Consider the following 42,713-nt stretch of genomic DNA (forward strand, 5'->3'; position numbering starts at 1 on the left):
ATCATCTTGACTTGCGTTTGGATCTTCAAGTACTTTCTTAGCATCTTCTAGTGCTTTGTCGTATGCATCCTTCTTGTCTTGGTCTGCATTCTTATACTTGTCTGATGCTTTTGTATCATCTTTCTTGTCTACTTCAGCTTGAAGTGGTTTCTTATCTACTTCTGTAGTTTTTTCTTCTACTAAGTCACTACCCTTGATTGTATCTTTTGATCCATCTGGGTATGTGATTGTTGCTGTACCATCAGCGCCAACTTCTACTGTTGTTCCTTCTGGGAATTTATCTTTGTTTGCATCTTCGATTGCTTTCTTAACAGCATCTTTTTCTTCTTGTGTTAAGTTAGTCTTGTCTGCAACTTCTGTCTTAGCTGGTACTACTGGTTCAGTTTGATCTGCTTGTGTCTTAGCTTTTTCTTCAACTAAGTCACTACCCTTGATTGTATCTTTTGATCCATCTGGGTATGTGATTGTTGCTGTACCATCAGCGCCAACTTCTACTGTTGTTCCTTCTGGGAATTTATCTTTGTTTGCATCTTCGATTGCTTTCTTAACAGCATCTTTTTCTTCTTGTGTTAAGTTAGTCTTGTCTGCAACTGGTGTCTTAGCTGGAACTGTTGGTTCGATAGAGTCTGTTTGTTTTGAAGCATCTTTCCAAACAGCGTAAACAATTTGTCCTTCTGTTAAGTTTGCTACAACCACATCCACTTCTGTTGCATCAGGTTTGCTTGCCCAACCTACAAATTCTTTTCCTTCTTGAGTTGGTGTTGGAGCCTGTACTCCATCACTTATATCATCTGTCTTTGTAGTTGAATTATCATCAAACTTACCGCCATTTGCATCAAATGTTACAAGTTTTTCTTCTGACCAGATTGCATATACTACTTGGTGTGTAGTTATTGGTGTTTCTGATGTGAATTTCTTATCAGCTGCTAATTTATTAAAGGCATCTGATTTAACAATTGTTGCTCCTAGTTCAGCTTTACCTGCTTCAGTTACCCAACCTAGGAATTTTTTTCCTTCTGCTGTTGGATTTTCAGCAAATGAATCTCCAGTTCCTTTAGCAACATTTGCTCCTGTAAATCCGTTTGCAACATAGCCTTGATCATCAGCATATTTGACGTTATCTGGAGCAATTCTTACTGATTTTGTGCTAGCATCAGCAAACTTTCCATCTGTTGTATCGAATAATACTCTTGTTCTTACTCTTGTTTCTACTAACTCGGTTGGTAGGGATGATCCGTCTGACGCGTTGAAATAAAGCTTCATGTCTTTTTTAAGAACTAGCTTGTTATTTCCTTCTGCACTAACATCTCTAGCTGATGTTCCAGCTTTTGAAATTTCTCCTAGTTTATTAAGATCGATATCATATCTATAAACCCTATATTCTTTTTCTCCATCAGCTCCCTTTAATGTAAGCTTAGAACTATTATCTACTTTTATTTCACCTTTATCTGTGTATTCATCAGCAAGGGCGTGAGTTTTACCTAAAAGTGCTATATCATTTAAAAGCTCTGTACGCATTCTGATTGATCCGCCATCATATTTTGTATAACCTTGAATCTTATCAGTATCTTTCATAAATGCAGTATTATCAGATGGTAAAACCTTAGGGTCTTTGTAGAAATCATCAGTTCCTTCTGCATAGTCATTTGTAAATATAACTTGGTAAGGTTTATATAATGATTTATTTACTGATAGGATTGATGAAGTATCAGAATGGTCAACCCAAGTCATGTTAGTATAATTTTCGCCCTTTTGTAATGCGTCATATCTGAAGTATGATGTTTGGCCTTCTATTATCTGACCATTTTCATCATACGACTCAACTATGATGTCGGCACCAGGTTTTAATTTTTTAGTGTTTATATAGAAGTTTCCAGCTGAAGCATTTGCCAATCTATTTGGTGTTCCTGTTAGAACTTTGTCTGTATCTTTAGTAACCCACTCTGTTCGAATTCCATTAAGTTTAAATTCTGTAGAGCTTTCTGTTCCATCAGCTAGAGTATATTTTAATACATAGTGACCTTTTCTACCTTCTTTGTAAATGTGCATTGTAATATTTCTATCATTATTTAAAGTTAAGGTAGCTGCACCTTGATTACGTTTGGTAGCATTATTAATCTCTAGGAAGTTTACTGGATCATTGTGTTCTTTTGTATATGGCATATAAATCTTTAACTTATCACCAGGTCTAATTATAGCCCCTTCTCTAAGTTTAAATTCAAATACACCCTTTGCAAACTCTTTTATGGATTCTATGGAGCCCTTTCCAGTTACATAATAGTTGTAATATCCTTGGCCTTTTCTGATTATTGCTTGGTCACCATCACCAATCTTAATCATAATTTGTCCGCCAGTAGGGACACTTGTAGTATCTACAAGGTAAGAATCACCCTCTTGAGCAACAAATCCATTATCATAAGATTTTTCAAACACAGCCCATCCATCTTTGTTTGGATTAACCCAGCCTGATATCATTGAGTAATCAAGTTTTCTTGTTTTTGACTGATCAAATGTGTCTTCAAATTTTGATTTGTCTACAACATAATCAATACCAGTGATATAGTATCCTTGTATCATAGTGTATTGGTCATGTTTTTCAACTTCAACTTTATTTACACCTTCTTTTTGGAAATCATGAGTACCTATAACTAGGTAGGCAAGTTTCCCATCAGCTGTTTTGTTAAAGTCGTCTAGCTTAATGCCTACTTTGTGTGAATATTTTGATTTAAGTCTTGTATTTTCAAAAACATTAACATAGGCAACATAGCCATCTTTATCAGCTTTTAGATAGTTAAGAAGATTTGCATCGAATGCTTGTGTAAAGGCAATTTGTTGTCCACCAACTGTTGGTGCCTTATAATTACCTGATCTTTCACCTGTATATTGTGTTCTAATAATACCTAAATTAGACTTGTCATCGTATTGCTCTGGGTTGGCAATAAACTCAGACATGAATGACTCTTGGTTTGTAGCATTTTCACTATCTTTTTGGTAACCACCTTTTAAGAATAGGGAATTAACCTCATCCTCTAATGATACTGATGTAGTCTTGGTATAAGTAGAATAGTCCATGCTTGATTTACCTGGAGCGTAGGCATATATTCTCTTGCCCTTTGCATCAGTTAGTCTCATTTGGACAGTATAATTTTTTCCACCCAAATCTTTTAGGGTTACACCTTCTTTAAGAACTAGGTTTATTGGTAAGTTTTTCCTCTGATTTGTACCGTCTCCTCTTGATACACCTAGGTCAAACATCCTCTCTTTTCCATCATTAAATGAAGTTAATTTTGCTGTATCAGATTTTTCGTTTCCATCTATTGTTACACCTACTACATAGGATGAGTCGTAATCAATAAATTGATCTAGTTCACCAAAGTTAAATAAGACCCTGTACCATACTCCTGAGGTAGCTGCAGCTTTTTCTTTGTATAAAAGTCTAATAACTGTTCTTCCATTAGCATCAACAAAGGTTCCATCATAATCGACATCGTTCATTTCTACAGGATCAGATGTTGATACTCTAACAAGTCTTTGGTTTTCACTAATAGCCCAACGGCTCTTATCTTGTGGTTTTTTGTCCCAGTTTTCTTTAGCTTTCTCTTCTACGAACTCATCTGATGGTTCTGCTGCTGATTCAGTTGCAGCACTTTTTTGAGCTTCTTTTTTGTCGGCTCCATCTTCGCTAATTTCAAGAACTTCTTTGTCCGCTTCTTCTGCCTTTTTAGCCTTTTCGTCAGCTAATTTTTTGTCAGCTATTTTCTTATCTAGGAAGCTTTCTACATCAAAGTTTTCGCCTGCTTCTTTTTCTACTTTAGCTTCTTTTTCGATTTCTTTAATCTCTTCTTCTGTGAAGCCCGCTTCTTTTAGCTTAGCAACTTGATCTTCTGTTAGCTTAAACTCTTCTTTAGAATCAGCTGATATTTCTCCTGTTGAGTCATCTTCTATGATTTCATTTACAGGAAGAGTGTCTTCCGCGTTTTCTTCATTATAAGTAACTGGCTATTCTTTAGCTTCATAAGTTACCTCGCTTGATTCTTCTATTGGATCTTCCTCAACTGAAGTAGCTTTTTCTTCTGCTACTACATTTGTTGTTTCTTCGGCAGCTTCTACTGAGCTTGGAGATACAAGTAGTGCATAACCAAGCATGCAAGAAACTAGTCCTATTGAAAGCTTTCTGGTTGCATACTTTGGTTTTCTAATAGATCCCTTGAGTTTTTTATACTCAATGATCTTAACTAACTTATCATTAGTATCCATAATAATCCTCTCTTAAATATATTCGGTCTAATCCTTTTCGTGATATATCTCACTAAAGTATAAGGCCAGTAACTTACATCATTTGATTCTAGATTAGAATTCAATTATATATACAATATATAATAGTATCTGGGATTTTCAAGCCCTAAGAAAAGGTTTTTAATAATAACAAATTAGTAAACCAAAATATCTAAAATTTAGAGCATTATATCTAAAATCCAACCGATATTTGCTAAAAATTAATCATTATCACTAAGCAGAAGAAGATAGTAGGCTTCATTACCAATTGCAGTTTTCTACTCCAGAACTTACTTTCATATTGCTTGTAGAAATTCTTAAATAAATTCCTTTAGATATTGATGGTTCCTCATTTTTATAAAATTTTTTATATAATCACTTTATAAAAATACATCATTTTTTATAAGTCTACTAGCTCTTAAACTTAAGCTATTATTCTTCATTAAAATTACTCTTAATCTCCATTGCTAAAAAGATTACAGTGAGTATAATACTAATTAATTATAAAAATTTTTGTTTAATTATAAAGGAGAAACTTTTGGATAAGAGAAAAAAAGATATTTTGGTCAGTGGACTTGCGCTTTTTGCCATATTTTTTGGGGCAGGAAATTTGATTTTTCCTCCATATCTGGGCGTGAGTGCTGGCAGTGGTTGGTTTAGGACTATGTTAGGTTTCCTTCTTGCCGACCCTGTTATACCAATTTTAACTGTGTTTATAACTGCCTTTGCTGGTGGAAAAGCTATTGATATCGGAAAGCGTGTTGGCCCTACCTTCTCCAAGGTCCTAACCCTTGCTGCAATTATCTGTATTGGACCAGCCTTTGCGATTCCTAGAACGGCTGCAACTACATATGAAGTGGGCTTTGCACCATTTTTCCCTAATCTTCCGATTTGGGCCCTTACTTTTGTATTTTTCGCTATTACTCTCTTGCTTTCTTTTAAGGAAAGTAATGTTGTAAATATTATCGGAAAATATATAACTCCAGCCTTACTCTTCTTTCTATTTGTATTGATAGTGAAGGCTATAGTAAGTCCTATTGAGACACCTATAAAAAATACTAAGAATGGTGGATTTTTCGTAAATGGTTTCTATGAGGGTTATCAGACTCTTGATGCTTTTGCATCTCCTCTATTTACTGGTATTGTGGTGACAGATATTCTTAGGAAGGGCTACGGACAAGTCTCTAGGAAAGATAGAAGGTCCTTTATCATCTGGGTGGGACTTGTAGCTTCAATATTTCTAGCTATAGTGTATGGTGGTCTAACCTATCTTGGAGCTAGTGCAAGTCAGGTCTTTAGTCCAGATGATTCTCGTGTAGATATTTTAGTAAATCTTGTCTATATGCTCTTAGGTAATTTCGGTAAGTTTGCCCTAAGTATAGCGGTAACTCTTGCCTGTCTTACTACAGCGATTGGCCTTACTTCATCTGCTGGAAACTTCATCGAAGAGCTTAGTGGAGGTAAGATTAAGTATAGTGTGACAGTGGTTGTTGTTACTGTGATTAGTTATTTACTTTCAAGTCTAGGTGTAGATGCTATAATAAATCTAGCTGTACCAGTCCTAACTGTAGGTTATCCTATAATAATTGCCCTAGTCTTCTATATGATTTTCGAAAAGAAGATTCCTTACAATATGGCCTATATATTGATGGTCTGTGGGGTCCTAATCACTGCACTTATAGAAACTTTCGGAGAGAAACTCGGACTAATTTCCCTACTTGATACGATAAAATCACTTCCTCTAGCAGAGTTCGGATTTACCTGGTTCATTCCATCTCTAGTATGCTTTGTAATAGGCTATATCCTAGGCATGATGGGTCTTGGCAAGAGGCGAGAAGAGGATGTTAAGGAAAGTATGTTTTAGAAATAAAAATACGGGCTTTTGGGCCCGTTTTTGCTTGTTCTTTATTTGGAAATTACTATTTTTCGCTAGGATAGTCTATCTTTCAAACTCCCTAATCTCCGCCAGAAATATATCCCCGTATTGGAGGAGTTTTTTATCTCCTACTCCCTTGATCATTAGCATTTCGTCTTCTGTCCTTGGTTTTTTCTGGGACATTTCTTTAAGACTTGCATCGGAAAATATTATGAAGGGTGGGATGTTTCTCATTCTTGCCATCTCTAGTCTTACTTCTTTTAGGTGTTTGAAGAGCTTTTCGTCATAGCTTAACTTAACATCGAAGCCGTCTTTCCTGACTCTTTCTTCTTCCTTTCTGATATTGACTAGGACTTTGACCTCTCCGAAAAGGACGTCCTTGGATTTTTCTGTAAGCTTAAGGATGGGGCAAGTTGTGCCTGAGACCTTGATATATCCATCTGCTGTGAGAGTTCCTATCAAGTCTTTGATGTAGGTCTTGGATTTATCTTTAATAATGCCATAGGTTGAGATCTTGTTTAGTTCTTTCTCCCTAGCGTTTTTATTCTTTGATCCCATCAGGCAATCGACTATAGTAGATGTTCCATATCTTTGGTCTAGGCGGTAGATGCAGGATAAGATTTTCTGGCTATCTACTGTTGCATCTTCCTTTTCTATCTCTGATAGGCAATTGGTGCAGGCTCCACACTCATCCGCCGCATCTTGGCCAAAATAATTGAGTATATATTGTCTTAGACAGGCTGTGGTATTTACATAATTGATTATAGTCTGGAGCTTTTCTAGCTGGATTCTCTTGTATACTCGGTTAGTTCCCATATTTATGAGGTGCTTGTTTATGATTATATCCTGGCCTGAGTAAAGGAGGATACAGGACGCCTCTTCTCCATCACGGCCTGCCCTTCCTGCTTCCTGGTAGTAGGATTCCATGTCCTTGGGCATATTATAGTGGATGACATATCTCACGTTAGACTTATCAATCCCCATACCAAAGGCGTTGGTCGCAACAATTATCTTATTCTCATCATAGATAAAGGCATCCTGACTCTTTTTCCTCTCGCTTTCAGTCATTCCAGCATGATATTTCCCGCAAGCATAGCCCATGGCCCTTAGCTTCTTGTAGATAGCGTCGACTTTCTTCCTTGTAGAAGCATAGATTATGCCAGAGTCTTCTTCATGGTCTCTTATGAAATCTTTTAGGTAGTTTATTTTCTTCTTTGGTTTTTCTACTAGAAATAGTAGATTCTTCCTATCAAAGCCTGTGACTTTGACAAAAGGATCATTAAGTTCTAAGTTTTCTATTATATCATCCCTTACTTCCTTGGTTGCAGTGGCGGTAAAGGCTGTGATTTGGACCTTGCCGACAGTCTCGTAAAGCTTGGGAATTAGCTTATAGGAAGGTCTAAAGTCGTGGCCCCATTGGGAGATACAGTGGGCTTCATCTACTGCTACAAAGGAAATTGTAAGGTCTTTTAGAAAGTCTATAAAAAACTCGTTCTCAAGTCTTTCTGGTGATATGTAGACAAGCTTTACCGCACCAGATTTTATATCAGACAGATTTTTCTTATAATCTTCAAGGCTTAGGGAAGAATTTATAAGACTCGCTGCGATTCCATTTTCCCTTAGGGCATCCACCTGGTCTTTCATTAGAGAAATCAAGGGAGATATGACAAGGCTGATTCCATCCATCATAAGGGCAGGAAGCTGGTAGCAAATAGACTTACCTCCACCAGTAGGAAGAACGCCGAGTACATCCCTACCAGCGAGAATTTCCTTTATAATCTCCTCCTGGCCCTCTCTAAAAGAATCATATCCAAAATATTTTTTCAAATTTCTAATCTCTTCTGTCATAAAGTCCTCTGTTTCTTTTCTTTTGATACTTATCTAATAAATATAAATACGACAAGATAATGCCTAGTTAATGATGATTTTAAAATAGCTTTGTAATTTTATCTCAATTGATTATAGCTTTAAGTAACTAATTGAATCCCTACTTTGCTTTCTCATATACTGTTCCTCCGCATCCTAGATATTTCTAGAGAGATCCCTCCACTACGGTCGACGGTAGCTTGCGGGCTCAGGTCTAAAGACTTTCACCTCGCCAAGCCTCGATTTTGAACTCTTCGAGTTCTTGGAACTTATTTTTCAAATAAGTCCCACTTATTCGATTTTTTACAAAAATCGAAGCCCGACTGTCCGGCACTCTGCCATCAGCTCACTCTGTTCGCTGTGGCCATAACCATTAGGGATAAGGGATTAGCGAAATTCAGGAGTCCCCTTGCAATCTCTAATGGAATTGTCACAGTGAGTAGACGAACTGATGAAATTCCTTAATCGAGGATTTTCGAGATAAAGGGCAAGCTCTTTGCTTGTCCTGAATCCGAAAACTACCGTCGACAGAGCTTCCACAGGGAAGCGACGAGAGGTCTACAGAACCTTGGGACGTGTTAGGTCAATGATTTATCAAGATAAGCATTCGCGTAATTTACTTAAACTTAGTAATCACCATGTCATCATATACTGTAGATCTCTCACATTCGTTCGAGATGGCGTGGTGGATTTGTCTCAAGAGATCCCTCCACTTCGGTCGGGATAAGGGGGGCCTATCGTCGGGACCAGGGGAGATATGAAATCAGTACAAGGGCGGGGTAGGCTGAATCTGCTAATGAATCAAACAATATTTCTGTAAAAAAAATAATTAAGCCCTAAGCCTAATTATTTTCTTCTTCTGTATCTACGCCTTCGTCTTCCGAGCTTTCTTCTTCTTGTGTGCTTTCAGTATCTTCTGTATCAGAATCACTTGTTTCCTCTTCTTCTGATTCTCCTTCGCTGTCTTTTCCACTTTCTTCTTCATCTTCTGTCGAAGTTTTGCTTTCATTTGTGATATATTCTTCCTTATCTACACTCGCTCCCTCACCACGGTTAAAGATTATGTCTCCTATTTTTGTTCTCATGGAAATCTTATACTTGCCGTCGTTTTCGCTGGAGTAGCCGTCTTTGATATTTCTATAAGATATGTTTCCTAGAATGAAGTTTCCTACTGATAGCTTGGCGTTTACATTGTAATTATCTATTGTTTTGTCAGCTTCTACGATTATGTCCCCTGTTTGGGTAATGAAGTCTAGTCTATTTCCGAGTGTTGAGTCTACTATGTTTATGTTTCCTGTAGTTGTTTCAAGCTTTGTATTATTAATCTCAGCCTTGTTTAGGTTGATTGAACCAGATCCATTTGAGATTGCCCCTTGGAAGTAGGCATTATCTACGCTAACATTTCCGCTATCAAGTCTTAGGTCGAAGTTTTTGACTTCAAGGTCTGTGATTTTGACATCTCCTGCAGTAATTTTCCCCTTAATATCATCAAGACCGCCTTCCATTGGTAGAAAAATCCTAACTATTGGAATTTTATCCTTCATGTAAAGTTCCTTGCCAAGGACCTTGTTCTTAAGTTTTAGTTCTCCTTCGTTAAAACTTACCTCCATATCGTAGGAGTTTTCTTCTCCCCTATAGAGGACCGTATATTCGACATAAGGGTTGGTATTAGATCTTTGGATTCTCACATCACATGTACCTAGGTCGAAGTTTATCGTCTTGATCTTGTTTAAATCTACACGCATAATCCTAGATTGGTTGTAGGAGTTATCATCGATTTCTGTAGTTGTGGCAAGCTTGTTGGTCATAGGCCCTCTCCTATTTGTGCCAAAATATATGGCAATGGCAAGGACTAATACTAGACCAATTATTCCAATTATTTTCTTTTTAGAAAATCCCAAGATATTTTGTCTTTTTTTGTCAGTTTTTTGTGTATTTCTTCTATTCTTTCCCATTATTTGCTCCGATAATGTTTTGTTTTATAATAAGTCCTGTTGTAAATATTAGGATAAAACCCACTATGTATATCTCATTTGCTCCCAAAAAGGGCTTGAGGAGCGCGAGAAATATATCATCGAGACTCTTTCCTCTTATATATTGTATCATAAAGGCCAGACTAATTACATTGTAAATCGCAAGTAGTAAGTAGAATATGTGTTTGGATACAAATAAGCCTTCCTTATTAATAAAGATAGAATCCAGATATACAAAAAGGACACTTACTAGAAGATAGTATATGCCCATGCCTTCTTTTAGGTAATATCCGCATCCTATAAGGAAAGCGAAAAGACTTATGGCCTTTATTTCATTTAAACTTTTCTCTTTCAAAATTCTACCCTCCACAAGTACAAGCCCTGGGCTCCCAAAGCTGGATTTGCTCTTTTGTTATTATCCTTATCGAAAAACTTCTTATAATCATCAATGCTAAGCCTTCCTCGGCTAAGTTCTATGAGAGATCCCACCATAATCCTTACTTGATTGTGGAGGAAGGATTCCCCCTTAAAGTAAATAGCAAGGTCATCTCCTTCTTCCTCGAAGTAGGCTTCATCGATTTTCCTAACTGTATTTATCTTAAGCTTCGTATCTTCTTTCATAAATAGCCTAAAGTCATGCTCTCCTTCGAGGATCTTAAGACCTTCTTCCAATCTCTTAAGGTCTAGGGGATAGGATATTTCTTCCTTGTAGTTCCTGTAGACCGGATGCATGAGCCTTCCTCTATAGATTACATATTTATAAAGCTTGGATTTACAGGAAAATCTCGCATGAAAGTCTAGGCTAACTTCCTTCGAAGAAAGGGCCAAGATATCATCTGGTAGGTGGGGTTGGATATGGAAGCTAAAGGCCTTGGGATTGATATTAGATGCTGTAAGGAAGTTTACAAAGTGGCTTCTGGCGTGAACTCCACTATCAGTCCTTCCACAAGATACAATCCTATTATCCTCCCCAGTTACCTTTCTTATGGCATTTCTTAACTCTTCTTCTACGCTTCTTTCATCCTTTTGGAATTGAAAGCCTGCAAAGTTTGTCCCATCGTAGGCTGTCTCTAGAAGTACATTTCTAATCATAGGAAGTGAAGAACTATTACTAGTATGCAAAATATGGTAAAAAGGGATATAACTAGCCAGTCGATCCTTCCCATATTAATCTCGTTAAGCTTAGTCCTCTCATGTCCTATCCTATACATCCTAGCCTCCATTGCTGTAGCTAGGTCATCACTTCTTTTGAAGGAGTTGATAAATAGTGGGACTAGAAGAGGAATCATGCTCACGGCCCTATTGATAATATTACCTGATTCGAAGTCCGCTCCCCTTGCCATTTGGGCCATCCTTATCTTTTGCGCCTCATCAAATAGGGTTGGGATAAAGCGGAGGGATATGGAAATCATCATAGCAAGCTCCCCTGCTGGAAAACCGAATTTCTTGAGGGGTGAGAAGAGCTTTTCGAGTCCATAGGTTAGCTCCATTGGGCTTGTGGTGTAGGTTAGAACAGAGGTCGATAGGATTATTAGGATAAGTCTTAGGACTGTAAAGCCTGTCCTGTAGATTCCTTCTGCTGTTACTGTGACAGGTCCAATTTCAAAGACTGCCCTACCAGGTGTTGTAATTAGGTTAATAAGTCCTGTAATAATTATGATAAATATCACAGGCTTAAGAGACTTAAGGACGCTCTTTATTGGAATCTTTGCCACTGCTAGCATAGCGATTAATAAAATCACAAAGGGTATATAGCCATAAAAGTTATCTACGAAAAATATTGTTATTATATATAAAAATACTCCCACGATCTTTACTCTAGGATCTAGCCTGTGGATAAAGGTATCGAAAGGAAGATATTGTCCTATGCTAATATTTGCCATCTTTTCCTCCTAGAACCCTCTTAAGCTCAGAAATGGCATCGTCTACTGTGTAGATATCATCTCTTACTTGTGGATTTTTCTCCTTGTAGGCTCTCATAAACTTAGTTATCTGTGGCACGTCAAGACCAATACTATTAAGCTCAGCCTGGGTAAAGGTATCGTAGGTTGACTTATCTGAGTAGACTTCTCCCTTGTTCATCACGATTACCCTATCTACATACTCAGCCACATCCTCCATAGAGTGACTTACAAGTACAATAGAAAGCTCTGGATCGGCCTCATAGAGGGAGATTATCTCTTCAAATATCTCATCACGACCGACTGGGTCAAGACCTGCTGTAAGTTCGTCTAGGACGAGGACCTTGGGATTCATAGAAAGAATTCCCGCAACGGCGACCCTTCTTTGTTGACCTCCAGAAAGCTCGAAAGGAGATTTATCCTTGTAGGTCTCATAGTCTAGGCCGACTTTTTCCATAGCAGCCCTTACACGCCCATCGATTTCTTCTTCACTTAGACCCATGTTCTTGGGACCGAAGGCAATGTCTTTGGCTATAGTTTCTTCAAAGAGTTGGTTTTCCGGATATTGGAAGACCAGACCTACCTTAAATCTTGCATCTTTTCTTTTTTTCTTATCTTTTGAATTGACCCCATCTATAAAGCAATCACCATTACTAGGAATGAGTAGGCCGTTTAGGAGTTGGACTAGGGTAGATTTACCAGAGCCCGTTTGGCCAATAAGGCCTACAATTTCGTGAGAGTTAATCTCTAGATTGATATCCTTAAGGGCGTAGACTTCTGAAGGAAGGCCTTCATTATAGATGTAATCAATATTTTTTAGTTCAATTTTCATATAAGTTCTAAAAACTCCTCGATATTTAGGGGAAGCTCTTCTATTTCGATTCCCTCTTTTCTAAGGGCGAAGGCAACTTCTGTAACTTGAGGAACAGCAAGTCCTAGCTTTTTCATCTGATCTACCTTGGAGAAGACTTCTCTTGCAGAACCTTCCAGGGCCTTCTTGCCGCCATCTAAGACTACAATTTTATCTGCAAGGACTGCCTCTTCCATATAGTGGGTAATGTAGATTATAGTTTTACCATAATTTTTGTTAAGATCTTTTACAAGATTAATAACATCCTTCCTTCCCCTTGGGTCTAGCATGGCTGTTGGCTCATCAAAGATTATATAATCTGATAGCATGGCAACAACTCCAGCTATGGATACTCTTTGCTTTTGCCCTCCAGAAAGATTGGAAGGATTTCTCTTCTTATAGTCAGCCATTCCTACAAGATCAATTGCCGAATCAACCCTCTCCCTAAGCTCTGGGTTAGGGACGGCTAGGTTTTCTGGGCCGAAGGCCACCTCTTCTTCTACAGTTGTGGCGACCATTTGGTTGTCTGGATTTTGGAAGACCATGGAGCATTTTTCTCTGATATCCCAAATCATATCTTCGTCCTTGCTATTTAAATCATCCACCCAAATATCTCCTGATGTAGGAAATATCTGAGCGTTTAAGAGCTTACCTAGGGTAGACTTACCTGAACCATTGTGGCCAAGGATAGCTACGAAGTCTCCCTTTTCAATTTCTATTGACACATCATCTAGTGCCCTTTTTTCTTCTTCGTCTTCTCCTGTTGGATAGACATAGGTTAAATTCTCTATCTTTATCATTTTTATTCCTAGTAGGCCATAGCAGGTGAGTTGTTTGTACTTGACTCATAAACTATGACTGGTGTGTGGACTTCTACATTTTCAAATATTACTTGGGCTACATGAGGTGGGAGGTTTAAGCAACCGTGACTTCCGTTTGATAAATAGATTCCTCCACCGAAGGCTCCTCCCCTCCATGGGGCATCGTGGAAGCCTTCGCCGTCCCAGCCTATTGGCATCCAATAATCAACTGGTGTCTTGTAGGCCTCTCCTGTAAAGTCAACTCCTTCTAGCTTGGCATTAGTAGATTTGGATAGGATTGATCCTACTCCGACATTAGTCTCCCAACCAGGAGAAACTAGGCCTGTGACAAGTGGACTTTCTATTACAAGCTCGCCATTTTTATAAAACCAGAGATATTGGCGGGAAATGTCTACTTCTATATAGGTATTTCCTATATCAGTACCATTAGCTGTTCTCTCGTAGCCATATCTTTCATAAACTGGCTCGATTTCTCCGCTTTTTCTCTCATTGAAAAGCTTAAGGACTTCATCAGCAGTTGCTGTTTGGTCTAGTACATAACCATAGACACCAGGATTTACTGTGATCTCGCCAACTCCTGTCGCATTAAATTTTCTTTCAGTTCCGTAAGTGTCAGTCTTATCAGCAACATCTTTCATAAAGGCAAGTAGCTTATCATAATCAAGCTCGAAGACCTTGCCCTTTTGGATAAGCATATCCACAAGCTCATCTCCCTTAAGGCCTATATCGAAACCATTAAAGTTAAACTTAATATTCATAGCTTCAATCTTTTTGGCATCTTCCTTAAGGTCATTAAGCTCTTTAGAATCTGAAAGGACTTCTGGGTTCTTATAGTCTTCATCAGTAAGCTCAATATCCTGATGGTCAGAATTAATTGCCTTAACTATTTGATCTTTAACCTTGGCGTAGTCGAGTTTATTACCCATCACTGCATCTTTTACGTCAAATGATCCATCATGAAAGATGAGACTTGCATCTTCTGGTTCTGTCACATTGGTAAAAAGTGGAGATTCCTTTAAGAGCTCATCAAGCTTTCCCTCATCATATTTTATATTATAATCAAATTTAAGATCATCCTTCTTGCCATTTACAAGATAGATTGGCCAAGCAAAGGGATTTTGGTCGATGGATGCGTTTTGTGGAATCTTCGCATCGTAGGCAATATCCTTAGAATTTAGGACAAAATTTCTATCATCTCTTCCCTTAACTTCTAGCTTAAAATCATCTCCGACAGCTTCTAGGACGGACTGCCTTGAAGCAAATGAAACACTCTTTCCATTTATATAAGTATTTGGTAGGGTTATAAAAGAAAATATAACTGTCACTATCAAATAAATACCAATTATTCCTAGTACGACAAGAGGCCAAATCTTGTTGTTTTTCTTATTGTCTGTAATATTATCCTCCTAATTCTTTGGCCTTAGGCCAAAATACTGGTAGTAATCTACCTTCTCACCACCGTTGTAGAGCTTTCTCTTTTCGGAAAGCTTCCTTCTAAAGTTTCTATCAAACTTCTCATCAGCTGTTACAAAATACAAGGACCAGGTATCAAGCTTCATAAACTTATTATTTATCTTCTTGTAAATATCATCTAGGTCCGTATCCGATAATCTCATCCCGTAGGGTGGATTGGCTATCAATACACCGTAGTCGTCCCTTGATACGGCAACAGAACCTGCATCTCTTTTGACAAAGGCTATGTCTTCCTCAACACCAGCGTTTAGGGCGTTGTTCTTGGCAAGGCTTATGGCCCTACCAGATATATCAGAGCCTAGGATATGAAGCTTAGTAGAATAATCGATCCTTCCCAAGGCTTCTTTCTTCTCATTCTCGTAGATAGATTTGTCCATAAAGACGAAATGCCTAAAGTCGAAGTCCCTATCAATACCTGGGGCAATGTTACGAGACTTTCTCGCTGCCTCGATTAGGATAGTCCCTGACCCGCAGAAGGGATCAAGAAGGAATCTATCAGGCTTATAGAAAGAAAGGTCTACTAGGGCTGCTGCAAGATTTTCCCTAAGGGGGGCCTTGACAGAATCCTCCCTATATCCTCTCTTGTGAAGCCCATCGCCTGATGTATCGATGGTAACTGTAGCGATGTTTCTATTAAGCATTACTTCAATTCCTACCCTTTCTTTTGATTTAGGAAAGGTATGAAGCTTATAGCTTTTTCTTAGAGAATCGATAATTGCCTTTTCTGTGATAGATTGAATCGACCTTAGGGCAAAAAGATTTGACTTATAGGTCCTGGCGTTTACTATAAAGTTGCTTTCCTTTCTTAGATAATCAGTCCAGTTGATCCTTTTGATCTTGTCAAAAAGCTCGTCAAAGGAAGTTGCCTTAAACTCATCTACCACAAGATAGACCCTATCGGCACATCTAAGATTAATATTTAGTTTCCCTATGTCAGAAAGTTCGCCTGAAAGAGTAATCATCCCGTCGCTAACAGAAAAATCCTCAAAGCCTAAATCAATAAGCTCCCTCTTAACTAGAGCCTCCAAGCCAAAACTTGTTGTAATTATAATTTTTTCCATGGTATTATTATAACAGATTTTATCTATTTTTCATCTTTATTTCAATCTTTTACAGAAAATATAAAATCTATTATTTCTTTTTATAAAGAGGGATTTGATAGATCTTGATGGAAATTATAATTACATACATGGATGGAATTATTAGGCTAAGTGAATAGAAGATTAAGGAAGCAAGATTCCTCCTTTAAGAGATTTTGAGATGTCTCGACTGCGCTCGACGGTAAGTATAATTAAAAGATCTCTCGACAAGCTCGAGATGCCGCCTTCGGTGTCAGTTTTAGGATTCAGGATCAGTTCGCTACGCTCGCTGTGACAATTCCATTAGACATAAGGTGGTCGGTAAGCAAGGTTCATATGAGTCAATTAGGCGACTCTTCTATCTAATCTAAGTCTTATCTAGTAAGGAAGTGAGTAAATGTTTATACTTCTCTTAACCTACTACTCAAATATTTCCACAAAAAAGGCGGTGGTAGGATTCAATCTACTTCATCGCCTTGATTTTTTATATATTTTCTAGTCTTTGATCATTGGGTCGTGTCCAGTATTATCTGGGTCTACTGCAAGGTCTGTCTCGTAGTCTTCTTCCCTTCCTTTTATTTCTATTTCTATGGCTTCTTCCACAGCTCTTAGGATATTTTCGTAGCCTGTGCACCTGCACATATTTCCCGCAAGAAGTCTTCTTAGCTCAGACCTTTCGTATCTTTTTCCTCTTGCTACGATTTCTGTTGCTGTTACTATAAATCCTGGTGTACAGAAGCCGCATTGGACTGCAGCGTGATCAATGAAGGCCTGTTGGATGATTGAGATTGATCCGTCATCAGCAACCAGCCCTTCTGTTGTCCATATATCTTTTCCTTCGGCCCAGATTGCAAGATAAAGACAAGAGTCCACGCTTTCTCCATCGATTAGGACAGAACAGGCTCCGCATTCTCCTACTTCACAGCCCTTTTTTACAGAGGTTAGGCCGAAGTCGTTTCTTAGAAAATCTGTAAGAGATGCTCTAACGTCTACCATTTTTTCTACAGGGATGCCATTAATAGTGCATTTTACCCTCTTGTAGTTAGGCTTTTGATAGCTTAGTTTGACTCTTTTTGGAGCAAATGGACCGTATTCTCTAGAGTGTTTAGTCTTCATAATCTTCTCCTTTGTATTCTTCTAGGCTTTCTTTTAGGTTTCTCCTACATATTTCGTAAAGAATTTGGGTACGAAGAGCCTTGCTCGCTCTCCATGAGTTTCTTGGAGATAGTTCTTCTAGGGCAAGTTTGGCAAAGGCTGTTATATTTTCATCATCAAAAATCTTTCCAACAAATTCTTCTTCAGCCTTATAGACTCTGACTGGAACTGTAGATGCTACCCCGTAGCAAGCCTTGATTTTCTCGATCTTTCCCTCATCATCTACCTTTACCATAGTCGCACAAGAGCTTGTCGCTATATCCATGGCTTTTCTCATAGCGTATTTAAAGTATTTACCAGAATAGCCCTTGTAGTTTTCTTTCTTTATAGTAAAGCTTTTGACAAATTCATTTGGCTTTAGGTCAACTTGGCCCAGACCTATATAAAAGTCTGTAATAGGCATTGTTCTTTCGCCTTCAGCACTTACTATATTTACTAAGGCGTCTAGGCAAAATAGCATTGGAGCGGAGTCTGCTGAAGGAGCAGCATTACATACATTGCCCCCGATTGTCGCAGCATTTCTTAGCTGTGGGCCTCCTGCTGTAAGGACAGCCTTTCCTAATTGGTTTATGTTTTCTTTTATAATTAGATTATCTGCTATGTGGGTGAAAGTCGCCATAGCTCCTATTTCTATAGATCCTTCTTCATCTATTGATATTTGACTTAATTCATTTATTAGATGGATTGATAAGAGTTTTGGTGATTCGATAGATCCTTCTCTTAGCTTGACTAAAACATCTGTCCCACCTGCTATGATTTTAAGTTCAGGATCTTCTTTTAATAAGTTCGTAGCTTCTCTTATGGAATAAGCTTCTTTTATTTCTTTGATATCGTACATTTATCCCTCCTTATAAATCATTGTCTATGAGTCCATTTTCCTTAAATAATGGGAAGAGGACGTGTGGGGTCATAGGTATCTTGTTTACTGATATTCCAGTTGCGTTTAGAACCGCATTTCTTATAGCTGGTGCTGGAGAGCATGTTGGTGGCTCACCCAAGGACTTGGTGTGATAAGGAGAAGTTGGTTCTGGGTTTTCTATAAAGTAAACTTCAAACTCTGGTGTATCCGCAATTGTTCCTAGCTTGTAGTCTAGGAGGTTGTTGTTTAGGACTCTTCCCTTATCATTGTATTTCATCTCCTCTGTTAGGGCGAAGCCTACTGCCATGCTCATTCCTCCGTGGGCCTGGGCCTCGGCAAGTTGTGGATTGATGATATTTCCTGCATCGTGAACATTTATTAATTTCACTACTTCAACCTTGGCAAGGTCTATGTCGACTTTAACTTCAGCAAAGCTTGCCCCAAATGAGAAGGCATTAGTCCTGATTGTGTGGGTTGTCTCTGCTGTGATGTGTTGGTTCTCAGTCTTTAGGGTGTAAAGGGACTCTGTAGCGAGATCTTCCATAGTAAGAAGCTTCCTGCCGTCAGTTTTCCTAACTATAGTAGAATCAACTATATCGAGATTATTTGAAGTAATTCTAGTCTGTAGATAAGCTTGGTCTAGGATTTTATCCTTAAGTTCCTTGGCAGTCTTCGTTATAGAAAAGCTTGCCATGTAGGTTTGACGAGATGCGTAAGCTCCAAGACCAAATGGGGATATATCTGTATCTTGAGTCGATATGATATGGATATCTTCTATTCTCATACCAAGTGAGTCTGCTGCCATTTGGGTAAAGGCAGTATCAGCTCCCTGGCCTATTTCTGTTTCAGGTAGTTGGATTTGAACAGACCCGTCCTCATTTACAATCATCCTACAAGAGGAAGACTCTAGGGATATTGGGAATACTCCTGTGTTGTACCAATAGACAGCACAACCTATACCGTATCTTATATTTCCTGTTTGGTTTTTGTATTTTTCCTTCTTTGCGTAATAGTCAATGGCTTCTGCTCCCTTTTCTAGACAGTCTCTGAAGGAATCGTAATAGTTTTCATTGTGAGAGAAGGGATCTACATAGCCTTTTGGCATGACATTTCTAAGCTTTAGTTCTAGTGGATCCATGCCTAGGGCCTTGGCCACATCGTCGTGGTGGGCTTCGTAGGCAAACATGGCTTGAGGGATACCGTAACCTCTCATGGCTCCACCTGTTGGAAGGTTGGTATAGATTGAGTAGGCATCTCCCTTGATATTCTCACAAGGATAGAGTTGATGGAAGCAGTTTAATCCCTTGGCGGCTATAGAGTGGCCGTGGGATGCGTAGGCTCCTCCATTAGAGTAAGTTTCTACTCTTCTTGCGACATAATCTCCATTTTTTCTAACATAAGATTCTATATGGATTTTCATAGCGTGTCTTGTTCTGGTTGAGACAAAGGTCTCTTCCCTAGATGGAAGAAGCTTAACAGGATGACCTCCAACTTGGGTTGTAAGGAAGGCACAAAGTGGCTCGTACAAGGCATCTTGCTTGTTGCCGAATCCTCCCCCTATGTATGGCTTAATAACTCTAATCTTTCCCCAACCAAGTCCTAGGGCTTGGCCGATTACTCTTCTTATGATGTGAGGGATTTGGGTTGAGGCAACTACTACAATCTTGCCTGACTTCTCATAGGCGTATACATCTGGATTTTCCAAATGAGAGTGAGATATTATAGGTGTCTCATAATCTCCAACCACCTTGATTAGTCCTTCTTCCTTGATAGCTTTTTCGAAATCTCCCCTGTTATTTGTACTATGTTTTAGGATATTGTCAGGGCTTTCCTCATGGATAGGGACCTTGACATCCTTGATTGAATCGAGGGCGTCGAAGTTTGCAGGATACTCTTCATATTCTACTACGATTTTCTTTAAGGCTTGCTTGCAAGCTACTTCGTCACGACCTATAACTACAGCGACATCGTCTCCGTAATATCTAATATGCTCATTGAGTAGGAGCCTATCAGCTACGTCTTGGTGGTCCTTTTCGGTCGACCAAGGGTGACCTGCTGTTGGGAATTGAATCTTTGGTACGTCAAAACAAGTTACTATCTTGACAACACCTGGAACCTTCATAGCTTCTTTTGTATCTATACTTAAAACCTTGCCGTGTGCTATGGTTGAATGGTAGATCTTCGCAGTATATGCGTCTTTTGGAACGAGGTCTTCGGTAAACTTAGCCCTACCTGTAACCTTGTCAAAAGCATCTACTCTCTTGATTTTTTTGCCTACGTACATATTCTTTCCTTTCTAATACTTACGACTATTTACAAATAATATATCATATTTTAAGATGAATTGATAGTTTCGGCCACAAAAATACTCCCAAATCATATATAATTTGGAAGTATATAAATTAATTTTCTTTTATCTTTTCTTCCCTATCCTTTGGAAGAAGAAGACTCATTACTATAGCTATAACAAATACGTTAGCTACTGGGTTTGATGAGAAAACATCCCTAAAGAGAGCTGGAAGTTGTTGGTAGATTTCCGGAATTTGGGTAAAACCAATTCCAATACTCAAAGATAGGGCTGCTATAGTAGTATTTCTTTGGCTAAATCCGCAATTAGCGATCATTCCAATACCACTTACCACGATTGAACCAAACATCATTATAGTACATCCTCCAAGAACTGGTTCTGGTAGAGTTGCAAATAGAGCACCGATTTTAGGGAAAAGTCCCGCAAGGATTAAGGTAAGAGCACCAAACATTATAGTAAATCTGTTAACTACCTTAGTCATTGTGACAAGACCAACGTTTTGACTAAAAGATGTGATTGGAGCACAGCCAAAAAGACCGGAAACCGCACTTAGGAAACCATCACAAGCAAGAGATCCTTGGATTTCTCTTTCAGTAATATCACGACCCAAACCACCAGCACAAACCGCAGTAGTATCTCCAATAGTTTCTGCCGCAGATACCAAAAATACAACAACCATGGCTATAATCGCACTTAAGTTAAATTGTGGTTTGAAAGGCATAAACTTAGGTATAGAAAAGAAACTTGCCTCGGCAATTGGTGAAAAGTCAACCATGCCCATAAAGACAGCTATTATGTAACCAACTATAAGACCAAAGAGAACAGAAAGTTGTTTCCAAAAGCCCTTAGCCAAAGAATTAAAGGATAAACAAGAAATTAAAGTAATAGTTCCAAGAAGAAGATTCCTAGTAGAACCAAAATCACTCGCTCCATTTCCTCCTCCAAAAGATGCTGCACCGACACTAAGTAGAGAAAACCCAATCGCTGTAACAACACAAGCTGAAACTATTGGTGCTATAAACTTTCTCCAGTATTTTGCAAGAAGACCCAAGGTCCCTTCTATAATACCGCCGACAATGATTGCTCCAATCATAGTTTCGTAGTTAAAATTAGTAGAAACATAAATTAAAGATGCCAAAAAAGTAAAACTTATCCCCATGATAACTGGAAGTCTAGAACCGATTTTCCATACAGGATAAAGCTGAATAAGAGAGCCAATACCTGCTACGAACATAGCATTTTGGATAAGAGATGCTAGGTCAATATCAAGATCAGGATTTGCCGCTGTTGCTGCCCCTACGACAATAATAATTGGAGCAAGGTTTGCAACAAACATAGCCAAAACGTGCTGGATACCAAAAGGAATTGCCTTGGCTATAGGAACCTTGCCATCAAGTTGGTAAATATTGTCAATACTTACACTAGAATTTGTTTCAGATTTCATAGAATCCTCCCTTTCGTTTTCTTCATGAATAATTGTATCACAAAATATTTTACTGTAAAATATTTATTTTCATAAACTAAAAAGGAAGATAACTCGGGAAAACCTAGGCTAATTTATATTTCATAAATAATAGCTCTCTTTAAAAATAAGCAAAGAAAAACGCCACTTTCATGGCGATTCTTTTATTACTTATCCATCATTTCTCTTTCACGTTCTTCTTCTTCAATAGTCTTCTTTGGAAGAATTATATTTAGGAAGAAAACTATAAGAGTTGAAAGAACTACAGGTGATGAAATAAATATCATTCTGAACCATTCTGGGAATTGCTCGATTGCTGCTGGGTTTACCTGGGTGATTCCCATACCTAGTGCGATTGCAAGTCCAGTTATAGTTACATTTCTCACACTCATCTCATCAGATGTAATAAGTCTCATTCCACTCATAGTGATTTGGGCAAATACTGTTACCGTCGCTCCGCCTATTACAGCTTGTGGTACAGAAAGCATTAGAGCACCAAACTTTGGAATAAATCCTGCTATAAGTATCATTATTGCAGTAAGCTTAAGCACGTGTCTTGAAACAACCTTTGTTAGAGATACTATACCAACGTTTTGTGAATAAGATGCTGTTGGAAGTCCTCCAAAGAAGGCTGATACCATATTTGTAAGACCGTAGCCCTTGATTCCTCCCTCAAGTTCCTTCTCTGTTGGTTGTCTGTCAAGTCCACCTGTTGTGGTAGAAGAGAAGTCTCCTACTGCCTGGATGGAGTTAACTGTAAACATTACCGCCATTGTGATACAAGCATCTAGGTGGAAGTCTAAGCTAAAAGGCATAACTTTAGGAATTGTAAGCCATGCTGCATCAGATAGCTTAGAGAAATCCACTATACCAAAGGCAAGAGAAGCGATGTAACCTGCTACGATCCCTATAAGGATTGCAGAAAGTTTCACAAGACCCTTACCAAACATATTACAAATAAGAACAACTGCAAGAGTTATGAAGGCTACTATCCAATAGACCATTGCTCCTTGGTTAGGGTTTCCATTTCCTCCTGCCATATAGTTTAAGGCAACTGAGTAAAGGGAAAGACCTATTGTAAGAACAACTGTTCCCGATACCATTGGTGGGAAATATTTGTAGAGCCTTTTAATATTCATTCCAACAAGGAAGGCTATAACACCGCCTACTATCTGGGAGGCAAAGACTGCGCCTATGCCGTACTTGACTGCAACTGAGTTAATTACAGGTATATAGGCAAATGACACTCCCATTATCATAGGAAGCCTTGATCCAAGTCCAAGTTTAACTATTGGGTAAAGTTGGAGGAAGGTAGCAAGGGCTGCCACAAACATTCCTGCTTGGATAAGATAAATCGACTCTGCCCCTGTTAGGGCATGTTCTGTATTAGCCAAGGTATTCGTCAAAACGATTGCAGGCAGTGTATTACCCACAATCATTGCCAACAAGTGCTGAAGGGCTATGGGGAAGGACTTCTTAAATTCAGGCTTACCATCAAGGTCAAACAATGACTTTGATACAGCTTGATTAGTATTTTTTTCCATAATTTCTCCTTAAGTATATTATGTATTTCCAATCCAGCCTAAAGTTTAGGCCAGATTTTTTTTGCTCTTTGTCTTGATTTTTCGTGGATTGCTTTTTGATCGACTGTCTTAATTTTCCTATCAGCCATTACTACTTTGCCATTGATGATAGAATCTGTTACACATTTTCCGCTTAGGCCGAAAAGGACATGGCCTGGCCAGTTATTTTTTTCTAAAGGAGTTATCGGATCATAGTCTAGGGCTATGATATCAGCGTAGGCTCCTTCTTCGATTCTTCCTACTGGCCTTTTGAGAAATCTTTCCATAATCTTTGGATTGTTCTCAAATTGCATCTTGATAGCTTCGGCAAAGCCCTTGGTTGGATCGTGGTTTTCGTGAGTGATGAGTACCTTAGCCACCTTCATTGATTCAAACATGTCGTTGGTATAGGCATCTGTCCCAAGTCCAAGGAGGATATCTTTATCCAGCATCCTTACTGTTGGAGGTGCTCCTACGGCATTATTCATATTGCTTTCTGGATTGAATACTGCCATAGTATTTTTCTCTTTTAGGATATCCATCTCTCTTTCGTTGATGTGAACGTTGTGGATAGAGAGGGTCTTATCGTTAAAAATTCCGTAGGCATCAAGCCTATCTACGATCCTCTTCCCACTCATCTTTACTGTTTCCCACTCATCTTCTATGCCTTCAGCTATGTGGACATGGTAGCCAGAATCGACCTCTTCCATGGCCTTTTGGCATTTTGCTAGGGTCTCATCTGATAGGGTGAAGGAGGCATGAAGACCAAAGAGAGCACTTAGCATATCGTCTCTTTTTTCTGCTTCCTTAATCCAATTGATGTTTTCAGCAATACCTAGGTCTCTTTTCTCCATTCCGTCCCTATCGGATACTTCATAGCAGAGGCTTGCTCTGATTCCAAGATCTGTCGCAGCATCCGCCATGGTAGATAGGGATCCTTCTATAGCATTTGGTCCTGAATGGTGGTCGATAATGGTTGTCACACCGTTTTGAATTGATTCCATAAAGGTTGTTAGAGCATTTAGCTTAACATCTTCCAAAGTTAGTTCTTTATCTAGAGCCCACCAGAGGTTTTCTAGAACGTTAAAGAAGTTATCAGTAGGCTTTGATACAGACATCCCCCTCGCATAGGCAGAATAAGCATGGGAGTGAGCACATATTAGGCCTGGCATTACAAGTTTATCAGAAAAATCTAGGACATCTTCACCTGGATTTTCTTTTTTAATCTTGTCAAAGTCTCCAATTTCTTTTATGATGTTTTCCTCTATAAGGATTGCCGCATCTTCATAGAAATTGTTAGCCTTATCGTTGGTAATAATAGTCTTTGCCTTAATTATCATAATTTCTCCTTATAGGTAGTAGCTGTATCTTTCTTCTAGGGCCTTAATTAGCTTCTTATAATCTTCGCTGATTCTTTCATCAGATAAGCTCGTCTCGATCACGTTTTTGTTTTCAAGTCTTATCTTGTACTTACGAGAATCAATCCTATATATTCCAGCTTGCTCAGACATATCGAAGTCATCTTCTCTTATGAAAACTGTAAATTTATCCTTGTAAGGAGCTCCCTCGTGTGGGCAGAAGCTTTCGCAGTTGCCACATTCGTTGCAGAGTCCGTCAAGGTGGATGGTTTGTCTCTTATTTCTGAAGCCTTCCACTTCTATAGCGACATTGGCCCTATTTGGACAAACTTCGGTACAAATTTCACAAATCTTATCGCATGATAGGCATCTTGATTCGTCTTTATCCTTCGTAAGTTCGAGCTTACCACGTCTTTCTATGATTTCTCTAGGAGTTTTTTCATAAACTACTTTCCTAAAGTCATCACCTATATCTTCCTTCTTTAGGATATCTTTTGCTATTATTTTGGAATCTCCTATAGCATTTACTATAGACTTTCTGCCTTTAGTAATATCTCCTGCAAGGTATACGTTTCTGATATTACACTCTTTCGTAGGAAGAAGATGGGCTTTCTTATCTATTTTTATACCAGAGTCCTTGAGTTTCTCATAGTCTGTCTTACTTCCTGTAGCTATTATAATATATGAGTAGTCCTTCTTTAGCTCTTCTAGGTCAAGGTCTACGTCTGTGTTAAGCTCATAGTCTAAGCCGATCTTTTGTACAAGCCTAATATCTTTTGCTATCGCTTCATCTGAGACAAGCTCATTTGCATAGCCATATAGTCTGTCGGACTTTTCGATAACTTTAGCTTCTAGGCCGTTTCTTCTAAGGAAGATTCCTGCTGCAAGTCCTCCAGGTCCTCCTCCTATGATTAGGGCCTTAGCAGAAGTCTTGATTGGACTTACTTCGATTTCTTCTATATATTTGTCGTAGTAGGCATCTGTTACTTCCTTTTTGGCATCTCTAATATTTACACCAGCTTCATAGTCGACCCTGGTACAAATTTTCTTGCAATATTCATAGCAGGTCTCTGATAATATGGCAGGAGCAGTATTATCTATTGCTATAACTTCCATGGCCTTCTTATAATCGCCCACTTCTGCAAAATGAAGGTAGGCTGGAACTTGTTGGCCTATAGGACAGGCCGAATCCTTACAAGGAGCACTATAGCAATCAGTCATAGGAAGGTCACTCGCCCATTTTCTTGTCCTTAGTCTAAGCTTAGGATTTTTGGCATAAAGGTCATTAGACTTAAGACTTGATACAAAATTTCTTAATTTCTCATTATCTATTCCATCATAGGCTCTTCCCAGAAGTCCCTCGCATTTTTCAGCAAGGTCTTTCATCCTATAGTAGCCACCTGGCTTGAGTAGGGTTGTGGAAACTGTGATTGGTTGGTTAAAAATTTCAAATATTTCGTCTATATTAAGTCCATCAGCCCCACCGCAGTAGCTCATAGGAAGTTTGCCATCAAAGACCTCTGATAATTTCAAAGTTGCAGATATAGTAAGTGGAAGAAGGGCCCTTCCTGACATGTACATGTCCTCACTAGGTAGTTCTCCTCTTTTTTGTATAACTGGGAAGGTATTTGAGAGCTTACATCCAAAAACTAGATCATTTTTACGAGCAAGGTCTAAAAGCCTTGTAAATATTTCTATGGATTCATCAAAGCCAAGGTCATGATCAAACTGGGCCTTGTCAAAGTCTATGTACTTGTAGCCCAATTCGTCTAGGATATTTCTAGCATAGTCGTAGCCAACTAGGGTTGGATTACACTTAACAAAGGTATTGAGTCCCTTCTCTTCAATCAGATAGGCAGCAATCTCTTCGATTTCTCCTGCTGGAGTTCCGTGCATGGTAGAAAGAGTCATAGAATTACAAATCTTGCCGTCAATTTTTTCTATATCTTCTATATTAACGTTTTCAAACTTGTCAATATTATCCTTAAGATATTTGATAGAATCCTTAAAGACTTCGGTATCACTTGCATCCATCAAGGAATTGATAAAGCCGTCTACCTTTTTAGACTTGATTCCTTCAAGATTATAACCTACTGACATGTTAAGGACAAAGTCCTTATCCTCAGATAAGCCAAACTCCTTAGCAAGAATCCTTATAGCAAGTTCTGCCTTTATGTACTCACTTGCTGCATCTTCTATCTTAAGCTCTGTGGACCACTCGCAATTGTAGGCCTCATCTTCTGAATTGATACATGGTTTTGGAATAGCTGCCATTAGCTCTTCCCCATCCATGATTTGGCAGGTCTTAAGCTCCATATATCTTCCGCCTACTAGATAGGAAGCTATGAGATTTTGGGCAAGCTGAGTGTGAGGTCCCGCAGCAGGTCCTACAGCAGATCCAAGCTCATCGCCAAAAACTGTCCTTAGGCTTTTATTAATTTTCTTTTTATAAAATTTCTCTTTGGCAATAGAAAATACACTTCCCTCATTCTTGTATTCCTCAAGGGCCCATTCTATAAGCTTCGGAAATTCTATCGCTCTCATATATTCACTCATACTCAATCCTTCCTATAAAGAAAAACCCATACAATTCTTTCAATCATATGGGTTTGTCCTCTATCCGATCCAAGTTCCAGTCGCACCATTTAGGGCGTCTTTTGCATTTTCCAGACTTGTTATTACTGCTTCTCTTCCCTGTTTGCTAGTTACAAACTCCAAGGCTGCTTCTACCTTTGGTAGCATAGATCCCTTGGCAAATTGTCCTTCTGCGATGTATTTTTCTGCTTCTTCGACAGATAAGCTCTCGAGGTCCTCTTGGTTTTCCTTACCGAAATTAATGGCAACCTTTTCTACTGCTGTAAGGATTACCAAAACATCACAATCAACAAGCTCTGCAAGCTTAGCTGATGAGAAGTCCTTATCTATAACAGCATCGACACCGACATACTCGTCATTTTGTCTGATAACCGGAATACCGCCACCACCTGCTGCTATTACCACACAACCTGCATCGCTTAGGGTTGTGATGGCTCTTTTTTCTACTATATCGACAGGCTTAGGACTTGCAACAACACGTCTATATCCTCTTCCTGCATCTTCCTTCATCACAAAGCCTTTTTCCTCTTCTAGGGACTTGGCTTCGCTTTCGCTATAGAAGTCGCCAATTGGCTTTGTTGGATTAGAAAATGCTGGGTCCATTTCATCAACCATAACTTGGCTTACCAGACTTACGACTGGATTTTCAATAAATTCTTTAATAAATTCATTTTCAAGAGCATTTTGTAAGTGATAGCCAATGTAGCCTTGGCTCATAGCTCCACACTCAGGAAATGGCATAAAAGGTATCTTGTCATTTGCCTCTGCTCCTGCGCTCATAGCAAGATTGATCATACCAACCTGGGGTCCGTTTCCATGACAAATTATAACCTTATAATCTTCCTTAACAAGCCCTGCAATAGCAGAAGCTGTTATCTTTACTGCTTCCTTCTGCTCAGAAGGAGTATTGCCCAAAGCATTACCCCCTAGAGCTACTAATATTTTCTTACTCATTTACTTCTTACTTATTTCTTATTTATTTTCTTGTGTATAAACTAGTGGCAATACTGCGTATACTGCGGCACAGGTTACTAGGTCTTGTTTGAATGTTACTTCGTTTGGTGCGTGGGCTTGGTCTTCTGCTCCTGGTCCAAATCCAATGGTTGGGATGTTGTGACGACCCATGATTGCAACACCGTTTGTTGAGAAGGTCCATTTGTCTGTTAGTGGACGAGCTGCTCTTTTTTCTTCTTCTTTTGCTATAGGAGGAGCTATTCTCTTATCTCCGTATAGGTTTTTGTAAGCATCTTCTAGGGCTTTTGTCACTTCGTGATCTTCTGGGATTACCCATGTTGGGAAGTAAGCTTCTTGTTCATATTCTAGGCCTGTCCAGCTTGCTCTCTTGTAGTCATACATAGAAACTTTTGCCCCGTGTTTTTTAACTGAAGGTAGATCTTCGATTTCCTTGATACAAGATTGCCAAGTTTCTCCTGCTGTCATTCTTCTGTCAAGTGAGATTGAGCATGAGTCTGCTACTGCACATCTTGATGGAGATGTAAAGAAGATTTGGCTTGTTGTAACTGTTCCACGTCCTAGGAAGTTTGCTTCTTTGTATTCTGGGTTGTATTTTTCGTCAAGCATCTTTACTAGACCCTTAATTTCTACTGAATCATCAGCTGGGTTTTCGTTAAGTTGTTCGATTTCTTTAAGGATGTCTGCCATCTTGTAGATTGCATTGTCTCCTCTTTCTGGAGCTGATCCGTGACAAGATACTCCTTGTACGTCTACTCTCATCTCCATTCTTCCTCTTTGTCCTCTATAGATTCCTCCGTCTGTTGGCTCTGTTGATACTACAAATTCTGGTTTGATGCCTTCTTTCTCGATCATGTATAGCCAGCAGTTTCCGTCACAATCTTCTTCTTGAACTGTTCCTGTTACGAGAACTCTGCATTCGTCATTGAGATAGCCTAAGTCTTTTAGGATTTTTGCTCCATATACTGCAGATACTGGTCCACCAAGTTGGTCAGATCCACCACGTCCACCTATAAGGTTATCGTCTTCGAATCCATCATATGGGTCAAATTCCCAGTTTTCGATGTTTCCGATTCCTACTGTATCGATATGGCCGTCGAAGGCAATTTGTCTTTTTCCTTGGCCCATTTCACCAAGCACGTTTCCTTGACCATCAATCCAAGCCTTGTCGAAGCCAAGCTTTTCCATTTCTTCTTTTATTCTTTTAGCCTTGTCGCCTTCTTCACAAGATTCGCCTTTTAGCTTAATCAAATCTCTTAGGAAAGCTACCATGTCTTCTTTGTATTCGCCTGCTTTTTCTTTGATTGCATCAAAGTCTATATTTTTAAATTCTGTCATTTCTACCTCTCTTATTTTCTTATTTGTCTATTCTCTTGTTTGCCTTATCAACTAGCTCTCTTAGTTTTTCTTCTGGATTTTCTACCTTTTGTAGAAGGATCATTGCTGCTATGATGTATGGTTTGAAGCTTGCTTCTTTGTATAGAGGAACTCTATATCTATCAAATACTGATTCAGCTACTTCACCATGTTCTGCAGAAACTCCTGTGATATCTGCTGGTAGGCAGTGCATGTATAAAGCTTTTCCGTCTTTGGTTAGCTCCATCATCTCTTCTGTACATTCCCAATCCATGTGTTCTTTGTTTTGTTCTAGTAGTCTTTGTTCTAGTTCGTCAATTCCCTTTTGGTCGCCTTCGCCGTAGAGTTTAGTTCTTTCTTCCATAGCTTGGAATGGTGCCCAAGATTTTGGATATACTATGTCAGCATCCTTGAATGCATCTTCCATTGAGTTTGTAACTGTGAAGCTTCCGCCGTATTCTTCAGCGTTTTTCTTAGCTATTTCTTCAACTTCTGGCATGATTTCGTATCCTTCTGGGTGAGCAAGAACTACGTCCATTCCAAGTCTTGTAAATAGGCCTGAGATTCCTTGAGGAACTGATAATGGTTTACCATATGATGGTGAGTAAGCCCAAGTCATGGCTACTTTCTTGCCCTTTAGGTTTTCGATTCCACCGAATTCATGGATTACGTGGTTAAGGTCTGCCATGGCTTGTGTTGGGTGATCGATATCACATTGGAGGTTTACTAGAGTTGGTCTTTGTTCTAGAACTCCATCTTCGTGACCTTCTTTTACATAGTCAGAGAAGTCTTTCATGTATTTGTAGCCTTTACCTATGTACATGTCATCCCTTATACCTACCACATCTGCCATGAATGAGATCATGTTTGCAGTCTCTTTTACTGTTTCACCGTGAGCGATTTGGCTTTTGCTTTCGTCAAGGTCTTGTACTTCAAGTCCAAGAAGGTTACAAGCTGATGCAAATGAGAATCTTGTTCTTGTTGAGTTATCTCTAAATAGTGAGATTCCAAGTCCTGAGTCAAAGATTTTTGGAGAGATGTTTTCTTCTCTCATAGCTCTAATTATGTCAGCTGTCTTCCAGATTGCCTTTAGTTCGTCTTGTGATTTATCCCATGTATGGAAGAAGTCATCCTCAAATAGGTTTTCGTAGTCAAGTTCGCTTAGTTCGTCGATTAGTTTTTTGATATCTGCTGTCATTTGTTTCTCCTTTATAATTTTTATCTTTCTATATTTTATTTTTTATCTTTGTATTGTGTATGTGTATTCTTCTTCGTTTGGATAGATTCCATCCCAAACTACTCTTCTATAGTGAGCGTAGTCTGTATCTCCTTCCGTTGAGATTAGTAGGATTACTGAATTTTCGTCGAGTTTTAGGTCTTTTTTAATCTCTTCTAAGTCTTTCCTTTGGAGGATTTCTGAAAGAGGACCCATTGTTGCTGCTCCACTTTCTCCTGAGATTATTTTCTTATCATCCTTTAAAGGATTACCTAGAATTCTCATTCCTCTTGCTGCTGCCTTATCTGGAACTGATAGGAAGGCGTCTGCATAAGAGTGAAGTACTGGCCAGCCTACTGTTACAGGCTCACCGCAAGCAAGTCCTGCCATGATTGTATCCATCTTGCCAGTAACATTGTGGATCTTTCCATCATCTGCTTTAGCTGTGATGAAGTTACAGTTTGCCTTTTCAGGTTCTACTATGGTTATAAATGGCTTCTCATCTTCCTTATATACTGAAGAGAAATATCCAGTAACTCCTGTAGCAAAGGAACCTACTCCTGCTTGAGCGAATATATGTGTAGGTTTAAGTCCTGCTTCTTTGAGTTGGTCGTTACTTTCCTTAGCAAGGGTTGCATATCCTTCTATGATCCATGTTGGAATCTTTTCGTATCCTTCCCAAGCTGTATCTTGGACCATTACCCAGCCTTTTTCCTCAGCGTTCTTGTTTGCAAGACGTACGCAGTCATCGTAGTTAAGCCCATCCATGATGTCGCATTCTGCTCCCAAGGCTCTGATGTTGTCACGTCTTTCTGTAGCTGATCCATCTGGCATGATTACCACGCATTTTTGCTTAAGTTGGTTGGCAGTCCAAGCCACTCCCCTACCGTGGTTTCCGTCTGTCGCAGTTACGAAGGTAATATCCCCAAGTTTTTCTCGCACTTCTTCTGAAATCATTTTCTCAAATGGTAAATCTTCGATATCAACTCCCAACTTATCAGCTATGTACTTTCCAATGGCAAATGATCCACCAAGTACCTTGAAGGCATTTAGACCAAATCTGTAAGATTCATCTTTTACGAAGATATCCTTTACACCAAATTGCTTGGCTAGGTTACTTAGTCTTACCAGTGGAGTTGGCTCATAATCAGGGAAACTCTCATGAAATTTTTGTGCAGTGTTAACAACTTCCTCATTGATAAAATCTAGGGAAGCCTTTTCTCTATTACTAATATCATTTAGTACTATCTTATATTTTTCTTCCAAAATTACATCCTTTCGATTATTTCTCGATACATCCTTCACTTTGCCCTTATTCGGCATTTGCAAATTCTCTATCTTAAGCTATAATAATAAGTGGTATGTGATATATCACTATTATTATAGGACGTATTTCTAAGATTGTCAAATAAATATTAAACGCTTTCATAGATGTGTTATAATGATTGTAGAAAGGTAGAAAAATGACAAGAGAAAACAAAATAAAAAGAACCTTCGTCAAAGACGAAGCTTACAATATACTTCACGATAAGATTATTTCTGGAGAGCTTACTCCTTACACCCAGCTTAAGATCTCAGAGCTTTCTAAAGAACTTGGGATTTCACGAACTCCGGTAAGAGAAGCTATTCTTAAGCTAGAAAACGAAGACCTCGTTATAAGCAAGGCCAACCAATGGACCATGGTCGCTCCAATCAAGGTAGAAAGACTAAAAGATATCTATCCCTTAGTTCTTGAGCTTGAAAGCTACGCCTTAAGGGAGAACTTTAATCATATAACAGATGAATTTATAGATGAGCTTGAGAAGATCAACAAGCAAATCAAGATGGAGCATATGAACGAAAATATTATGAGAGTAATCGAGCTTGATGATGACTTCCACGACCTAATAGTAGGACTTTCTCCAAACAAGGAGATCAAGCCAATAATAGATAGGCTAAAGAAGAGGATCAAAAGATTTGAAATAGGCTTCTATCAGGCCAAGGACGTCCACAAGGCTCCATCGACCTACGACGAGCACCTAATCTTAATAGAAAGCCTCAGAAAAAGAGACCTAGATAAGTCCCTAGATGCCCTAAGGAAAAACTGGACTACGACTATTACAGATGAGTCAATAGAGAAAATCAGCAAGCTTTTAAATGTTGAAAAATAGAATAATTTGAAAATAAGATAAAATTTATGGGATTCCTATGCCCTCTTAGAAAAATAATTATTCCATAATAAATCTCTTAGAAATCGAGAAGGTAGGATAATAAGGTATTTCCAGAACCCTACCCTTTAGTAAATAAATGCTAAGGGCGGGGTTTTTTGTCTTTGTTAGAAAGTATCGCAATTTATAAAAAATAAAAGGGCTGTTAGCAAACTATAAATAATCATCCTAACGTCATTAAAAATATCTTTTGATAAATTTAAGCTCTCCTGGATGGTAGCCCAATTGGCGCCTGCCGACTGATGGAGGGAATTAATCTATCAGTTTGACAAGATTTCCGTGAATATTTTCTAACTAGGATTTATTCTTTCTGTAAGGGTCCCTAGTCTTCTACTTAATGTTTATCACAGCCTGCGATTGTCTCAAGACCGTGGAATAGGAAGGGCCTTATGATTTCAAAGTTTTCCCTACAGGCTTTAGGACTTCCTGGGAAGTTTATGATTAAGCTTTTCCCCCTAATCCCTGCCACGGCTCTTGATAAATAGGCCATAGGAGTTATTTTTGCAGATTCATTCCTGATAGCTTCCACTATCCCATCCGCTCTTTTTTCTATAACGGCAAGGCTTGCCTCGGGTGTGATGTCTCTTTGGCTAAAGCCTGTGCCTCCGTTAGTAAGTATTAGGGAAATTTCTTCATCAGTATAGGCTAATAGTTTTTCCCTAATGCTTTCGAAATCATCTGCCACTATCTCATATTTTCTTACTTCTAGACCAAAGTCTTCTAGTAATTCTACAAGGACCTTCCCGCTCTTATCCTCATAGACTCCAGCGCTTGCCCTGTCTGAAATCGTAAGCACTCCTGCCGTAAATCTCACAAGAGCCCTCCTTCCGCCATTTCTAGGAAGTCTTCTTTCTTTAGGTCGATCCCTGCAAAGACTCTAGGAAGGAAGAAGTCAAAGCTTGTAATCTTCGAGTGGATACTTGCTCCAGGCACTCCCATAAGATAGGTCTCTTCTAATCTTGCAACCATAAGCATATTTCCTGGCTGCATAGGGATTCCTTGAACTATGACCTCTGCCCCAGTTTCCCTAATGGCTCTTGGGGTGATATCATCTGGATCGACACTCATCCCTCCGGTGAATATCACAAGGTCCGCACCTTCCTCTTTAAATTTCTCGAAAGTAGCTACAAGCCTATCTTCATCATCTGGGAGGAATTCATATCCTAAAACTTCCGCCCCAAACTCAGCTAATTTCTCCCTAAGAACAGGTCTAAAGGCATCCTTGATCCTTCCATAATAGACCTCATCTCCCGTTATGATACATCCTACTTTAAGCTTTTTAAATTCCTTAACTTCAAATATGGGACCTGCTTCGAAAATCTCCTTGGCCTTTTCTACTTGACCTCTCTCGGTCCAGAGAGGAACGATTCTCGCTCCAGCAAGCCTGTCACCTTCTCCTACCTTAGTGTAGGATTTCTTGCAAGTTATGGTATAATCTCCGATTTCATTGATTTTTCTTAGAAGAGCCCTATCTATGACGAAGAGCCCCTTGACCTTGCTTGTAAGATTGATCTTTCCTTCACTTACATCAGAGGATTCGATATTTGCCCCAAAGAGAGCGTCAGAAATTTCAGCAATTGCGTCTTCTTCATGGACTTGGTCTGCCTCAAGCTCTCCTACATAAATATGGTCCTTGCCGATGTTTTTTAAGGCTTCGATGTCAGATTCTTCGACTATATGTCCTCTCTTAAACAAGACCCCCTTAAACCCATCTTCCATAATTGCTGTAAAATCGTGGAGGAGAGGGAGACCCACTGCATCTTCTACTCTAATTTTTTCTATCATAAGCTATCCTTATCTCATCTTCTGGGTAGATCGTGCCTTCCTTCCTTACTATGGCAAAGATTCCTTCAGTTGGCATTATACATTCACCCGTTATGTTTCTAATCTCACAACCCTTGTGACATTCTTTTCCGATTTGAGTCACTTCTAGCTCGCATTCTCCAATAATGAGAAGGGTCCCAAGAGGGAATGTGTGAAGGCTAATCCCTTCTGTCATTATATTTTCTGCAAAATCTCCCGGCTTTAGACTTGGGATTTTCTCCTTCATCTTATTTAAGGACTCCACCGCCAAGAGAGAGACCTGCCTGTGCCAGTTTCCCGCATGGGCATCTCCCACTATTCCGTGGTTTTTCCTAAGTTCTATTTGAGGAACTGGGCTTTTGACCGTTCCCTTTTTCTCGCTTATATTAACCGATATAACTTTCATTCTTGTAATCTCCACTCTTGCCACCAGTCTTTCTTAAAAGCTTGATCTCGCCGATTTCTATATCCTTCTGGACTGCCTTACACATATCATAAATCGCAAGGGCAGCCACACTCGCTCCCGTAAGGGCCTCCATCTCGACCCCTGTCTTGGCATTGAGCTTAGCTGAAGTTCTAATCTCGATTGTATGAGTCTTATCATCCATGACAAAGTCGATTTCTATAGAAGTTAGATTAATGGGATGGCACATGGGAATCATATTGGAGGTGTTTTTAGCTGCCATAATCCCTGCAACCTTGGCGACAGTTAGGACATCTCCCTTTTCAATCTCTGAGTTTTGTACCATTTTGTAGGTCTTTTCATTTAAGAAGACCTTGGCAGTCGCTATAGCCAGCCTATCTGTCGGATCTTTCTCCGATACGTCAACCATCCTCGCTCTTCCATTCTCGTCCAAATGACTAAACTTATCCATCTATCCTCCTATAGAACTCATTGTTCGCACGCTTTCCGAGCCAAAATCATCTATCCTATGACTTTTGGGCTTCTTGTAAATACTTTCTCTGATTATTTTCTTTTTTTCTTCGAGGCTTAGGCCCTTTATAGAAATCTCCTCTCTCGAGTGGAGGCAGGCCTTAAGTTTCCCATCCGCAGTAAGCCTAATCCTATTGCAGTCCTTGCAGAACTTGTGGCTTAGGGGCGATATGAGACCGACCCTTCCCTTGTGACCTTCTATGGCAAAAGACCTCGCCACTCCGTCAAAGCCCAGGTCCTTCTTCCTATAGCCATCTAGGATATTGTCGTTCGCCTTGTAATTATTCCTATCAAAGTCTAGGTCCGCCCCGATTGGCATAAGCTCGATAAATCTTACTTCGATATCGTTATTTTCAGTAAGGGCTAGGAATTTTCCTATCTCATTATCGTTAAAGCCCTTTATTAAGACAACATTGACCTTAACCTTAAAGTCAAGTTCGATTGCCTTTTTAATGGTTCTTTTCACCTCTTCTAGTTGGTCTGATCCAGTTATAAGCTCATACTTCTCTCTGTCCAGGGTATCCAGACTAAAGTTAATTCTAGAAATCCCATATTCCTTAAGAAGGTCAAGCTTATCGTAAACCATAGACCCGTTTGTGGTTATAGCGAAGTCCTCAATCTCTGAGATTTCGGAAAGCTTCTTTATAAGATCCATAACTCCTCGTCTTGCGAAAGGCTCTCCTCCAGTAAGCCTGATCTTTTTAATTCCTAGACCTGCCATAATCTGGGCTGTTTCTACTATCTCCTCGAAAGTTAGGATGTCCTCGTGATCAAGGAGCTTAATTCCATCTTCTCCCATGCAATATTTGCACCTAAAATTACACCTGTCGGTGACAGATATTCTAAGATATGAAATTTCTCTTCCAAATTGATCTTTCATAATCATCCCTCTTTCAAAAACAATAGCTTGCGGCTATCTATAGCAAAATACTTTGGCCCATCTTCAAACTTCTTATATTCTTCCTTATCTATTTCAACTCTTAAATCATCATACTTTTTATCATCCTGATTTAAAATTACAAGGAAGGAGTCGATATTTTCTATAAGGCGAAAATCTTCGATTTTGATAAAATCGTCATTCAAGTCCCTATCACTTAAGATTATATCCCTGCTTCTTAGGGCACATAGATTTGCTTCGGTCTTAATCTTAGTCTTTAGTCTTATTCCCCAAGCCTTAAGAAATATTTCGTCCTTCACAATCTCAAAATCCGAGAAGTTATTTATTCCAATAAGCTTAGCCTCAGTAAGGTTTGTGGGATTTTCGAAAAAGTCTTTCGTTTCCTTTAACTCTCCACTTTTTCCATTGCTAATACTTATTATCTTATCGCTCATCCTGTAGACTTCGTCCTTGTTATGACTTACTAGAATCGTCTTAAGCTCATATTTTCTGATAATATTTAAGACTTCTGTCTCGATTGAATTTTTGAGAAACTCATCTAGGGCTGAGAAGGGTTCATCTAGAAGTAAGATATCAGGCTTATTTACAAGGATCCTACAAAGGGCTGTCCTCTGCCTTTCTCCTCCAGAAATATAGGCTGGAAGCTTGTCCTTGATATGGTAGATGTGCATCTCTTTTAGCTTGTCGGTAATATCACGCCTTTCCCTAAGGCCTGCCCTCACATTTTCTTCTACAGTAAAGTTCGGGAAAAGAGCGTAGTCCTGGAAGAGATATCCCACCTTCCTATCCTGGGGCCTTAGGTTAATCCTCTTTTCTGAATCAAAGAGAGTCCTTCCATTTAGGATAATCTTACCTGAATCAGGCTTAATCAGTCCTCCTATGGCCTTAAGGGTTAGGCTTTTACCCGACCCACTTGCTCCAAGAAAGCCCAGCCTCTCATTTTTCATCTCAAAATCCACGTCGAGCTTGAAATTCTTGAAGTCCTTTTTTATCTTACACACTAGCATGGTATTTCTCCTTACTTTCTAGAAGATTTAGGGATAGCAAGACTACAAAGGATATGGCAAGGTTGATGAGAACCCACTTGTAGGCAAGGCTGTCCTGGCCTATCCTCCATAGCTGATAGACCGTAGTTGAAATAGTGGCAGTCTTGTTGGGAATGAATCCCGAAACCATGCTAGTCGCTCCATATTCTCCCAATGCCCTAGCAAATGAAAGGATAAGGCCTGCGAGAATCTCCTTCTTGCAAGAGGGAAGGACTATCCTCCAAAATATCCAAGTATTGGACTTGCCCAGAGTCTGGGCTGCATATTTTAGATTCATATCAAAAGATTCAAAAGCCCCCCTGCTCGTCCTATACATCAAGGGGAAAGTTACTATAATAGTTGCAAAAACCGCCGAATACCATCTCATAACAAGACTGATATCCCTCCTTGCGAAAAACTCTCCTAGGTAATTGTTAGGACCCAGACTTTTAAGTAAGAAAAATCCAACAACTGTGGGAGGAAGGACCAAGGGCAAGGTCAAGATCACATCCAAGAATCCCTTGACCGTTGGATTTAGCTTTCTTACTTGATAAGCCAAAAACATCCCTAGGAAAAATGTAAAAAAACAAGAAATTAAAGCAATTCTAACAGAATTATATAAGGGAAATAGATTCATAGCTAATCTAACTTGCTGACTTAAAACCATATTGGGCAAAAACTTCCATTGCCCTATCGCTCTTTAGAAATTCCAAGAACTTCTCGCTAGCTTCCCTATTAGGAGAATTCTCGATAAGGGCCGCTGAATATACTACCTTCCTATCAAGCATATCAGGATTTGCTGTAGCTACGATTCTTAGACCCGCTGCCTTAGCATCTGTCGAATAAATAATTCCGCAATCAACAGCCCCTTCGCTTATCCAAGAAGTAACTTCCTTAACATTTGACCCGAAGCTAATCTTATCTTGAATCCTCTCCCAAATCCCCATATTCTTTAATAGAGATTCAGAATATTGGCCAACGGGAACATCGGCATTGCCCAGGGCAATTGTCTTGACCTTGTCTTTTTTAATATCATCGAAAGACCTAATATCCTTGTCAGAATTTTTTCTCACAGCAAGGACCACTTCGTTTTCTAGGAGGTCAAATCTTGTGTTTGAGTCGATTGTTATATTGCTAGCCTTAGACGCCCTATTTGGATCAAGCTCATCCATTTGCTTTTTAGCGGCAGAAATAAATACATCACAGGCCGCTCCCTCGGCAATTTGTGTCTTGAGGGTCCCTGAGGAGTCGAAGTTAAAGACTAAATTAATTCCTGGATTTTCATCTTCGAATACTGCCTTTAATTCTTCTAGAGACTCGGTCATGGAAGCTGCCGCAAAGACATTTAGATCGGTCTTGGCACTTGTGTCATCTTTCTTCTTCTCTTCATCTTTTTTTTCATTATTCATATCTTCTGCCTTTGTTTCTTCCTTCACATCTTCTCCTGCAGGTGCCTTGGCTCCACAAGCTGCAAGCGATATCGCAAAAAGCAAAGATAAAAAGATCCCTGTCATTTTTTTCATAGTTTTCTCCTCTAGGCAATGTCGAATAGTTTACGTCGACTACTCGGTCATATTATATCACATTTATAGCTATATAGGAACTTCTCTATTTATTTTTGAAGGAAATTCGAGTATACTATTATTTATTGAAAAGGAGTTAATATGAGTAAGTTAGTTATACCAGAAAATTATAAAAGCAACGAAGATCTATATAGAACCCAACTGTTGATCAAGGAAATCAAAGACTATTTCCAAATCAACCTCGCCAACAACCTAAACCTAAAACGTGTTTCTGCTCCCCTATTCGTTTCAGAAACATCAGGCTTAAACGATAACCTAAACGGAGTAGAAAAACCTGTAACATTCGACCTTCCAGAAGCCCACAACGCCGAGATGGAGATCGTCCACTCCCTAGCCAAATGGAAGAGATACGCCCTAGAAGAATACAACTTCAAAACCCACGAGGGCCTTTACACAGACATGAACGCCATCAGGCGCTGCGAAGAACCAGATAACACCCACTCCTTCTACGTCGACCAATGGGACTGGGAGCTAATTATGGGTGAAGAAGACAGAAACGTGGACTACCTCAAACAAGTAGTAGAGACAATCTACAGGACCATGAAGTCCCTAGACGAATACCTATCAACTCTCATCCCAACTAGAAAGAAGCTCTTAAAAGATCAAATAAGATTTATGACAAGCGAAGAGCTCCTCCAAAAATATCCAGGAAAGAACGACAAAGAAAGAGAAAGACTAGCTGTCAAAGAGTACGGCGCAGTTTTCCTAATGCAAATCGGAAAAGTCCTCTCAAACGGAGAAAAACACGACCTCCGTGCCCCAGACTACGACGATTGGGAACTAAACGGAGACATCCTAGTATATAACCCTGTCCTAGACGACGTCCTAGAACTCTCATCCATGGGCATCAGAGTCAACCCAGAAAGACTAAACGAACAACTAAAACAAACCGACAACCTAGACAGACTCAAATTCGACTACCACAGGATGCTAATAGACGGCAAACTCCCACAAACCATAGGAGGCGGAATCGGCCAATCAAGACTATGTATGTTCTTCCTCCAAAAAGCCCACATAGGAGAAGTCCAAGTATCCTACTGGCCAGACGAACAAAGAAAAGCCCTAGCAAACAAGGGAATCAAACTATTATAGGAGAAAAAGCGGACCAAAGGAAATAAACCCTGGTCCGCTTTTTATTTGGGAAAATTTAAGATTCTAAAATATAATATATAACTCTAACAAAGAAACTTATCTAAGCAAATATCTCAATAACCGAGACTTCTCCACAAGGTAGGAGCAAGAGAACTGTTATTTATTACATATTAGTAAATAATATAATCACCCCATTATGTCGACCGAAGTGGAGACATCTCATCAACATTTCCATCCCTAATCAATAGTACTGATTACATCTCCACCTCTAATGGAATTGTCACAGTGAGCAAAGCGAACTGATGAAATTCCTTAATCGAGGCTTTGCGAGCATGAGGTCCTCCCATAGCCGGACAGGCTGTCCCTCGAATCCGCAAACTACCGTCGAACGAACGTGAGAGGTCTACAGTCTATGATGACATATAAATAACAAAGAAGAACTTATCTAAGCAAATCTCCAAATAACCGAGAGATCTCATAATTAAAAATCACGCTTCTATAACTACAATCATCCAGAAGAAAAATGAAAATTACTTAATATTATAATATTAAGAAAATAATCCAATAACTCTGTAGAAAAGTAAAAACTATCTAAAATAAAGTATAATATCTATGTTATCATCACTTCCATTAGCATGGAAGGAGGTGAGATCGTGCGATTTTTACTTAACATCATTTTTGCTATCATAGTACAGGTAGCTGGTGACTGCTTGTACAAGTGGCTAAATAAAGCAAGCCCGTCTGGCTACTGGAAGACCCTCCGTGGAGTGGTAAAGCGTAGCTTGATAAAGAAGATGATAATTAACACAAAAAAGGACTAGCTTGGGAAGGTGACCCCATAAGATTGAACCTAATACCAGAACTGATAGTTGACTAGTTAAGGATTCAACTGACTTTTTCTTTTTTACACAATTATACGGACCCTATCTAAAAAACTAAGGAGAAAAAATGGAAAAACTTAAACAAATACAAAAGAATTTCCAAATAAACGGAGCTTTCTTAAAATATATTGCATTTATTTCAATGTTTATCGACCATTTTAACAAGGCAATCATAACGCCAAAACTAAATTACCAAGAGCCTCTAGTTACCATATCTACCATATTTGATATAATGGGACGAATCGCCTTTCCGATTTTTGCATTTATGATTGTAGAAGGCTTTTATAAAACTAAATCTAGAGGAAAATATCTAAGAAATCTTTTGATTTTCGCCATAATATCAGAAATTCCCTACGATATGTTCCAATCAAAAGTTTTTATAAATAATAGGTCACAAAATATAATGTGGGCGCTCGCCCTTGGACTTTTGACCCTGATAATTGTCGATAAATTAAAAGAAAAAATCAAAAATAAATACGCCTGGCTTATTCTTTCCATATTAATAGTAGGAGTAAATGCCATAATTGCAACTCTTCTATCCTTTGACTACGATTATTATTCCATAATAATAATCTTTATCCTCTACCTTTTCTACGACAAAAGATTGGTAGGAAGCGTTATTTCATATCTTGTGATAATAAAAGAAGTTTATGCAATTTTGGGATTTGCTGTAATTAATTTTTATAATGGAGAAAAAGGAAGGCAAAATAAATTGTTCAATTATTTGTTCTATCCCGTGCATTTGTTGATACTTGGGATTTTTAGGTTTTTCTTGGATATATAGTTTGAGAAAAATTTAAAATATGGTAAAGAAAAGTATTATTAAGTTAAGTCCATAATATTGTGTAAAATTTACTAATACAATATTTACTATTTCATTCTAATATGTAATTTAGATGATGTTAGGATGTCCTCATTAATATCAATGAGGACATCCTAAAGCCTACGGGCTAGTTATTAATCTAGTAGCTGAATCTTCATTTGGAAATATTCCGATTAATTTCTCTCGTCATCTAAATCCCCAATTTATTCTTTCTAAATAATTGGTCAATAATATAATGTAGTTGCATAAATGGAGCTATTATATAACTTTCATTTCCTTCAATCTATGTGTTAGTTCTTTATCTATTTCTTTAATAAATTTCTTAAATATATTTACGATCTTTCCAACATCATCACTAGTTATGTTCGGATATTTATTTTGATGTGCTACTCTGTTTCTATAATTAACAAATTCATTATACTTATCTTTAAACGATACATCTTCTGAAAAATCATCGATTAATTGAGGAATACTAAAATTATTATATTTTTCATCCTCTATGTCTATTTC

General features: G+C 38.8%; 35 protein-coding genes. 4 read left to right on the forward strand and 31 right to left on the reverse strand.

What is annotated here, in order from left to right:
- Both RCH56_RS03190 and RCH56_RS03195 read right to left on the reverse strand, forming a co-directional pair.
- Window positions 1–3,495 (reverse strand): InlB B-repeat-containing protein (locus RCH56_RS03190; RefSeq protein ID WP_306483552.1); only part of this gene is annotated, 3,495 nt, incomplete at its 3' end.
- 504 nt (window positions 3,496–3,999) lie between these two features.
- Entirely contained in the window at window positions 4,000–4,257 is a 258-nt protein-coding gene (locus RCH56_RS03195; RefSeq protein ID WP_306483553.1) for a YSIRK-type signal peptide-containing protein, read from the reverse strand.
- Between the two features lie 556 nt (window positions 4,258–4,813).
- Between RCH56_RS03195 and brnQ the strand changes: the two genes are divergently transcribed.
- Complete coding sequence (brnQ, locus tag RCH56_RS03200; RefSeq protein ID WP_306483554.1) at window positions 4,814–6,139, forward strand: branched-chain amino acid transport system II carrier protein; 1,326 nt, start codon at window positions 4,814–4,816, stop codon at window positions 6,137–6,139.
- Window positions 6,140–6,214: 75 nt separating this feature from the next.
- Here brnQ and recQ read toward each other — a convergent pair whose 3' ends face one another.
- The 20 genes from recQ to dpaL all read right to left on the reverse strand — a co-directional run bounded on the left by recQ (window position 6,215) and on the right by dpaL (window position 32,223).
- Window positions 6,215–7,999 (reverse strand): DNA helicase RecQ, encoded by a 1,785-nt coding sequence (gene recQ / locus RCH56_RS03205; RefSeq protein WP_306483555.1) that lies wholly within the window; start codon window positions 7,997–7,999, stop codon window positions 6,215–6,217.
- Window positions 8,000–8,859: 860 nt separating this feature from the next.
- Window positions 8,860–9,972, reverse strand: coding sequence for a DUF4097 family beta strand repeat-containing protein (locus RCH56_RS03210; RefSeq protein ID WP_306483556.1), 1,113 nt, complete (start codon window positions 9,970–9,972; stop codon window positions 8,860–8,862).
- On the reverse strand, window positions 9,959–10,345 hold the full coding sequence (locus RCH56_RS03215; protein WP_306483557.1) for a hypothetical protein: 387 nt from the start codon (window positions 10,343–10,345) through the stop codon (window positions 9,959–9,961). Before RCH56_RS03215 ends, RCH56_RS03210 begins: the two co-directional genes overlap by 14 nt.
- Entirely contained in the window at window positions 10,342–11,082 is a 741-nt protein-coding gene (gene truA / locus RCH56_RS03220) for a tRNA pseudouridine(38-40) synthase TruA (protein ID WP_306483558.1), read from the reverse strand. Before truA ends, RCH56_RS03215 begins: the two co-directional genes overlap by 4 nt.
- The gene (locus RCH56_RS03225; RefSeq protein WP_306483559.1) at window positions 11,079–11,873 is read right to left on the reverse strand and encodes an energy-coupling factor transporter transmembrane protein EcfT; all 795 of its coding nucleotides are present in this window, start codon (window positions 11,871–11,873) and stop codon (window positions 11,079–11,081) included. The genes truA and RCH56_RS03225 overlap by 4 nt, the downstream gene beginning before the upstream one ends.
- Window positions 11,860–12,723, reverse strand: a complete 864-nt coding sequence (locus RCH56_RS03230; RefSeq protein WP_306483560.1) for an energy-coupling factor transporter ATPase — start codon at window positions 12,721–12,723, stop codon at window positions 11,860–11,862. The genes RCH56_RS03225 and RCH56_RS03230 overlap by 14 nt, the downstream gene beginning before the upstream one ends.
- Window positions 12,720–13,541 (reverse strand): energy-coupling factor transporter ATPase, encoded by an 822-nt coding sequence (locus RCH56_RS03235; RefSeq protein ID WP_306483561.1) that lies wholly within the window; start codon window positions 13,539–13,541, stop codon window positions 12,720–12,722. Before RCH56_RS03235 ends, RCH56_RS03230 begins: the two co-directional genes overlap by 4 nt.
- 8 nt (window positions 13,542–13,549) lie before the next feature.
- Window positions 13,550–14,887 (reverse strand): L,D-transpeptidase family protein, encoded by a 1,338-nt coding sequence (locus RCH56_RS03240; RefSeq protein ID WP_306483585.1) that lies wholly within the window; start codon window positions 14,885–14,887, stop codon window positions 13,550–13,552.
- Between the two features lie 81 nt (window positions 14,888–14,968).
- Window positions 14,969–16,096, reverse strand: a complete 1,128-nt coding sequence (locus RCH56_RS03245; RefSeq protein WP_306483562.1) for a class I SAM-dependent RNA methyltransferase — start codon at window positions 16,094–16,096, stop codon at window positions 14,969–14,971.
- A gap of 513 nt (window positions 16,097–16,609) precedes the next feature.
- Window positions 16,610–17,230 (reverse strand): xanthine dehydrogenase subunit XdhC, encoded by a 621-nt coding sequence (xdhC, locus tag RCH56_RS03250; RefSeq protein WP_306483563.1) that lies wholly within the window; start codon window positions 17,228–17,230, stop codon window positions 16,610–16,612.
- Window positions 17,220–18,107, reverse strand: coding sequence for a xanthine dehydrogenase FAD-binding subunit XdhB (xdhB, locus tag RCH56_RS03255; protein ID WP_306483564.1), 888 nt, complete (start codon window positions 18,105–18,107; stop codon window positions 17,220–17,222). The genes xdhC and xdhB overlap by 11 nt, the downstream gene beginning before the upstream one ends.
- Window positions 18,108–18,117: 10 nt before the next feature.
- Complete coding sequence (gene xdhA, locus RCH56_RS03260; protein ID WP_306483565.1) at window positions 18,118–20,412, reverse strand: xanthine dehydrogenase subunit XdhA; 2,295 nt, start codon at window positions 20,410–20,412, stop codon at window positions 18,118–18,120.
- A gap of 118 nt (window positions 20,413–20,530) precedes the next feature.
- Entirely contained in the window at window positions 20,531–21,880 is a 1,350-nt protein-coding gene (locus tag RCH56_RS03265; protein WP_306483566.1) for a uracil-xanthine permease family protein, read from the reverse strand.
- 185 nt (window positions 21,881–22,065) lie between these two features.
- Window positions 22,066–23,442, reverse strand: a complete 1,377-nt coding sequence (locus tag RCH56_RS03270) for a uracil-xanthine permease family protein (protein ID WP_306483567.1) — start codon at window positions 23,440–23,442, stop codon at window positions 22,066–22,068.
- A gap of 38 nt (window positions 23,443–23,480) precedes the next feature.
- Window positions 23,481–24,800: a putative aminohydrolase SsnA gene (gene ssnA / locus RCH56_RS03275; protein WP_306483568.1), complete on the reverse strand. Its 1,320-nt coding sequence runs from the start codon at window positions 24,798–24,800 to the stop codon at window positions 23,481–23,483.
- A gap of 9 nt (window positions 24,801–24,809) precedes the next feature.
- The gene (locus tag RCH56_RS03280) at window positions 24,810–27,374 is read right to left on the reverse strand and encodes an FAD-dependent oxidoreductase (RefSeq protein WP_306483569.1); all 2,565 of its coding nucleotides are present in this window, start codon (window positions 27,372–27,374) and stop codon (window positions 24,810–24,812) included.
- A gap of 60 nt (window positions 27,375–27,434) precedes the next feature.
- Window positions 27,435–28,367 carry a carbamate kinase gene (arcC, locus tag RCH56_RS03285; RefSeq protein ID WP_306483570.1) on the reverse strand — a complete coding sequence of 311 codons (933 nt, stop codon included), beginning with the start codon at window positions 28,365–28,367 and terminating at the stop codon, window positions 27,435–27,437.
- 18 nt (window positions 28,368–28,385) lie between these two features.
- Window positions 28,386–29,723 (reverse strand): YgeY family selenium metabolism-linked hydrolase, encoded by a 1,338-nt coding sequence (locus tag RCH56_RS03290; RefSeq protein ID WP_306483571.1) that lies wholly within the window; start codon window positions 29,721–29,723, stop codon window positions 28,386–28,388.
- 19 nt (window positions 29,724–29,742) lie between these two features.
- On the reverse strand, window positions 29,743–30,939 hold the full coding sequence (gene ygeW / locus RCH56_RS03295) for a knotted carbamoyltransferase YgeW (protein ID WP_306483572.1): 1,197 nt from the start codon (window positions 30,937–30,939) through the stop codon (window positions 29,743–29,745).
- Between the two features lie 42 nt (window positions 30,940–30,981).
- Window positions 30,982–32,223, reverse strand: a complete 1,242-nt coding sequence (gene dpaL / locus RCH56_RS03300; RefSeq protein ID WP_306483573.1) for a diaminopropionate ammonia-lyase — start codon at window positions 32,221–32,223, stop codon at window positions 30,982–30,984.
- A 197-nt stretch (window positions 32,224–32,420) separates the two neighbouring features.
- On the opposite strand from dpaL, the gene RCH56_RS03305 reads away from it, so the two are divergent.
- Window positions 32,421–33,107 (forward strand): GntR family transcriptional regulator, encoded by a 687-nt coding sequence (locus RCH56_RS03305; RefSeq protein ID WP_306483574.1) that lies wholly within the window; start codon window positions 32,421–32,423, stop codon window positions 33,105–33,107.
- A gap of 391 nt (window positions 33,108–33,498) precedes the next feature.
- Here the strand turns inward: RCH56_RS03305 and RCH56_RS03310 are convergent, their stop codons facing one another.
- Genes RCH56_RS03310 through modA form a run of 8 tightly spaced genes read right to left on the reverse strand, consistent with a single transcriptional unit; the run spans window position 33,499 to window position 39,347 of the window.
- Window positions 33,499–33,978 (reverse strand): molybdenum cofactor biosynthesis protein B, encoded by a 480-nt coding sequence (locus tag RCH56_RS03310; protein ID WP_306483575.1) that lies wholly within the window; start codon window positions 33,976–33,978, stop codon window positions 33,499–33,501.
- A complete protein-coding gene (locus tag RCH56_RS03315) occupies window positions 33,975–34,949 on the reverse strand; it encodes a molybdopterin-binding protein (RefSeq protein WP_306483576.1) in 975 nt (324 codons plus the stop codon). Before RCH56_RS03315 ends, RCH56_RS03310 begins: the two co-directional genes overlap by 4 nt.
- A complete protein-coding gene (locus RCH56_RS03320; RefSeq protein WP_306483577.1) occupies window positions 34,933–35,373 on the reverse strand; it encodes an MOSC domain-containing protein in 441 nt (146 codons plus the stop codon). Before RCH56_RS03320 ends, RCH56_RS03315 begins: the two co-directional genes overlap by 17 nt.
- Window positions 35,354–35,842: a cyclic pyranopterin monophosphate synthase MoaC gene (gene moaC, locus RCH56_RS03325; RefSeq protein WP_306483578.1), complete on the reverse strand. Its 489-nt coding sequence runs from the start codon at window positions 35,840–35,842 to the stop codon at window positions 35,354–35,356. Before moaC ends, RCH56_RS03320 begins: the two co-directional genes overlap by 20 nt.
- A complete protein-coding gene (gene moaA / locus RCH56_RS03330) occupies window positions 35,843–36,781 on the reverse strand; it encodes a GTP 3',8-cyclase MoaA (protein ID WP_306483579.1) in 939 nt (312 codons plus the stop codon). It lies immediately after the preceding gene.
- 2 nt (window positions 36,782–36,783) lie between these two features.
- Window positions 36,784–37,806: a sulfate/molybdate ABC transporter ATP-binding protein gene (locus RCH56_RS03335; RefSeq protein WP_306483580.1), complete on the reverse strand. Its 1,023-nt coding sequence runs from the start codon at window positions 37,804–37,806 to the stop codon at window positions 36,784–36,786.
- A complete protein-coding gene (gene modB, locus RCH56_RS03340) occupies window positions 37,793–38,461 on the reverse strand; it encodes a molybdate ABC transporter permease subunit (RefSeq protein WP_306483586.1) in 669 nt (222 codons plus the stop codon). The genes RCH56_RS03335 and modB overlap by 14 nt, the downstream gene beginning before the upstream one ends.
- Window positions 38,462–38,468: 7 nt before the next feature.
- The gene (modA, locus tag RCH56_RS03345; protein WP_306483581.1) at window positions 38,469–39,347 is read right to left on the reverse strand and encodes a molybdate ABC transporter substrate-binding protein; all 879 of its coding nucleotides are present in this window, start codon (window positions 39,345–39,347) and stop codon (window positions 38,469–38,471) included.
- Window positions 39,348–39,488: 141 nt separating this feature from the next.
- On the opposite strand from modA, the gene asnA reads away from it, so the two are divergent.
- Window positions 39,489–40,499, forward strand: coding sequence for an aspartate--ammonia ligase (gene asnA / locus RCH56_RS03350; RefSeq protein ID WP_306483582.1), 1,011 nt, complete (start codon window positions 39,489–39,491; stop codon window positions 40,497–40,499).
- Between the two features lie 948 nt (window positions 40,500–41,447).
- Window positions 41,448–42,164 (forward strand): TraX family protein, encoded by a 717-nt coding sequence (locus RCH56_RS03355; RefSeq protein WP_306483583.1) that lies wholly within the window; start codon window positions 41,448–41,450, stop codon window positions 42,162–42,164.
- Between the two features lie 297 nt (window positions 42,165–42,461).
- Here RCH56_RS03355 and RCH56_RS03360 read toward each other — a convergent pair.
- Window positions 42,462–42,713, reverse strand: a 252-nt coding sequence (locus RCH56_RS03360; RefSeq protein WP_306483584.1) for a HEPN domain-containing protein, incomplete at its 5' end; no start/stop codon positions are given.

This window comes from Anaerococcus sp., from assembly GCF_030825785.1.
Classification (GTDB): Bacteria; Bacillota; Clostridia; order Tissierellales; family Peptoniphilaceae; genus Anaerococcus.

What these genes read in the sequence shown, in the direction of transcription:
- ssnA (WP_306483568.1), bottom strand. Translation starts at nt 24,800, where the DNA reads ATGATAATTAAGGCAAAGACTATTATTACCAACGATAAGGCTAACAAT.
- RCH56_RS03265 (WP_306483566.1), bottom strand. Translation starts at nt 21,880, where the DNA reads ATGAAATCTGAAACAAATTCTAGTGTAAGTATTGACAATATTTACCAA.
- asnA (WP_306483582.1), top strand. Translation starts at nt 39,489, where the DNA reads ATGAGTAAGTTAGTTATACCAGAAAATTATAAAAGCAACGAAGATCTA.
- RCH56_RS03335 (WP_306483580.1), bottom strand. Translation starts at nt 37,806, where the DNA reads ATGCTAGTGTGTAAGATAAAAAAGGACTTCAAGAATTTCAAGCTCGAC.
- RCH56_RS03290 (WP_306483571.1), bottom strand. Translation starts at nt 29,723, where the DNA reads ATGACAGAATTTAAAAATATAGACTTTGATGCAATCAAAGAAAAAGCA.
- modB (WP_306483586.1), bottom strand. Translation starts at nt 38,461, where the DNA reads ATGAATCTATTTCCCTTATATAATTCTGTTAGAATTGCTTTAATTTCT.
- RCH56_RS03230 (WP_306483560.1), bottom strand. Translation starts at nt 12,723, where the DNA reads ATGAAAATTGAACTAAAAAATATTGATTACATCTATAATGAAGGCCTT.
- RCH56_RS03355 (WP_306483583.1), top strand. Translation starts at nt 41,448, where the DNA reads ATGGAAAAACTTAAACAAATACAAAAGAATTTCCAAATAAACGGAGCT.
- RCH56_RS03305 (WP_306483574.1), top strand. Translation starts at nt 32,421, where the DNA reads ATGACAAGAGAAAACAAAATAAAAAGAACCTTCGTCAAAGACGAAGCT.
- RCH56_RS03235 (WP_306483561.1), bottom strand. Translation starts at nt 13,541, where the DNA reads ATGATAAAGATAGAGAATTTAACCTATGTCTATCCAACAGGAGAAGAC.
- RCH56_RS03210 (WP_306483556.1), bottom strand. Translation starts at nt 9,972, where the DNA reads ATGGGAAAGAATAGAAGAAATACACAAAAAACTGACAAAAAAAGACAA.
- RCH56_RS03280 (WP_306483569.1), bottom strand. Translation starts at nt 27,374, where the DNA reads ATGAGTGAATATATGAGAGCGATAGAATTTCCGAAGCTTATAGAATGG.
- ygeW (WP_306483572.1), bottom strand. Translation starts at nt 30,939, where the DNA reads ATGACAGCAGATATCAAAAAACTAATCGACGAACTAAGCGAACTTGAC.
- xdhA (WP_306483565.1), bottom strand. Translation starts at nt 20,412, where the DNA reads ATGTACGTAGGCAAAAAAATCAAGAGAGTAGATGCTTTTGACAAGGTT.
- RCH56_RS03320 (WP_306483577.1), bottom strand. Translation starts at nt 35,373, where the DNA reads ATGAAAGTTATATCGGTTAATATAAGCGAGAAAAAGGGAACGGTCAAA.
- RCH56_RS03245 (WP_306483562.1), bottom strand. Translation starts at nt 16,096, where the DNA reads ATGGAAAAAATTATAATTACAACAAGTTTTGGCTTGGAGGCTCTAGTT.
- moaA (WP_306483579.1), bottom strand. Translation starts at nt 36,781, where the DNA reads ATGAAAGATCAATTTGGAAGAGAAATTTCATATCTTAGAATATCTGTC.
- xdhB (WP_306483564.1), bottom strand. Translation starts at nt 18,107, where the DNA reads ATGTACGATATCAAAGAAATAAAAGAAGCTTATTCCATAAGAGAAGCT.
- moaC (WP_306483578.1), bottom strand. Translation starts at nt 35,842, where the DNA reads ATGGATAAGTTTAGTCATTTGGACGAGAATGGAAGAGCGAGGATGGTT.
- RCH56_RS03315 (WP_306483576.1), bottom strand. Translation starts at nt 34,949, where the DNA reads ATGATAGAAAAAATTAGAGTAGAAGATGCAGTGGGTCTCCCTCTCCTC.
- arcC (WP_306483570.1), bottom strand. Translation starts at nt 28,367, where the DNA reads ATGAGTAAGAAAATATTAGTAGCTCTAGGGGGTAATGCTTTGGGCAAT.
- modA (WP_306483581.1), bottom strand. Translation starts at nt 39,347, where the DNA reads ATGAAAAAAATGACAGGGATCTTTTTATCTTTGCTTTTTGCGATATCG.
- truA (WP_306483558.1), bottom strand. Translation starts at nt 11,082, where the DNA reads ATGATTAGAAATGTACTTCTAGAGACAGCCTACGATGGGACAAACTTT.
- RCH56_RS03270 (WP_306483567.1), bottom strand. Translation starts at nt 23,442, where the DNA reads ATGGAAAAAAATACTAATCAAGCTGTATCAAAGTCATTGTTTGACCTT.
- RCH56_RS03225 (WP_306483559.1), bottom strand. Translation starts at nt 11,873, where the DNA reads ATGGCAAATATTAGCATAGGACAATATCTTCCTTTCGATACCTTTATC.
- recQ (WP_306483555.1), bottom strand. Translation starts at nt 7,999, where the DNA reads ATGACAGAAGAGATTAGAAATTTGAAAAAATATTTTGGATATGATTCT.
- xdhC (WP_306483563.1), bottom strand. Translation starts at nt 17,230, where the DNA reads ATGAAGACTAAACACTCTAGAGAATACGGTCCATTTGCTCCAAAAAGA.
- RCH56_RS03195 (WP_306483553.1), bottom strand. Translation starts at nt 4,257, where the DNA reads ATGGATACTAATGATAAGTTAGTTAAGATCATTGAGTATAAAAAACTC.